This window comes from Thermodesulfovibrio yellowstonii DSM 11347, assembly GCF_000020985.1.
GTDB classification, from domain to species: domain Bacteria; phylum Nitrospirota; class Thermodesulfovibrionia; order Thermodesulfovibrionales; family Thermodesulfovibrionaceae; genus Thermodesulfovibrio; species Thermodesulfovibrio yellowstonii.
Genome location: NC_011296.1, coordinates 1958090 through 2003803 on the forward strand (window position 1 = coordinate 1958090; position 45714 = coordinate 2003803).

The following is a 45714-nucleotide window of genomic DNA, read 5'->3' on the forward strand; positions in this document are numbered from 1 at the left end:
GAGCTCATATTTTGAAAAATTACATCCTGCCTTGTATATCCTTCTGTAGCTGCATTTGATATATTATGTGATACAACCTCAAGGGCTTTCTGATAAGTAAGCACTCCTGTTTTTCCAATATCAAAGAGAGCAGTAAGGCTCATCTATGCCTCCTTTGAAAGGCTTTGTTTTGCATTTATACCGAAAGTTTCAAGAAATTTTATTGCTGTTCCAATGTGCATAATAGAACGGTCAATAAGTTGCTCATTTATTCTTTGAATCTCAGAAATTGCATTAAGTAAAGTTTTCATGCTATAGTAAAGCTCCTTTAACTGTATCAATTCAGGGGAGTCATTGTTCATATTCAAAATTTCAGAAAGTGTAGTATTTTCTAAACCGTTTTTTGCAAGAAGTTTTGCTCTTTCTTCTTCCCACAAAGAAAGTTTAATAAGAGTCTGTTCCTTTTCCCTTAAAATTTTTTCAAGCTCTACAGAATTAAGTCCAACAATAGCGTCTCTTTCTTCAGATACTATTTTGAATAGGATTTCAAGGAGAGCCTTCTCTTCATTGAGAATTTTTGTAAGCTCTTTATGCAAGCTTATCAATTAAAGCCTCCTTAATTATTTTCCCAGCAATTTCATTTCCTTTAACTTCGTATGTACCTGAATTTATAGCATTTTTCAATTCTTCTACTTTATCTGCCCTTATATCTGGGATATTGCTTACTTCTACCATAAGTCTTGCGATATTTTTAGCTGCCTCAGATACTGTAACCTGATCTTTTGTAAGCACTTCTTCGCTTCTTTCAGAAGCTTTGCTATGAGATTTCTCTGGAGCTATCTGCGTATTTGGTGCTACACCATCTATTTTTATCGGTCCTCCTATCATTTAAAACACCTCCTTTGTATTTTTACTTATGAAATCGGCGATTTTTCTAAACTATTTAACATAGCTACAGGGTTTACAGGTTTGCCATCTTTTCGCACCTCAAAATGCAAATGCGGGCCTGTTGTTCGTCCTGTAGAACCGGATAGAGCTATAACTGTATCTGCTGTAACAGTATCGCCAACTTTTACAAGATTTTTTGAATTATGAGCATAAATTGTTTGTATTCCATTTTCATGCTCAACTATAACACAATTTCCATATCCATTACTGTAACCAGAATAAACAACCTTTCCAGATAAAGCAGGTTTAATTTCTGTTCCTTCAGGAACTGCTATATCTATTCCATTATGGTGTCTGAGTTTTCCATCTATTGGGTCAGTTCTTAAACCAAAAGGTGAAGTTATTTTGCCTGATGCAGGTAAAGAGATTTTATTGGGCAGATTAAATTTTCTCTGTTCTTCCTGATTGTCTAAAGAAGGCTTCAGTTCAATTTTTTGATTTTTTGAAATGCTATTTAAAAAATTAGCATTTTCAGTTAAAAATCTTCCAATTCCTATATCTCTTTCAGACATCATTTCTGCTATTTGAGGGAGAATAGCTGTCATGTAAGTGGATGTTGTTTTGCCTTCAGAAAAAGATGTATTCGCAAACATAACTTTTAATAATTCAGTAAGGAAAATCGTCTCTATCTTTTTTGAAAGCTCCTTTGTATCTGTAGAAGTATTAAGTGTCTGTGTGTTAACTTTGTTTATCACTGTTGCCTCACATTATCACCAGATCAGCTTTTAAAGCGCCTGATGTTTTAAGTGCCTGAAGTATAGAGATTAAATCCTTCGGAGTTACTCCCAATGTATTTAATGCTCTGACAAGTTCTCCAACTGTTGAACCCTGTACTTCAACAAGAGATGCCTGTTTTTCCTCTACTTTAAGCTCAGTTCTGGGAACAGTCTCTGTTACAGATCCTCTTGGAGACAGAGGAGGTGGTTGAATCACTTCAGGGGTTTCTTTTATTGTAATTGTCAAACCACCATGAGCAAGTGCTGCAGGTGATATTTTTACATGAGAGCCTATAACAACCGTGCCTGTTCTTTCATTTATAACTACACGGGCAGGTAAATCAGTAGAAACTTCAATTTTTTCAACTTCAGCCATAAAATCAAGCACATTTCCTCTATAAGTTGATGGGATATTAATTGAAATTGTTGTTGGGTCCAAAGCTTTTGCAATTCCTGCTTTATAAATCTCGTTTATTTTTTCAGCTATATTTTTGGCGGTAGTTATATCTGGAAACTGTAGAAGAAGCTGAAGCTCACTCTTTGCATTCAGATTAACAGGAACTGCTTTTTCTACAATAGCTCCTTCAGGAATAGAGCCGACATTTTGATGATTTTTTATAGCCTGAGCTGCTCTTCCAGCAGCTATAAACCCTCCAATTGAAATAGGTCCCTGCGCTAAAGCATATACTTCTCCATCAGGTCCTGTAAGAGGTGTAAGCAGCAAAGTTCCTCCCTGAAGAGATTTGGCATCACCTATTGATGAAACCTGTACATCTATTTTTGTCCCCGGTTTCACATTGGTTGGCAGTTTAGCAGTAACCATAACTGCTGCAACATTCTTAACTTTGCCCTTCAAATCTTTCACATTCACTGTAATTCCCATTCTGCTCAACATATTTGCAATTGGCTGATAAAGATATGTTCCATCCTTATCGCCTGTTCCGTTTAATCCAACAACAAGACCATAACCTACAAGTTGGTTTTCTCTAATTCCTGACCAGCTGGCAATATCCTTTATTCTCTCTGCATGAGAGGTAGTTGCAAAAGATAGTATCAAGAAAAATATAAAGAGGAGATTCTTCGCTACGCTCAGAATGACATTGTATTTAGTCAGAATAACATGATAATCGCTCAAAATGACTTTATAATTGCTCAGAATAACTTTATAATTACCCAGAATGATTTTATTGTTTCTCATATCCAACCTCCTCTAAAAGGGCCATATTTTGTCAAGAAATCTCACAAGCCAACCCTGAGACTGTTTATCTCCAAGTGTGCCTTCTCCCACAAGATATATCTGCGCATCTGCAACATACTGACTCAATATAGTATTGCTCTGACTTATATCATCAGGTCTTATTATGCCTCTGAGAACAAGTATTTCCTTTTCATTATTAACAATTACCTCTTTTCTGGATTCAATAACAAGATTTCCATTTGGTAAAACTTCAACCACCTTGGCTGTGATTGTTCCAGTAATTTTGCCTGTTCTTGCAGTATCACCATCTCCTTTAAAATCACTTGTTGCCGAACCTTTAACTGATGGAGAAAAAACATTTCCTGCTTTATAAAAACCATTTATCAGTGGAAGATTGTGAATATTAAAATCTGTATTCATGCCAAAAAATGTATCAAGACCATAGTTTGTTGATGAATCCCTTGATGCAGTGGTTGATGCAGTTTTCTGAGCTGAAGTTGATTCGTTTATTAAAATTGTTACAAGGTCATTTACTCTGCGGGCTTTTTTATCTTCATAAAGAGAAGCCTTGTTCCTCCATAAAGAACCCTCACTTGCTACCTGAGTTTGAGGAGGCTCAGGATAGTATTTTGGTGGCATTCCTGCATTTTTAATGTCTCTTACTTCCTGAAGTTCTGAACAGGATGCAAGAAAAAATATACAAAGGCTTATTAAAATTAATTTTCTCATAATGATACCCTCACTTTGTCTTTACCTACTAATTTACCAACAATTTCCTTGCCAGTTTGAAAACATTGTACACGAGCATTTCCTCCAACTACTGCGTCAGATTTCAAAACACCTTCTGTCATTATCATGACCTGACCTGTATTTATTATTACATCTACTTTACTTCCTTTTTTTACAGGCATGCCAGAATAAAGATAATCTTCTTTAATGATTAAACCTCTGGTAAGACTCCTTTTTACAACTTTTCCTATTAGTAAATTTTTATCTGTAATTGCTCCTACAGGAAGTCTACTTAAAGGTTGTTTTATTTCCATTATTTTTTCTTCAGTAATTACTTCTCCTCTTTTTAGAGGTATTTGAGTAATATAAACTCTTGTTAAAACTTCGTAGTTTGCAATTGCTCTGTATTGTCTGTTTCCACATTTAAAAGTGAATTCTGCTGCATTTGGTCTTTTAATTTCCCTGATTTTTAGATTCTCGGGATTACAATTTTCATGGGGTTCGTATCCTATAAATTTTATCTGCCCAACCTGCACTTCTGTAGCAATAGGTGATTTCTTTATCTCATTTGAAAGAAGATTTGCTAAAAAAGCCGTATCAAAAGCAAAACTTGAGGAAATAAAAAGAAATGTTAAACAAAAGACAATCAGAAGCACAAAATTATTAAAAATTTTTGCCTTTATCTGTTTCATATAATTCTCCTATGACTTCTAATTACCTCTTAAGTGCTGCTACTGTTTGCAACATTTCATCAGATGTTTGCACCGCCTTAGAGTTAATATCAAAAGCTCTTTGAGCAATTATCATATTAGCAAGCTCTTCAACAATGTTTACATTGGACATTTCCAAAAAACCCTGTACAATTTTTCCTCTTCCCTCAGTTCCAGGAGTTCCTGTTGTTGGAGTGCCCGATGCATCTGTTTCAAGAAAAAGATTTCTTCCGATTGCCTGTAACCCACCTGGATTTATAAATCTTGCAAGTTCAACTGTTCCGATCTGAACAGGTGCAACTGTTCCTGGTTGAAGCACTGTAACAGTTCCATCAGCACCAAATGTTATTTTCGTTGCATCAGCAGGAACTGTAATTCCGGGTTCTATCGGATATCCGTCATTTGTTACAATCCTTCCATCTTTATCAATTCTAAAGTTTCCTGCTCTTGTATAAGCAATTGTCCCATCAGGAAGAGTTACCTGGAAAAATCCATCTCCATCAATCGCCAAATCCAGATCATTCCCTGTATTTATAAGATCACCTGGAGTAAAAAACTTTGCAACAGCAACAGGTCTTACACCAAGTCCAACCTGAATTCCTGAAGGATACTGAGTTCCATCATCAGAGGGAGCTCCCGGATTAATAACATTCTGATAAAGCAAATCCTGAAACTCTGCTCTTCCTTTTTTGAATCCTGTGGTATTAACATTTGCAAGATTATGTGAAATAACATCTAAATTTAGCTGCTGAGCATACATGCCAGTTGATGCTGTAAAAAGTGATCTTAACATGCGTTGCCTCCTTTATATTCTTGCAATTTCGCTTACAGCTCTTTGTGCAAGCTCAGAAAAATTGGTTGTTACCCTCTGGGTGAAATCAAAATTTCTTATAGCCTGAATCATTTGAACCATTTCACTCATTGGATTTACATTTGAATTTTCTATCCAGCCCTGTAAAATCTGCCCATTTGCTTGCCCTGCTTCTACTCCTTCATAAAGAGACTGTCCAACATGTCTGAGATTATTCAGTTTTACAAGTTTAATTCGTCCAATAGGATTTCCATCAACTAATATAGTTCCATCTTTACCGTACTCTATTTTTGTTCCATCTATTATTATTGGATTATTATTTTCATCAAGAACTCTTAACCCTGTCTGCGTCACAAGATAATTATCTTTGTCTCTTGTAAATGAACCTTCTCTGGTATATAAAATTTTATTCCCCTGTCTTACTACAAAAAATCCTTCTCCCTGAATACCAAGGTCAAATGGATTATGAGTTTGTTTTAAAGCACCCTGAGATGTGTCAATGTATTGAGTGCCGAAATAGGTTTGAGCTCTTGCATCCTGATATATAACATTTGACTGAGAAGGTTTTCCTGAAAGAAGAGGATAAAGCCTGCTTGCAAAGCTCTGCTTTTTATAACCCGTTGTATTAATATTGGCAAGATTGTTGGAAATGGCAGAAAGTTCATTCTCTCTCATGCTCATTCCAGTCATTGTTATGTAAATTCCTTTATACATCCTTACCTCCTCCTAAAAACAAATATTAATGCAATGGTTATGCCAATACAAAATTGTTGAGATTTCTTGTTTTTCTTTAAAGCAAATCTTGCTGTAGTAGGAAATTTTTTCCTGAATGGAATTTTATGCTTCTATATCTATTTTGTGTTCTGAGGACTCTTTTTCTGAAGATAAGGTTTCTTTTTCAGATTTTTCTTCGGTTTTTTTAAATTTTTTTCTAACTTTGTACTTTGCAAAAACAGAACCTTCTTTTACAGGTCTAATCCCTCTGTAAGGACCTAATGGGTCTATTCTTTCTTCTGCAGCCATTTAACTCAATAAAAATTCTTTCTGTTTTTCAAATTTTATTTTAAATAGTCCTACAAGCTCATTTAGTGCATCTTCTGTCATACCAAGAGATTCATAGTCTATTTTAGTTATAAAAGACTCTTTTAAACCTATTCCAAGATTGAGACATATCTGGTCTGCAACTCTTACAATATTACATATGTCAGCAAATGCCTGGTCTTCATAGTCTGGATATGGATATGTATGATGATATGTTATTACCATTTCCAATTTTTCAGGAAGTTTCCATTTCTTCGCAATAAGATTACCTATGATTGTATGATTAAATCCCAGTGTTTCATCCTCAAGCTCTATTAGTAGTCGTCCTTCTTTGTATATTCTTTCGTATATTTGAATATACAGTTCTGGCATGGCATTGTTTATAACTGTTTTACCAACATCATGAATTAACCCGCAGACTAAAGCCTCATCTGTGGTTGCCATATGAGTTACCATAGCCAGTAAACTTGAACAAAGAGCTACTCCGAGACTGTGTTCCCAGAGTCTCTGCTCAAATATTCCAAAACGTCTGTGTAAATCTCTTAATGAAGTTGCAATAACCAGTGATTTAAGAGTTTCAAAACCTATAAGGAGTAATGCCTGAGGGATATCTTCAATTTTTCTATCACGACCATAATAAGGAGAGTTTGCTATTCTTAAAAGTCTTGTTGCAAATCCTTGATCACGGGAGATTATTTCCTCAAGGGCTTTTAAAGATGCATAATTATCTTGAATAAGGTTCATAACTTTCATGGCAATAGGAGGCAATGAAGGGATATCAACAGTTCTAAAAACTATTCTTTCTATTATTTCTTCCTGCAAAAATGTCTCCTATACAGCGTTTATTATTTCTCCTGCCATTTCTTCAAGAGGAATAACTTTATCAGCTATTCCTGCTTCAACAACAGCACGAGGCATACCATATACTACACAAGTTTCTTCATTTTGAGCAAATATTCTTCCACCTGTTTCCTTTATTTTTTTACATCCTTTTGCTCCATCATTACCCATTCCCGTGAGTATTACTCCGAGACTCCTGCCTGGATAACATTCTGCTACAGATGCCATCAAAACATCAACACTTGGACGATATATAAACTCTTCTTTATCCTCTGAAACAGAAATAAAAGTCTCAATCCCTCTTCTTTTAAGTCTCATATGTCCTCTCCCAGGAGCTACGTATACAATACCAGGTTTTACAGTTTCACCCTCTTCAGCCTCTTTTACTGAAAGTTGACTCAACTGGTCAAGCCTTTCAGCAAAAGGTTTTGTAAAATTAGGTGGCATATGCTGGGCAATTACAATAGGAACTGGAAAGTCTTTTGGCAGTTTTGGAATAATTTCCTGAAGAGCCTTAGGTCCTCCTGTAGACGTGCCTATAGAAATAATTCCTACTTTTCTTTCTGTTGTTACCCTTGTCTTTGGTATTTCAACCTTAGGAACTTCTATTTTTGTTTCAGCAGTTTTAACTGGAGGCTTTCTTTTTACAATTCCTCTTCTGCCAATTGTTTTAATTTTATCAATTAGCATTCCTTTAATCTTGATAATATTCACTGAAAGCTCAGCAAGATTTTTAGGTATAAAATCAACTGCACCAAGTTCAAGTGCTTCAAGAGTTACCTTCGCACCTTCAGTTGTAAGAGAACTTACCATGATTACAGGAACAGGACATTTATTCATTATCTCTTTTAATGCGGTTATGCCATCCATTCTTGGCATTTCAACATCCATTGTTACAATATCTGGTCTAAATTCCTGAACCATCTGGACAGCCTCAACTCCGTCCCTTGCTGTACCGATTACTTTTATTTCAGGGTCTTCCTGAAGCATTGAAGTAATAGCTTTTCTCATAAAGGCTGAATCATCTACAACTAAAACTTTAATCATATATGCCCCTTAAAAACCAAATTCTTTAAGTAAGTCATCAACATCTTCCTGTGATACTTTTTCAACTTCTTTTTTCGCCATTTCTTTCTCCTCAATCTTCAATCCAAAAGTAGTTATAAGACGAACAAGTTCTACTTCAAGGTCACCTACAAGAGTAATCACCTTTTTAAGAACCTGTCCTGTTAAATCCTGAAATGATTGAGTTGTGAGTATCTCTGTCAAGTCATCTTCAAGAGAGTTTTTAAAATTCCTGAGAAATTCTATACTTTCAGAAGGTCCTTGTATCTGTCTTATATGGTTTGCTACATCATCCATTTTTAAAATATATTTTTCAACAATTTCCATTGTTTTATTAGCTGCTTCTTCTGTTTTATCAATGACCATCTGTAACTGATCAACTGCTCTTGGCATTCTTTCAGTAGCTATTTCCTTTAATTTTGGATCAAGTGCTTCTCTGAAACTTTTTAAAGAGTCATGTAGTTTCCTCGCTACTTTTCCCACTTCTTTAAATAAATCACTCTGACTTTTCTGAATTATGTTATTCATTACTTTATTTGCCTGCTCATAATCTCCCTGCGCAACCATATTCATAAAATTGGTTATTTCTTCAAGAAGAATATATCTTGGATCATCTTTAGAAACACCTTTTTCTTCATAAAACTTTACAGGGTCAATGACCTCTCTGACAGTCATTTCTCCACCTATTCCACTCAGTTTTTTAACGACCTCAACTTTATCACCTTCATCATGAAACTCTACTATTTCTTCTTCAAAAAGGCTCTGGTCTTCAGAAGGAATTAGCTTTTTTGTATCCAGTAAAACAAGTAATCTATCATCTAATCGGGCAACTCCTTCTACCTGGGTCTGCCCATGCTGCATAAACTCTTCAGCAGGCTCAACATTTGTTTCATCTATATTTACCACACCCGTAATGTCATCAACTAATGCACCAAATGTTATCTTGCCTGATGAAACAACTATTACTTTGCTACCATTGTTTTCTTCAGGAATACCGAGAATTCTTTTTAAATTCACAATGGGAATTACTCTACCGCGGAGATTTGTGACTCCTTCAACATAATAGGGCACACCTGGCATCTTTGTAATTTGAGGTAGTTTAATGATTTCCTGCACCTTAAGAATGGGAACAGTATATTCATTTTTTTCAAGAATAAAACCAATGTACTGTTTCATTTTCACACTCCTAAGAATTTATTTTACAGTTAAAACTTTTCTTGAAAGAACTGCAAGGTCAAGAATTAAAACAACCTTTCCATCGCCTGTAATTGTAGCTCCCATTATACCGCATTCTTCAGAGTCTATGCCGTTTATAGTCTTTATAACAATTTCTTCCTGACCGATTACAGAATCTACAGATATACAAAATCTCCTATCTCCTACACTGGCAACAAGAATATACTTTCTGTCATTGTCAACTCCACCAGATGTTGAAAGAATTTCATTAAGCAAGAAAAGTGGTAAAACTCTGTCTCTTATTGTAAGAACCCTTTGTCCTGTTACTTCTTTAATTTCATCAATACCTATCCTTAATGTTTCTTCAATCATTGACTGAGGTATGGCATAAATCTCCTCTCCTACCTGAACCATCATAGCCTGAATTATTGCTAATGTGAGAGGTAAGCTTATTCTAAAAGTAGTACCTTTATCTTTTTCTGTAAAAATTTCTACATATCCATTGAGTTTCGCAACATTGGACTTAACAACATCCATTCCAACTCCTCTGCCACTCAATTCTGTTGACACATCCTTTGTGGAAAATCCTGGTAAAAAAATTAAGTTTATTATTGCTTCTTCAGACATCTTTTCAGCTTCTTCAAGAGTAATAAGCCCTTTTGTAATTGCTTTTGCCTTAACAGCTTCATAATCTATACCTTTCCCATCATCAGATATATCTATCACAATTTGAGTTCCTTTCTGATATGCATTTATGACAATTTTACCTTTTGATGGCTTTCCCTTAGAAATTCTTTCTTCTGGAGACTCTATTCCATGATCTATTGAATTTCTTATTATGTGAACAAGAGGGTCTCCAATATGTTCAATAACTGATTTATCAACCTCTGTATCCTCACCAATAATCTCAAGATCAACTTCTTTGCCAAGTGTTCTTGCAAGGTCTCTCACCATTCTGGGAAACTTTACAAAAACTTTCTGAAGAGGTTGCATTCTCATTTTCATTACAGCAAGCTGCAAATCTGAAGTAACTCTATCAAGAAATGCAGTGGTTTCCACAAGCCCTTCTACATGTTCATCTCCTGCATATTTTGCTTCAAGTTTGTTTGAGAGATTAAGCAACCTATTACGAGCAAGAACTATCTCTCCTGCAAGATCCATTACTTTATCTATTCTTTCAACATCAACCCTCAATGTGGCAACTTCTTTTTCTTTTGGAGCTTGTGTCACAACTTCTTCAGGCTTTGAAGAAGGTTTAGACTCAATTTCCTCAGTTTCAGCTTTTTCAATTTTTTGTTCTATCTCTTCAGTTTTTTCAGGTTCTTGAAGAGAAGCTTTTTCAAGAGCTTTATCAAGTAAATCCAAAATTGGTTGAATATTTTCAGTTATTTCTTCTTTTGCTTTAATGTGTGAAATTAGAATTCTTAGTGTATCTACAGCTTTCAAAATAGCATCAGTTATTTCAGCAGAGATTGGAATCTCTCCCTCTCTTACCTTTTTTAAAATTGTCTCTGCTCTGTGAGCAACATCTACAACATTTTGAAATCCAAGAAATCCAGCTGCTCCTTTGAGGGTATGCATTCCTCTAAATATCTCATTGATAATTTCAGCATCCTGTTTTTGTTCAAGTTCAACAAAAAGAGGATCAAGCTGTTCAAGAATTTCTTCTGCTTCAACAATAAATTCGTTTATTATTTCATCCATCTCATCAGCCATTACTGTCCTCCTTTAAGAGATGGTCTTTTCTGAGCAATTTTTTCAAGTTTTTCCTTCAAAACCTCTCCTGTAAAAGGCTTTACTATATAGTTGTCAACTCCTGCTTTTATTGCTTCAATAACTTTTTCCTTTTCAGCCTCAGCTGTTACCATTAAAAAGGGTATATCTTTTAAAGCTGGGTCATTCCTTATATTCTTTAAAAGTTCTATACCCTCCATAACAGGCATGTTCCAGTCTGAAACTACAAGACCGTATTCTGTATTACGTAACTTTCTTAAAGCATCCTCTCCGTTTTCTGCTTCATCAATATTTTCAAAGCCAAGTTGTTTAAGAAGATTTTTTACAATTCTACGCATTGTTGGAAAATCGTCAACTACCAGAACTTTTATTTTATAATTAAACATATTATCCTCCTATTTATTAAAAATTTTTTTAACTATTTTTTTCATACTTTCGCTAATCTGTTCAGCATTTGTAGGTTTTACAAGATAGTCATCAACTCCTGCTTCAAAGGCTCTTCTTTTCTCATCTTCATCAGCCTCTGTTGTTATCATAACAATAGGAATGTTGGCTATATCAGGGTTTGCCCTTACCTGTTTTATAAACTCTATTCCGTCCATATAGGGCATATTCATATCTGTAAGAATCAAATTTATTCGTTCAAGCCCAAGTTTTTGAAGCGCCTCTATACCATTTTCAGCTGTTACAACCTCATATCCTTTGCTTTTAAGTATCAGAGATATCATCTTTCTTGTTGTTTTATCATCATCCACTATAAGAACTTTCATAATATCCTCCTCACTAAACTTTTTGATATACAACAACTTTATTTATAACTATAGGACGAAATGCTCTTGTAATATTATGAAGACTTTCAGAAGTTCCTACAAAAAGATAACCCTTTGGTCTTAATACATCATAAATAAGCGAAACAGCTTTTTTCTTTGCTTTGTCATCAAAATAAATTAAAACATTCCTGCAAAACACAACATCCAGTCCTTTAAGCTGTTTGACTTCTCTTTCATCTATCAAATTTATGCTCAGAAATTTTACCATTGATTTTATGGCATCAGAAAGAACATACATTCCTCCGCTGTCTTTAAAATATTTTGCCATATACTGAGGTGGAATATTTCTTACAGAATAAGAGCCGTAAATGGCTCTTCTTGCTGACATAAGAACACCTTCACTTATATCAGAAGCGTATATTTCCTTTCTAAATGAGACTAATTCTGGTAAATCATATAAAATCATCGCAATTGTGTAGGGCTCTTCTCCTGTTGAACAGGCAGCAGACCATATCTTTATATCTTTTCTACCCATCTGAGTATTTTCTTTTATAATTTGCGGGATAAGATTTTGAGCAAATACTTCAAACTGCTGGGGTTCTCTGAAAAAAAATGTTTCATTTGTTGTAATAGCATCAAAAAGTCTTGCTATATCATGTTTATTTGCACTGTATCTTAGAAAATAAAGATAGTCTTCAAAATTACGTAGATTTTTTTCCCTTAAAATTCTGCTAAGTCTATTTTCAAGAAAATATTTTTTATTATCAGGCACATAGATACCTGTTTTTTCATATATAAAATCCCTCAACTGTTTAAAAACTTCTTCATTTATTGCTGCGGAAGAGGAAGCAGACATTATGGTCATATTTTCTGTAAAACCTCCTCTATTTTTTCTCTGACTTCTTTATCAGGATGCTGTTTTTTAGATGCCAGAATATCATAAACCTGAGGCATAGAAATCTCTGATAAAGCTTCTACAGCAGCAATTACAACAGGAGGGAAGGGATCGTCTAAGAGAGGAGTAAGTTTTTCAAGAAGAACCTCTGGATCACATGCTTTAGAAATTGATTTTATAGTGTAGTATCTTATCCATGCGTCTTCATCTTTAAGGCATTTAAATAGTTCATCAGAACAGAAATTAGCTTCTCCCAATGCCAGAATAGCTACTTTTTTCAATTCTTTATCGTCAGACTTAATAAATTCAAGAATTTTAGATATAGCTTGCTCTGTTGCAAGTCTTCCAAGTGCATATAAAGCTGTTTTTCGCACTTCTTTGTCTTCGCACTGAACAAGCATATTTAAAATATCAAATGAATATATCACTCCTGCTAAAGCTTGCTTTACTTCTCTTTTATAAGATTTTAGGTTCTCTAAAAACTTTTCCTGGTTAATTGATATAAGAGCTGATACAATAACTTCAATAATATCTGAATATATTTCTCTGTCAAGTAAATTTAAAAGAGGCTCATAAGCCTCAGAAGCTCTTATCATTCCTAAAGCTTCTATCGCAGCTTTTCTCACATTTGCATCCTGATCCTCTATAGATTTTTTTATAAGAGGCTGTATAACTTCTGTGCTACCAATCTCACCAAGTGCCTTTGCAGAGGCAATTCTTATATCCCTCTTTAGATCTTCAAGAAGTTTTATAAGAATTGGAACCGCTTTTTTACTTCTTAATTTACCGAGCACTTTTATAACAAAAGCTTTAGCCCGATATTTAAGTTTATTCTTTTCAATCATTGAAAGGAGTTCATCTTCTGAGTTTATAGAAAGCAATGTTTCTTCTAAAGCCTGTATTTTTTCATCATAATCAAAACAGCTTGGATCAAGACCTCCAGCTTCTTCTACAATAAACGGAACCGCCTCTATGAGATTGGTTAATTTTATACCTTTCAAAGCTATTAGCTTTTCATCCCACTCTTGTTCTTTAAAAATAGAGAGAATCTCTTCTTTCAAATCCTGTCCGTCTGGAATTATGCCTATTCTTATAAGTGCTTTAACGATTTGTTGCTTTTCATCCTTCGTCGCAACAGGAAAATATTTCAAAAGAGGTTCTGCAACTTTTTCAGTTCCTATTTTACCCAGTGTTTCTATTGCTTCTGCTTTAATTAAAATTGATTCTGTGTTTAAAAGAAGTTCACCTATTTTATCTGCAGCTTCTTCTGCCTTTAGTTGGGCAAGTGCCTGTAAAACATAAAAAACCACCCATTCCTCATCTTTCAAACTTTCTATAAGCGCAGGAATTGCCTGTCTATATCCGAGTTCTCCTAAGGCATGAGCAGTAGCAGCTCTGACATTGCCATTTGGGTCTTTAAGTAAAGGGATTAGTTTTGAAGCATCAAAGCCTTTTTTAATATTTGCTATTAAATCAAGTGAAAACTTTCTGATATCAGGGTCTTTATCCTTAAGAAGTTTGTAGAGAAGTTCAGGAGCTTTATGTCCCACTTCTTTAATTATCAAAATTGCTATATTTCTCAAATAAACATCTTCCTCTCTTAAAAGAGGAACAACCATGTATGTAACAACTTCACCTGGATTTATTAGAAAAAAATTATCTTTGCTACCAATAGATATAAGAGCCTGTGCTGCTGCCTCTTGAACAGCGGTATTTTCATCTCTTAGTGCCTTTATCAATGGATAAATCGCTCTTTCATCAGTCAAAGCAAGTTCTTCTGCTGCTTGTCTGCGAACTGAGGAGTCAGGATTATGAAGAAGTTTAAGCACTAATTGCTTTATATTTTTCATTTCTGAACCTCCAGAAGCAATTGATAATATTATACAAAATTTTTTAATTAATCAACTTCTTTTGCAAGAAAATTTTTGAGCTTTAGCAAAGTCTTACCATGAATCTGACTTACTCTGGATAAAGAAATACCTAAAACCTGAGCAATTTCCTTCATGTTTAACTCTTCATAATAATAAAGGGATATGATAAGCTTTTCAGTTTCGGAAAGATTTTCTATTGCAGAAGTTAGTTTTTCCTTTAATTCACGAAATTTTATATCTTCAAAAATATTTTTTTCATCTGAAATAACTTCAAGAAGATTTAGTTTATCTCCATTTTCTCCAACTACAAAACTATCTAAACTTACTATATCAGAAGCTGTTATACTCTGATAAACTTCTTGTAACTCCTCCTGAGTAATATTTAAATAATTAGCCAATTCTTCATCTGTTGGGTCTTTGCCAGACTGTTTTAAATTTTTGTAAGTTTTTTTTACATTTTCTACTTTTTTACGGAATTCTTTTGAAAAAACATCCACTGAACGAATTTCATCCAGTATAGCACCTCTTATCCTGTAGTCTATAAAAGCAACAAGTGGGACATTTAATGAAGGATTATATTTATTTAATGCTTCAAGTAATCCCTTTATTCCAGCAGAAATTAAATCTTCTAACTCTAAAACAGATTGAACAATATGATGGTATCTTAAAGCATAATGCTTTATTTTTGGCAAAAACTGTTTAATGAGGCTCTCTTTATCATCTTCAGAATAAAGCATAAAATTATTTACTTAGTGATTTTTTTAGAAAAAACTGCATTCCTCCTTTTAATAAATCCACATCTCTCTTAAGAAACTGTTTTGCAAGTTCAATAAGCTTTTTTGAAAAATCAGATGTTGGATAAAGAGTTATATAAGGTTTCTGAGCAATAACAGCTTCTTTTATTTTTTCATCGTATGGAAGAGCTCCCAGCCAATCAAGAGTTATCCCAAGAAATCTTTCAGCAACCATTGAAAGTTTCCTGAAGGTCTCCTTTGCTTCCTTATGATTTTTAGTATTGTTCACAACTATACGAAAATTTGTCTCTCCATGTTCTTTATAAAGCACCTTAATCAGTGCATAGGCATCTGCAATTGAAGTTGGTTCAGGAGTAACAATTACAATATTGTCATGGGCAGCAGAACAGAAAAAAGTTACATTATCTGAAATTCCTGCTCCTGTATCAATAAGAAATATATCGTAATCATTATCAATACTTTCAAGCTCTTCAATAATTTTCATTTTATGGACAGATGTAAGTTGAGTTAATTCTCTTATTCCAGAACTCGCTGGAATAATATCAATTCCTTCAGAAGTCTTGACAATAATATCTTTTATTGATTTCTCACCAGAAAGTAAATGTTTTATGTTATATTTCGGTGCTATTCCAAACATTATATCAATGTTACTTAAACCAACATCAGCATCCATTAGAAGCACTCTTTTTTGCATGCTTCTCAATATAAGTGCAATATTTGTTACAAAGTTGGTTTTCCCAACACCTCCCTTCCCGCTTGAAACAGCTACAATTCTCGGGACATTAGTTTGAGCATTAGTTTGCACATACTCCTCCTACAATGAGATTCGTTATCGTATCAGGTGGCAATACTTTAACTTGAGGCTCTCCATATGCCCCAGAAGTAATAAAGCTTACAGGTTTCCCTGATAAAACTGACAGATTATATAAATTCCCATAAGTTTGCGCTAAATCAATCTTACTAAAACCTATGCAATCAACTGAAGCAGTATCCATTGTTTTTAATATCTTGAAGCTTGATTGCATTGACATTGATGCATCCATAATAAGACATTTTTTTATAGGCATATCCTTCAACAGATTTTTAAGTTCTCCTGCAAGACTTATATTTACATCTCCGGGAGTATCAATAAGTAAATTTTTTTTATCAATTTCTTTATGCATTATTTTATAAAGTTCTTTTGGTTCATTTATAAATTTTGCCTCACATTTTAGCTTTAATGCTACTTCTTTTATATAAGCCACAGATGAAATTCTCTGGTCAAGAGAAATAAGCATTATCTTCTTGTTATTGTCTTTTAAACTTTGTCCTATTTTAAAAATTGTAGTTGTTTTTCCAACTCCAGGAAGTCCATAAAAAATGTATCCCTTTTCTTCATCAAAATTATTCCTACAGGTTTTTAATTCATTTTCAATAGCCATTCTTAATTCATTCATATCATTAGCTTTTTCCAGAAGCATTAATGCAAGATATGGTTCAACATTGTTTTTTATCAGAAAATTATAAAGTCCTCTTTTAGAAATATCATCAAGCGAAGGAAATAGTTTTGTAATGCTCTCTCTCAAAAGACTTACCTCAGCTTTAAGCTTTTCTATTTCTTTAAATACTCCGTGGTCAAATTTCCATGAATCTTCAGTCTGCAGTCTGTGCCCCAATGTCTCCTGAGCAGTAAAAGTTTCTTCTTCATCTATGGCAGCAGTAATTTCTATAAAAGAATTATTTGAAAGAGGCTCTTTTTTAGAGGAAGTTGATAAAATCACAGCATTTGGTCCCATCTCTTTTTTAACTGTTTCTAAAACTTCTTTAAAAGTTCTACCCTGAAACTTTTTTATTTTCATCATTTTCCTCCTAATTAAGTTTTACTGTGCCAAACATAAGTATTTTTACTCCAGGAGCTATTTCCTGTGGCGAAAGAACAGGTAAAGATGGTGCAATTCTTTCAATTGCTCTCTTTATAAATCTTCTTATTGACTGCGAACATATCAACACAGGCTGATAACCCTTTACAGTTGCCTCATCAGCCATCTTCTTTACATTTTCAATGGTTTTTTCCATTAACAAAGGATCTGTAGCAAAATTTATACCCTGTGGTGTTGTCTGGAGAGATTCAATAAATGTCCTCTCAAGAGATGGCTCAAAAAGAATTGCAGAAATAGAACCGTCAGGATTTTGGACACTTTTTGTTATTCTTCTTGACAGTGCCTGTCTAACATGCTCTGTTAAAATGTCAGGGTCTTTAGTTACATTAGCATACTCCGAAAGGGTTTCAAGTATTGTCTGTAAATCTTTTATTGATACCCTTTCCCTTAATAGATTCTGAAGCACTTTCTGCACCTGAGAGAGTGTTAAAAGATTTGGAATCAAATCATCAACAACTCTTGGATGAGTTTTAGCAAGATTATCAAGTAATCTTTGAGTTTCTTGTTTTCCGAGTAATTCATAACCATAATTTTTAAGAACTTCTCTCAAATGGGTAACTATAACTGATGAAGCATCAACAACAGTAAATCCAAGCATCTGTGCTTTTGAAACATCTTTTTCTTCAATCCACAATGCATCTACTCCAAAAGCAGGGTCTTTTGTAGGAATTCCATCAATATCCTGTCCAGGGCGGGCACCTATTGCAAGAAATCTTCCAAGAATTATTTCAGAAGTTGCTATCTCAACTCCCTTTATAAGAATGCTGTATTGAGAAGGTTTGAGCATTAAATTATCTTTTATATGTATTGATGGAACAATGTAACCCATTTCCATTGCAATCTGTTTTCTAAGAGAACGAATCCTTTCTACAAGAGAACTTTCTCCCTCAACAAGTGGAATAAGATTATAGCCAATCTCAAGAGAGATAGGATCAACCCTGAGAAGGCTTTCAAGTTGAGCTTCCATTGAAACAGGTTTTTCCTCTACAGGAGGCGGAGGAAGTGCTTCTTTTTCCTTTTTCTCTTTACTTATCATTAAATAAGCAATTGCACCCGATACCACGGCTATAATTATAAAAGGAAGATGAGGTAAGCCCGGAATCAACCCAAGCAAAAGAAGTACTCCAGATGCTGTTGCCAATGTTTTAGGATTTTTAAAAAGCTGCTGAAGTATATCCTGCCCAAGATTTGATTCCGTTGCTGCTCTGCTAACAACTATTCCTGCTGCAGTTGATGTAATAAGAGCAGGAACCTGCGCAGCCAATCCATCACCAATTGTAAGTATTACATATGTCTGAACAGCATCTCCAATTGGCATACCTTTTTGAAGCACTCCAATGAGTATTCCTCCAATAATGTTTATAATCATAATTATTATGGCAGCAATTGCATCACCTCTAATGAATTTACTTGCTCCATCCATTGCTCCATAAAAGTCTGCTTCTCTGCTTATTTCTTCCCTTCGGCGTCTTGCTTCCTTTTCATCAATAAGTCCTGCATTTAAATCTGCATCAATGCTCATCTGTTTACCAGGCATGGCGTCAAGAGTAAAACGGGCAGACACTTCTGCAATTCTTCCAGCTCCTTTGGTTATTACAATAAAGTTAATAATTACAAGAATTAAAAAAACTATCAAACCAACTACAAAATTTCCACTTACAACAAACTCTCCAAATGCTTTTATAACCTTACCTGCTGCTTCTGTGCCAAGCTCACCTCTTGTTAAAATCAGACGAGTTGATGCAATGTTAAGAGAAAGTCTCATAAGTGTAGCAATTAATAAAACAGAAGGAAACACTGAAAAATCAAGGGGTTTTCTCACATAGGAAGCTACCAAAATAATCAAAATTGAGAGGGTTATGCTCATTGTAAGGGATAAATCAAGCATAAATGGAGGAATGGGAACAATCATGAATATCAATATAAGAATTATTCCAACTGCAACAAGCACATCACTTCTTATGTAATTCATAATATTCATGCGATCTGTCTTCCTTTAATTTTATAAACAGTAGCTAAAATAGTAGCTACTGCTTTATAGAGTGCTTCAGGAATTTCCTCTCCAAGAGGAATTCTATACAAAGCCCTTGCAAGGGGCTTGTTTTCATATATGGGTACGCCCGAAGCTCTTGCTATCTCTTTTATCCTTTCCGCAAGAAGATTTGCTCCCTTTGCCACAACCGCAGGTGCATTCATATTTTTTGAGTCATACTTTATGCAAACAGCAAGATGCAAAGGGTTTGTAATAACAACATCAGCCTTTGGAACTTCCTGCATCATTCTTTTACGTGCCATCTCTCTCTGTAAGCTTCTTATTCTTGCTCTTACCATTGGTGAACCTTCTGTTTCTTTGAATTCTTCTTTTATTTCCTGTTTTGTCATTCTTAAATTTCTCTCATACTGCCATCTTTGATATGCAAAATCTATACCTGCAAAAACAGTAAGCATTATAAGACAAGCAAGTATGAGTTGATAAATTTTTTGAAATGAAATACCTGCAATAGCCTTTACATCCATATCAATCAAAAGTGGCAGAATATTGACATCTTTTTTCAGAACAAAATATATAACTATACCAAGAGCAACCAATTTTAAAATACCCTTTATGGTCTCAAACAAAGCATTCAGGGAAAAAAGTTTTTTTATGCCTTTTAATGGACTTATCTTTGATACATCAGGAACTAATGTTGCTCCTGTAAAAAGAAAACCTGTTTGAATAAAATGAACAAGCAAAACACCAAAAAGAAGTACTCCTCCAATTGGAAGAAATTGAATAAAATACCATTTTATTTCATCTTTTATTATTGTAATTATAGCACTTGCAACAAACTCTGGATTTTTAACTCTTGTAAATGCCTCTTTCATATGTTGCATTATTGAGATTAAAAATGTGCCAGAAAAAACAAAATAAAGGAAAATCATCCACGTTCCTATGATACCAGTAAGTTCTCTACTTCGGGGGACTTCACCCTTTTGCCGAGCTTTTTCTCGCCTTCGCGGGGTAGCCTGTTCAGTTCGTTCTTGCAGTTCTTCTGGCATAGCTTACCTCAAAAGACCAAATAAAGCATCTTTAAGATTTATAAATGCCTTTGAAAGAACCATTGTGAAAATAGGAATGCTCAACCACATAACTGCAATACCCGTAGCAAGCAAAAGCGGGAATCCGACAAAAAAAACATTTGCCTGAGGCATAATCCTTGATAAAAATCCAAGTCCTATATTCATAAGAACCTGAACAAGTAAAACAGGAGCAGCGAGTTTTAAAGCAAGAGGGAACATAATATAGGAAAAGGCTATTATATTTCCTGAAAAAGAAAATTTTATAGGAAATTCAAAAGTCTTAACTATCATTTCAACAAAACTCAGATGTAAATCTAAAGAGAAAAAAAGAGCAATTGTGAACATCTCATAGAAAATACTAAGAGGTCCCATAAGTTCACCAAACTGAGGATTAAAAACATTTGCAATAGTAAAACCAATCTGCATACTCATCCATTGAGAAGCTATCTCAACTGCAGCAATAATAACCCTTACCATGATACCTATAGCCATTCCAAAAACAACAGCATTAAACAGAGAAATAAGCAAATTTTCCTCTTTTACATGTATAAAAGGAATAATAGCAAGAGATATAGAAAGAGCAAAAAAGAATCTAAACATTATTGGAACAGTCCTACTGCCAATGTATGGAAGAAAGAAAAGTATTATAGAAACCCTTATGAAAACAGGAATAAAACTATAAAAATTCGTTGTAAGAAGTTCTAAGTAGTTCATTTAACATACATGGGAAGGTTTTCAAAAATTCCCCTTGTAAATTTCGTCATTATATTGACCATCCAGGGAATTGTAAGAAGCAATGTTAAAAAAACAGCAATAACCTTTGGAACAAAGCTTATTGTCATCTCCTGTAACTGGGTTATTGCCTGAAATAGTCCTATAATAAGACCAACAAGAAGGCTTACAAGTAACACAGGACCTCCAACCAGAAGAATGGTTTCAAAGGTCTGTTTTGAAATATAGTTTAAAAATTCTACTGTCATTTAAATCCTCCTGCAAGTGAGCCTATAATCAATTGCCATCCATCAACTAAAACAAAAAGCAATAACTTAAAAGGCATTGATATCATAACTGGTGGAACCATAAACATTCCCATAGATAGCAATATGCTTGCCACAACAATATCAATAACCAAAAAAGGAAGGAAGATTAAAAATCCGATTTCAAAAGCCCTTTTAAGTTCACCAAGAGCAAAGGCAGGAACAACAATTTTCATCGGTAAATCCATAGGAGTTGCAGGTTTGACTTCTGTTTTTGAAAGTTTGAAAAACAGGGCAAGGTCTTTTTCTCTTGTCTGCTTCAGCATAAACTCTTTAAATGGAACTGATGCTTTACTTATCGCCTCTTCCATGTTTATCTCTTTTTTTGACAGTGGTAAGTAAGCTTCATTGTAAACTCTGTCAACTGTTGGAGACATAATAAAAAGGGTAAGAAACAATGCAAGCCCGATTATAACTTGATTCGGAGGAACTGAAGGAGTTCCAAGTGCCTGTCTTAACAGAGAAAGAACAATAACAATTCTTGTAAAAGATGTCATCATGATTAATACTGCTGGTAGAAAGCTTAACAGAGTTATAAATACAAGAATGTCAATGGCACTTGAAAAACCAAATAACCCTCCTTGAGCAGACTGAGGTGCAGCAAAACAAAGTGTTGGAGATAAAATTAAAAGACAGCTAAATAAACCTCCTTTGAATATCCTTTGCCAGAGAGTTCTTCTCTCCTCTGTCTGCTCTTCAAAGATTGCCTTAATCTTTGAAGAATCAAGTTTACTTATCAGATTAATTCCATGCTCCGATATCCCAACCAAAAGATATTCATCAAAGGCTTTTACCACACCTATACCTTTTTTATAACCTATTGGCTGATAGTAAATAATCTGAATAAATCCCTTTCCTGGATTTATCTTGTTTTTCATTAATCGCAAAACAATATATAGGGCTACAATAATAAAAATTAAGGATAATATGGCTTTAAAATATTCCATTGTATCCTCTCAACCAAGCTGTTTTACTCTTTCTTGAGGGCTTATAATATCTGTAATTCTTATGCCGAACTTTTCATTTACTACAACTACCTCACCTCTTCCAACAAGCTTGCCATTGACATAAACTTCCATTGGTTCGCCAGCGAGTTTATCAAGGGCAACAACAGAACCCTGAGTTAATTGAAGAAGTTCCTGAACAAGAATTCTTGTTCTTCCGATAACAACTACCAGTTCAAGAGGAATATCAAGAATAAAATCAATATCTCTTGTCTTTGGTTTTTCTTCAGTAACGGTAAATTCATCTATATGAGGTGACTGAACTTCCTCTTTTGCTTTCATTGCCTTTTCCATCTCAAGAGCTTTTGCCATATCAAGCTCTTCTTCAAGTTCTTCCTGAGATGATTGTTGCTGAACCTCCTTTTCCTCCATTTTATGCCTCCTTTATTATTTTTATTGCATAATTTCCCTTAAATGTTCCTAATTTGCCTTTAAATTTAGGAACACCTTCTACAAGCAAATCCACTTCTTCGTCTATTCTTCTTTGAAGAGTGACAATGTCACCTGATTTAAGGTCTAATAATGTTTTAAAGTCTATAGTTACTTTGCCTAAAATAGCTTCAACCTGCACAGGTGCATTTTTTATTTGTGCCTTAAGTCTTCCTATCCATTTCATATCCATTTCATCTCTGTCTGCAAGAAAGGCACTATAAAGTTTTTCTTTTATAGGTTCTACTGAAGAATAGGGAATGCAAACCATAATTTTACACTCTCTTGTTTCTATTTCAAGGGTAAACTCTGTTTCAATTACCACATCAACAGGGGTGACTATTGTAACAAATTGAGGATTCATCTCTGTTCTTATAAAATGAGGTTTTATCTGGAAAATAGGCTTCCATGCTTCCTCCATACTTTCAAGAAACATCATAACAACCTTGTGAATTATTCTTTGCTCGATAGGCGTAAACTCTCTTCCTTCTGGTTTGTAATAACCTTTTCCTGAGCCGCCAAAATAAAATTCAATTAGAGTAAAAATCATAGGCGCATCAAAAACAACGAGACTAAAACCTCTGAGAGGTTCAAGTTTTATAATATTTAGACTTGAAGGAAAAGGAACAGAGCGGAGAAAATCATAGAATTTTGTAATATTTACATTTACATTTATCACATCTACTATTTTTCTTATGTCTGAGGCAAGACTTACTCTGAAACTTCTTGCAAGACGCTCATTTATAATATCCAAAGAGGGCATCTTGCCGCGAACAATCTTTTCCTGAGAAGTAAAATCATAGGGTCTAACTCCAGAAGGAGCTTCTGCTGTTTCTGTCTCAACCTCTCCTCCTGAAATGCCCTTTAGCAGAGCATCAATCTCATCTTGGGATAAAATCTCGTCGTCTGGCATGGCTACTGCATTACAAAATCTGTAAGATAAACATTTATAACTGTACCTTCACCAAGAATCTGATTCGCTCTTTGTTTTATCTCGTCTTTAAGAAGCAATTTACCCTCAGGAGTAATCAATTCGTCAGATGTTTTATTTGTTAAAAGAGTTATTATAGCATCCCTTATCTGTGGCGTTTTGTTTTTTGCCTGTTCAGCCAACTTTGCATCAGAAAGTTCAATCTGCACAGAAACTTTAAGATATTTAGTTCCACTTTGATCCATCAAATTTACAACAAACGGTTCAAGAGCAAAATTTATACCCTGAACTTCTTTTGAATCCTTCGTAGCAGAGCCTTTGCCATGTTCTGCACCTTTACCAGTTAGAAAAAAATAAGCTCCTCCTGCTCCAACTATTAAAACTATCGCAGCAATAATAATCAGCAATGGAAATTTAGTTTTTTTCTTAGGTTTTTCAGGTTGTTCCTTAGGCTGTAGTTCTTCCTCTTCTAACTTTGTAGCTTTTTCTTTTGCCATACTCCTTCCTCCTTTTATTCTTTTTAGGTCTATTTTTCAATTACCTCCAATTGTCATTCCGAGGCTGCGGAAGCAGCCGAGGAATCTCCTCCTTTTTTCTATTGCATCAAAGAGAGATTCCTCGCACCCATTAAGGGCGATTGGAATGACTGTTAGTAATTGAATACCCTCTTCTTTTCTAAATTAAAATATTTAGCATAGTTTATGCCAGATTTTGTAAATTATATAAAAGTCAATAGATAAAAGCTTTATAGAAGTTAAATTCTGTGCCAATTTTTTGACGATTTGAATTTTCTTTTTGACAGCATTATCTTAAAAACCATTTTTTTATTTCATCAAGAGAGATAAACTTTCTTACAGGTCTTCCATGAGGACAGTGTTCAGGATCAGAAGTTCTTTCAAGTTCCTGAAGTAAAGCCTTAATTTCAAAATGGTTAATTTTCTCATTTGCCCTTAAAGAGCTATGACATGCTATTGTTGCTGCAATTTTTCTTTTTATCTCAATAAAATCTGGTGTAGATGTTCCTTCTTTAAGTGTTAATGCGATATTTTCAATCATTCCTGCTATATCTATATATTTAATAATCTCAGGTAATGCTCTTATTACTATTGAATTTTCTCCAAAATCTTCAGCTTCAATGCCGAGTTCATTGAGTATGTGTAGATTTTCTTTTATTAAAACATAATCCTGCGGATTTAAGTTTATAACATGGGGAAAAGTAAGTTTTACAATTTGTTCACTCATTTTATTTAAAATCTTCTCAAAATTTACCCTCTCATGCGCTGCATGGAAGTCAAGAAAGACAATTCCATCCACCCTTTGAATCACAACAATTGCGTCACCAATACTGAAAAAGTGAAAAATTTCTTCTTTGTTAAAAATTGACTCTGTATAAAATGCAGAAATTTGAGATATTGAAGACAAATCTGCATTTACCTTCCACTGATTGGTCTCTTCTGCAATCATTGATGATTTAACTTGATATTCACTCATTCTAAAAATAAGCTGATGAATTATTTGGGGTTCACGAAATCTTACTTCTTTTTTTGCAGGATGAACATTAAAATCTACATCCTCTGGTGGAAGATTTATAAAAATAAAAAACTGAGGATGATTTTCATTGATATGAAAAGCTTTATATATAGTATTAACAATTGAAAAATCTTTTACAGGCCTGCGGTTTACAAAGATTAATTGTCTACCCTTGGATTTTCTCAGAAGTTCTTCTCCGCCAAGAAATAACTCAATTTTATAGTTATCTTTTGAAATTGTTTTAAACTTAAGCTTCTCTGTAAATTCTAAACCAAAAACCTGTGATATTCTATCATATAAAGTTTTTACCTGAGGTATATTTAAAACTTCTTCTCTATCAATAAATAAAGAAAAGGAAATTTCTGGATAGGCAAGACAGTAATTCTGGACTGTTTCAATAATATGTGCTTTTTCAGTATAAGAAGATTTAAGAAACTTTCTTCTGACAGGTGTATTAAAAAAGAGATCTCTAATCTCTACTGTTGTTCCCTTAGTAACTACAGGCTTCTGCGATACTAAATTACCTCCCGTAAGATAAACCTCTGTACCTGTGTCTTCATCTTTATACTGGGTAATAATTTTGAGCTTGCTTACATTTGCTATTGAGTAAAGAGCTTCACCTCTGAATCCGAGAGAAGAGATTCTTTGAAGGTCCTTTTCATCTTTTATTTTACTCGTTGCATGTCTCTGAAAAGCCAATATAACATCATCCGATGGAATTCCTTCTCCATCATCTATTACTTTTATTTCAGCAATTCCAAATTCCTTTATATAAACAGATATAGAGTTCGCACCTGCGTCTATTGAGTTTTCAATCAGTTCTTTTACTACTGAGGCTGGTCTTTCTACAACCTCTCCTGCTGAAATTTTCCCGACAATAGTCTCAGGAAGTATTTTAATTCTATTCAATATACTCTACCACCACGGAGGATATCCATACTCAAACCACCAACCAGGAGAACCATACCAAAACCATATTGAAGGATGCCAGTAATAATTAGGATAGTATTTTGTTTTTTTCCACAGATACGTTGCCTGAGCCTCAATAACAGGAAAAATGTAAGGCATTGTATCAATCTTGCCCTCTTGCAGTCCTTTAAATCTCCCGGCAACTGTTAGTAGTCTTCCTTTTGAGTAAACAGCACAGTCAAGAAAATTTTTTGATTTTACAATAAATCTTCCCTCTGAAGCATCTGTCTCTTCTGGATAACCTTCTCTATCAAGAGGTAAATGAAGAATCTCAAAAACTGTTCCATCCTGAGTATTGATACAATTTGTAATTCTTCCACCCCATAAAAGAGATATATCCTTGTATTTGTCAGGATTATCTTTAACGACTTTGAAAGGCACATCTTTTAATGAAGGAATATCCTGTAAAGGTTTAGGCAAAGTTGCACAACTGAATACAAAAAACAATGAAATTACTAATATAAAAAATTTAACAGAAATAAAAAACTTCTGTAACATAGTTTATTATATCAATTGGATTACAAAGAATCAAAATTATGGAATTTACTTTGTTATTACCTCTTTAAATAGTCTGTAAGTTTTTTGGTATTCAGCATAAGCCTTTTTAAAAATTATAGGGAAGTTGTTCAAATCTTTAAGATTTATAATGAAATCTACGCCTTGAACAAATGCATAAAGCCTATCCATTGTTGCTATTGAATTACTTAGAGAAAATACAATAATCTCTCTTCTCCGATACATCGGAAAAGATAATATTTCCTTGATTATTTCACTGTATTCTTGCCCTATTATAATTAAAACTACGTCTTCAAGTCCGATCATCCCTAAAGCCTCTTCATTATTTGAAGGGCTAAGGCATTCAAAGCCTAATGACCTTAGATAATCAGATAAAGTTTGTTGGATTTCCTTATTGTTTTCGCATATAACAGCTTTTGGCATATTCCATCCTTTTATTTTTTATCATAATCTATATCAAGTTTTAATCCTTCAATATCTGTAGTCTTTTCTCCCCTTTGAGATTTGATTTTATCTATTTCCATAATAACCTTGGATCTTCTTGATGCAAATGCTATAGCTGTTTCTTCAGTTATTAAGCCTTCTTTATAGCATTTAAGAATTGACTGGTCAAAGGTATGCATTCCAGCAGCTTCTGAAGTCTCTATTATGTCATAAAAAGTTTTTTCAGCAGTTTCACCGTTTATAATTAATTCCCTCACTCTTAAAGTATTCCGCATTATTTCTGTTACAGCTACTCTTCCTTTGTCAATTCTTGGTAGAAGCCTCTGTCCTACAACCCATTTAAGTGTATCTGAAATCCTGAGCCTTATATAGGACTCATCATCAGGCGGAAACATTCCAACTATTCTTCCAATCGTCTGTCCTGCATCTGTGGTATGAAGTGTGCTCAGAACAAGATGTCCTGTTTCAGCTGCCATAATGGCTATTTCAAGCGTTTCCCTATCTCTTATTTCTCCAACAAGTATTACATGTGGAGCTTGTCTGAGTGCAGCACGAAGCCCGTCTGCAAAATTATGGAAGTCTACTCCAAGTTCCCTCTGATTAAATGTTGATTTTTTATGGGGGTGTACAAACTCAACAGGATCTTCAAGAGTTATTATATGAGATGCTCTTGTCTCATTAATGATATTTAAAATTGCCGCAAGCGTTGAAGATTTACCAGAACCTGTTGCTCCTGTAACTAAAACAAGTCCCATTCTTTCTTTTGCAATCTCTTTAATTATAGGAGGCAATCGCAGTTCTTCAACTGTAGGTATCTTCACAGGAAGCTTCCTCATAACAATTGAGTAACTTCCTCTCTGAGAAAAAATATTCACCCTAAATCTTGCTTTCTGTATAGCATAGCTTGTATCACAGTATCCATCTTTTATAAGATTTTCAATAAGTCTTTTTTGGTTATTCATCAGGATTAGAGCTATTCTTTCTGTATGAAAAGGAATAAGAGATTCAATCGGAACATTTTTCAATTGAACAGGTTTTAGTTCACCCCAATGAAGCACCTGAAAGGGTCTTCCAACTGTAAAAACAATATCTGATAATTCAGGACAGGTCTCACAAATTTTATCAAGAATATAATCAAATTCCTGTTTCCTCATGTAAGTCCTTCTTGAGGAACTTCTTTAAGAAATTTAACAAATTTCTGCTTGTCCGTTGCTCTTTCATAGGCATCCTCTGGTGCAATTTTGCCTTCCTGAAGAAGTTGCAATAAAGTATCATCCATTGTCTGCATGCCTATTTTTTTGCTTGTCTGCATAATTGAGAGTATTTGATGGGTTTTTCCCTCTCTTATAAGATTTGCAACAGCATAGGTGTTAATCAAAATCTCACATGCTGCAACTCTTCCCTTACCATCAGCCCTTTTTAAAAGTGTCTGAGCAACAACTGCTTGCAAAGACTCACTTAGAGATGTCCTTACCTGCGCCTGCTGTTCAGGTGGAAAAACATCAATAATTCTATCAACTGTTTTAATGGCTGATGAAGTATGAAGTGTACTGAATACAAGATGTCCTGTAGCAGCAGCTTCCAGAGCAAGCTGAATTGTCTCCATGTCTCTCATCTCACCAACCAAAACTATATCTGGGTCTTCTCTAAGAGCAGCTCTTAAGGCTTTCGCAAAGCTTTCTGTATGAGTTCCTACTTCTCTGTAAGAGATAACGCAGCCTTTATTCGGATGAACAAACTCTATGGGGTCTTCAATAGTTATTATTCTTTCTTTTCTGTTACTGTTTGCATAATCAATAATAGCAGCAAGGGTTGTTGATTTTCCTGAACCTGTAGGACCTGTAACAAGAACAATTCCCTTTTTAAGCATTGCGAACTTTTTTAATACAACTGGCAACCCAAGCTGATCAATTGTTTTTATTTCATTAGGAATGTGCCTGAATGCTGCGCCAATTCCTTCCTTATGCATAAAATAGTTAACACGAAAACGAGCAACACCAGGTATTTCATGAGCAAAATCAAGATCTCCTGTTTCCTCAAATATTTTGATTTTTTCCTCTGGTGTAATTTCATAAAGAAACTTCCTAAGTTCATCATTATCAAGAACTTTATACTGAACCCTGACAAGCTCTCCGTGAATTCTTAAAACTGGCTGACTTCCAGCAACAAGATGAAGATCACTTGCTTTGTTTTCAAGCATTAGTTTAAAAAAGGCATCTATCCGAGCCATGTAAAAATTATAGCATGATTTGAGGAAGAAGTGAACTCATGTTATACTAAAAAATTGTAAAATGACTATTGAGCTTATTATCTTTGACTTAGACGGTACACTTGTAGACTCCTGCAAGGATATAACTCAAGCATTGAACTATTGTTTTAAAAAAAGAGGAATTGAAGGCTTTTCACAAGAGGAAGTAAAAAAAATGGTTGGAGAAGGTGTTAATCGCCTTATAGAAAAAGCTTTACAACTAAGAAAACTTTCTCTGCCTGTTCAGGATTTAGTTGAATGTTTCATAAACTATTACAAAAAACACATAGCAGACTTTTCCATAGTATATCCTAATGTGAGAGAAACCCTTGAGAAATTGCAAGGAATTAAAAAAGCGGTGATTTCCAATAAGCTCACTGAATTAAGCATTAAAACACTTGAAACTCTTGGACTTTTAGAATACTTTGATTTTATAGCTGGAAGTGACCTTTTTGCTGAAAGAAAACCCTCACCAGTTCCAATTATTGAAACAATAAAAAGGTTTAATACCTCTCCAGATAAAACAATAATTGTTGGAGACAGCGAGCTTGACATTAAGGCAGGGACATTAGCAGGAGTTAAAACAGTAGCTGTTACATACGGATATAGAGAAAAAGCACTTCTAAAGAATGCTGATTTTATAATTGATAAATTTAGTGATTTAATAACCATTGCCAGGACATTGTAATATGAGCTATTTTATTGTTTTTGCAGGGAAAGGTGGCGCTGGGAAAAGCACCCTTGCTGCATTAACAGTAAAATATCTGCTTAATAGAAACTCAAATCCTGTGCTTGTTGTAGACGCAGACCCTAACTTTTGCCTTCCTGAACTTTTAGCAGTCAAAGTTACAGAAACACTTGCATCAGTAAGGGATAATGCCTTGAAGGATAAACCTGAAGGCATGAGCCTTGATGAATGGCTGGAAATTCAGATAAATAGAATTGTTGAAGAAGCTAAAGGATTTGACCTTATTGTTATGGGAAGGCCTGAAGGTAGTGGATGTTATTGTGCAATTAATAATGTTTTAAAGAGAATTCTTCAGGAAATTGCAGAACAATACAGGTATATAGTTGTTGATAATGAAGCTGGAATGGAACATATAAGCAGAGGTATTGTAAATAAAATTGACCTTTTATTTATTGTAAGCACTCCTGCTAAAAGTAGCATTCAAGCTGCTCTGAGGATAAATGAGCTTACCAAAGAGCTCGGTATAACTCCAAAGAAGAAAGTCCTTATTATAAATATGGCTTTTAAAGAATTTGAGAATTCTGAAAAACAGGAACTTTTAAAACATTTTAATAAAATTCATTATGTTTTTTTTGATAAAGATTTTATGAAATTCAGTGAAACTGGCAGAAGCGTATTCAGCCTTTCTGAAGAAGAAGCTGTATGGAAAAACTTTAAAAAGATTTTGGAGGATGAAATTGAGTGAAAAATTTGACAAGCTTGTTGAAATAATGGAAATTCTACGCTCTGAAAAAGGTTGCCCCTGGGACAGAGTCCAAAATCATGACACTCTTAAAAGATATCTTCTTGAAGAAACATATGAACTTATAGAAGCAATTGAAAATAAAGATCCAAAATCTATAAAAGAAGAACTGGGAGATTTAATTCTTCAGATAGTTTTTCATAGTCAGATAGCAAAGGAACAGGGTAATTTTGATATAAACGATGTAATAGATTCAATTATTCAGAAAATGATAGGAAGGCATCCTCATGTATTTGGAGAGGCAGAGTTTAAAACTCCTGAAGAAGTTTTAAATCAGTGGGATGAAAGAAAAAAAGAAGAAGGTAAGCTTGGTAGTTCAATACTGGAAGGGATTCCTTTGGCACTTCCTTCATTGCTTAAAGCATACAAAATTCAGTCAAGGGTGGCAAAAGTTGGCTTTGATTGGGATAATGTTGATGGAGTGATTGATAAGATTAAAGAAGAACTCAAGGAAGTCCAAGAAGCTATTAAAATAGGTGAAAAAATAAAGATAGAAGAAGAAATAGGTGATTTACTTTTTAGTCTGGTAAATCTTGCCCGTTTTCTTAGGATTGATCCAGAAACTGCTCTAAGAAAAACTAATAGGAAATTCGAAAAAAGATTTAAAAGACTTGAAAAACTTGCTCAACAAAAAGGCAAAAGCCTGAAAGATATGACACTTAGTGAAATGGATAGCCTCTGGGAAGAGATAAAAAATTCTGAATAATTTTACTTGATGCCGCCTCAAGGTTTAAACAGTTACCGATATTGTCATTTTGCCATTCCTGATGCAGTTCCTGTAAAATTCCCACTTCCATAAACACCTGATGCCGCACCTTGCATATTAATAGAGCTATTATATGAACCACCTGATAGCTGTATAGGATACGCTATATCATTAGCTATGGTTGCTGACCAGTTTCCACCTGACCAATATGTTGGAGTAAAATTAACAGAACCTGAAGCACCTGAGGTTGCATTAAGTGTTACAGATTGATTTAATGTTGGAGTTCCACTGTAAATTCCATTTATATCTGCCGTGGACCAGAGAAGTGGCTTTTGACCTGCTTGAGTTGAAAAGAAAATAACATTATTCATATTTACTGAGAGATTATTCCCTGAACCACTAAAACTTGCTCTGCCAACCTCAACTACTGGAATGTTCAGTTTTCTCAGTTTTTCCTGTTCTTCTGTAAAATTTGTTCCAGATGTATTGCATTTTCCACCAGGGCATGCCATACTTAAAAAATTCGCTGTTTCAAGAACTGTTCCTAATGTTACTGCCTGCCAGTATTTATTTGTTGGGTCAAATGTTCCTAATGTTTCACCCACAAATATTCCTGTTAAAAAAGGAGTTCCTGTTATATCTGCAAAATATCCATAGGTTTTACCATTAATTATATTCTGAACAGAATTTTCAGTCCCCCATAAATTTCCCTTTAACAGAGCACCAAAGGAACCTTGAAAACCTCCTTCAAAACTTCCAGTATATGTTATATCCCATAAACCTGTGGGGACAGTATTATATGTTCCGCCCATTCCAATCAATCCTGCTCCGAAGGTGTAATAATTCGTATTTGTATCCATGATTATGTAACCTTCCTGATTCTGTAATGTAATGCCATATGAATTTGTATCAATGCTCAGATTTGATACAACTGCTGGCGAAGGTGAAGAAGGAATTGAACCTGCTGCAAGGGTTACAGCTTTGACATTATTTTCGCCTTCAAGAAAAAATCTTTTTTCAAGACTCAAAACATTTGATGTTCCATCTGTTGAGAGATTCCCGATGAAAATTCCCTTATTCGTTGAATCATTATATATTCCTGCAACATACGTGCTGAAATTATAGGATGTATCTGTTTTCTGCCCAAATCTACCACCTATATAACCAGAATATCTTAATGATCCTGATGACCAGTTAGTTGGTGCATACCATAGATAAGATGAACCTGAATTGAAATCTATTTCATTACTTGAATCATTTATTTTGCCCATTGAATACAGGCTTCCCTGTTCCTTACTCCAGAAACTATCTCCGCCAAGATAAGAATTAATTCTTGCTCCTGTTACAGCAAAATTCTCTTTATAAATCTTGCTTGTATTTGCATCTGATACAATATTGCTTAAATGAGAAAGCTCAACAATAGGTTCATAACCTCCAATTACTATTCCAACCCATTTATTGCTGCCTAAATTGCCAAACATTTTACCTTCAATTATTCCATAATGAGTTGGAGTCATGAATCTGCCTTGAAAGGTTCCCTGAATTTTTCCTGATGAAACTGTTGCCTCTGAAACGCTTCCCAGCCAATAATCAGGCGTTGTATATGATGCATCCCTATTATCCCATGAATCTCCACTGAATTCAAGTTTAAGCCCTGTAGGTAGTGTTGCAGAGTGGGAACCACCAAGCTCTATCCCAAAAACTCCCCACGATTCTGGATTACTTCCTTTTTTAAGAGAAAGAGTAGCAGAACCAATAACACCATAAGATGTGTTACTTATATCCTGTTTAGATATTGTTGGAGTCCCGCTTCCACCTGTAAAATATCCCTGATAACTGCCCTGAATATAATCTGACCATGTAGACATGGTTGAATAACCAACTGTTTTCTTTTTGAATGTAAAGGCAGGCTCAATATCAATAAGATGTATTTCTTTGTATAAATTTTGATTTGTTCCATATGGTGAACCTTTAAGAATTCCTGCAGAGCCATCAGAACCTATGTATAATCCATAAATAGCATAATTTTGGGATGAATCCTCACCAATACCTCCTGCATAACCCTTTAGCTTTAAACTACTTCCAGAATTTTGCTGAAAATTACCCCATACCATAGATGTGTCCTGTGTAACATCAGGAATATAACCAATTCCATAATTTTCTGTTTTGTATGTTACTGTATCATTTATGCTTGATGGTAAAATCAGCTCTCCTGTTTTTCCAATAAGTATTGTAGACTGTCCGCCTCCTTGAACTTCATCTATTTTAGTGCCATCATAGTAATGATGATATCCCGTAAATTTAGCAGATAAACTAAGTTCCTTCACCTCTATCCAAGGTTCTGTAGTCACTGATTTTATCCCGCCAGATTCCATAGTAAGCGTGGAATCACCGCTTCCTGTAAAAAGATAAGTTGGTGTAAGCAGTCTGAAATAAGAAGAAGATGTCGGACCTTTTAATATCCAGTATCCTTCTGTAGCATTACCCCCTCCTGCTTTAAATGTAGAATTAAAAGAAACAGGGGATGAAGCTGTAAGCTTTGCTATACCTTTGTCAACTGTCAATGCTCCTGCGACATTTCCAGTCACTGAACTGTTTGCTGAGGTATCAGTTGCAATATTCCCCGAAAATGTGCTTGACTTTGGATAAACTATTGATGAAGACCACTCTTTGTTATTTCCGTAACTGTCTGTTGCTTTTATTTGAATCTCATAGGAACCATAAACATTGATTGAAAAATCAATGTTATTTTGAGCTGTTGTGTTTACATCCTTCCATTCATCCCAATCTGAAGTTTTAGTCCTATACCTAACAATAACTGGCTTGTTTGCCTCTACTTTATATGTTATTTTCCACTCCCCAGAAATTGGGGCTTCAATGCTGTAAAGCATAAAATTAACGCTCAAACTTTCTGTAATTTTTGTTGTTTCAGTAATTGGAGGAGTTGTCTCCTTTGTTGAAAGTCTTGGTTCAGAAGAAGTCTCTGGATAAAAATTAACAGCAGTAGGCTCTTCTGGATTTCTCAGAGGATATTCTGATACAAAAGGCTTTTCTATGTTTCCTTCTCTCTCAACTTTGCTTGGTGTTATATCTTTCTGTTCACTTTGTATTTCCTTAGAAGTCAAAGGTTTTGGCAGTTCTGGTGGAAGTTTCTCTCTTATAACTGTTGCCTGACCTGCTCCTACCTCAACAACTCTTTCAGGTATATGGAGATTATAACAGTAAACTTTTCCAGTTAAGACTGTTACTGTTGAATAGGTAGGATAGTGAGCAACCACATAATTTGTTCCTCTTACTCCTGCAACTGCTATTGGTGTTTTTATCTCAAATCTGTTAGCCTTTGGGAATGCCTTTATCTTCTCAACACTTTCCTTTGCTACAAAAGCTCCTGCCTTCCCTCTGGGAATATTAAGAGTGACTCTGAAACTATGAGCATCTGCAAAATATTCACTAATGTCAATTCTGCTACGAGGAGCAATCTTTACAACCGTTCCGTCCCTGAATGTGAGTTCTGCCCTTGAATCAGTTTTTGTTCTTATTATGTCATTTAAATAAACAGGCTCATTTATTTTTACCATAACAGCAGGAGGCTTACCCCCTCTTAAAATATCAACCTTCCCCTCTAATGCTGTGATTTTACCTACTTCCTGAGCTAAGGCATTGCTTAAGAATAAAAAACTGATAAAGGCTATTAAAATTAAAATTTTAAGCCTCAGCATCTTAAGCCTCCTTAAAAGCTAAAACTCAGCTCAACACTGTAAATGTTTCTCTTATAATCATAAATTGGAAAGTTTGAGTCAGCCCTTAAGTGATAGTAGCTGAGATTAGTCCTCAGGGTTTTTGAAATCTCAAAGATAACTCCTGCTGTTAATGAATATATTTGGTCTCTTCTTTTTTCAGCGGTTTCCGGGAAACCCTTAACCCCTCTTCCTGTGTATGTATTTATGTTTCTGTAGTTTTGCCATGTGTGGTCCCCTGCAATCTGGAGTATGAGTTTTTCAGTAAGGGGACATACAACTCCAGCAGATAATCTATGAGACAGGGAGTCCCAGTTGATTCCCTGAGTATCATCAATCATATATTCATATTTTGAATAAAAAACTCCTTTCTCCTTAAAGGGATAAAAATATCCTGCTGAAATACTGTATTGGTTACTATCCCTGTCTTCATTAGGATCAGCATCTGCTGTATACTTAAGCATCTCCCTTTTACCATATCCCGCTGAAAACTGGAAAATATGTCCAGCAGCAATCTGAAGGCTCACTGTAGGGGTGAGTGAAAAAAGTGACATATATTCCCTCTCATTAAGCCACATATGAAAGTAACTCAAGGGAAGTGTTATAAATCCCTTTCCAATATTTATACCGGGAGTAAATGTAATTGTGCTCATGGTTGTGTCAAACTTATAGGAAGAAAAATAGTTTTTTGTATAAATGCCAAAGTCTCCTATAATAAATAAGTTTCCTGATAGCAAGGGTTTCCAACTGAGCTTCATATTTGCCACCTGTGCAGAGTCTCTTTTTCCTGAAATCTCATCAACTGCTGAGACTCCAATCAGAGTTGTTGGTTTTGATACCACGTTGTCATCATACTGATATCCCAGAGACAAATAAATGCTCAACTCCTTGATGGCTGTTTTAAGGGCAGCAAGATAATCAGAGGCAAACTCTGCAATATCTGTTTGGGGCTCAATCTTTATCAATCCTTCAAGAGTTTTCATAGCCTCCTTAATCTTCCTTTCAGCAGAGTAGGTGAGTGCTATCTGAAGGTCTGATACCTGAGTCAGAGCAGAATCAATGGATTTTGCTCTTTCAAAGGCTTTTCTTGCCTCCTCAAACCTGCCCATCTTTGAAAAAACAAGACCCTTTAAAAATAGAATCTTTGAAGGCATTATAAACTGTTTTTCAGCTTCTGTGAGCCATTGCATTGCTTCCTTCAGTTCTCCAAGATGGTATAAAACTTCAGCTAATTCAAGATATGCATCATTTATTCTTGGTATGTCTGTCAAAGAGTTGTAAAAATATTTTTTTGCACTTCTGTAATCCCCTATTTGCTTGTATGTAAGCCCAAGATAAAAACTTGCAAGTGTTGAAGGCTGTGTTCTGTAAATTTTTTTAAATATCTCAAGAGCTTCTTCATAATTTTCCTGCCTGTATTGTTCAATCCCCTTTTGAAATAAATCTTCTGCATATAGTGAAACAGGAATAAATATCAAGAATAATATTAAGAGAGCATTTATGAGGGTTTGATTAACCATAAAAAATTGAAAAAAATTGTAAAAAATTGTTTTTTAAAAAATCAATATCTTTTAAGATGTTTATTTAATCTATATATGACGAGAATATTATGTTTTACTCATTTTTTTACGATTGAAACCCCTTCTGTCTTCTTTGTATTTCATGTGTTTTAGTATTATAATTATTCTTAAACTTATATGAAATCTTTTGTTAAACATATTATTTTTAAATTTGCTCTTAAATTTTTTATGGGGCTTGGAAGAATTCTCGGGAAAAAACAACTTATTACTGTTTCATCTTTTTTAGGAAGTTTATTATATTCTCTCTCCTGGAAAAGAAAGAATGTTGCCTTTGATAATTTAAAAATTGCTTTTGAACAACAATATAAAGAATCTGAACTGAAAAAAGTCTTAAAAAAGTTTATTCAAGAAATTATTCTCACTGCCCTTGAGATTGCCTTTATTGTAAAAAAGAAAGAAAAACTTGCTCAATGGGCTAAAGTTTCAGGCATTGAACATCTTGATGAAGCATTAAAAAAACGCAAAGGAATAATTGCATTGAGCGCGCATTTAGGTAATATTCCTGTCATGCTTGCATGGCTTGCTGAGAAAGGTTATCCTGTTGCTGTTCTTTTTAAAGAAGGGAAATATCTTCCCGAAGGATTTTTATACAATCTTATAAAATCTTATAAAATTTATCCAATTCCCTTTCGTTCTGATAGAGAAGTTCCTAAGGAAATAATAAGCGCTTTAAATAAAAATATGATTGTCTTTATACTTGCTGACCAAGCAAGACCTGGTATTTATGCAAAATTTTTCGGCAAGTATGTTCAGTGCCAGAAGGGTGCGTTTGTTATAGCACAGAGAAAAGGTTCTCCGCTTGTTCCGATTTTTATTGTAAGGGGAGAAAATGGGCATGAAATCAAAATTTATCCTGAGATAGAATTACAAAAACAAGTTGAAATCCTTATTGAAAAATATAACTGTCTTCTTGAAGAATTAATCAGAAAGTATCCTGAACAGTATTACTGGTTTCACAGAAGATTTAAGAGAATGAGGGTTCACTAAACTGCAAATGCCACAGTTCACTGTAAAGCCCTCCTTTTGCTAAAAGCTCTTCATGTGTTCCCTGTTCTATAATCCTACCTTTGTCCATAACAATAATTTTATCAGCCCGCTTTATTGTAGAAAGTCTGTGGGCAATAACTAAAGTTGTTCTACCTTTCCTCATCTGTTCAAGAGCTCTCTGAATTTTTTCTTCAGATTCAGTATCAAGGCTTGCTGTGGCTTCATCAAATATTAAAATCTTCGGCTCTCTTAAAATAGCTCTTGCAATTGTAATTCTCTGTTTCTGCCCACCTGAAAGCAAAATACCTTTTTCCCCAACCATTGATTCATAACCTTTTGGCAGCTTTATTATAAAATCGTGGGCATCTGCCATTATGGCAGCTCTCTCAACCTCTTCTTTGGTGGATGAGATATTACCAAACTTTATATTATTGATGACTGAATCATTAAATAAAATAATATCTTGTGTCACAAGAGCTATTTGAGAACGAAGGCTATGAAGTGAAAAATCTCTTATGCTCACTCCATCAATTAATATATCACCTTCTGTTGGATACCAGAATCCTGCAAGCAAATCTGCGATTGTGCTTTTTCCTGCTCCTGATGGACCAACTATAGCAACTGTTTCACCAGCCTGTATTTCAAAATTAATATCTTTGAGTGTATAATCTTTTGAAAGAGGATATCTGAATGAAACATTTTTAAAAACTATATGGCCATTTATTTCTCTTTTTTCGCCTTTTTCTGGCTCATGTTCAACAAATATAATCTCCCTAAGTCGCTCTATAACATTTCTTCCTCTTTGAAAGGAGGCATTAACACGACTAAGCCTTTTTAAAGGCGTATACATAAGAATTACTGCTGTTGCAAATGAAAAAAAGTCACCAGAAGAGATTTTATCATTAACAACAAGATACCCTCCATAAAAAAGAATAATAGCAACACCTATCCCTGCTATAGTTTCTGAAATAAGATTTGTAAATTCTTCTGTTCTTACTTCTCGCATAATATTTCTATAGTGTTCATGAAGTGCGTTCCTGTATCTTTGTTTCATGTCAGATTCCATGGTGAAAGCTTTTATTATCTTTATGCCCTGCAATGTTTCATGTAGAAGTGTTGTTATTTTAGCGATTCTAAGACGGGTTTTCATTCCAATATCTTTCATCCTTTTTCCAAATTCTGTCATAGAATAAAGCATCAATGGAATAACAACAAAAGAAAGCAATGCCAGATCCCATCTGCGATAAAAGGCAACACAGGCTAACACAATGACCGTAAGCCCTTCAACCAGAAAATCTTTGATAGTGTTTGAAACCGTGCTTTTAAGCAAGTCAGCATCATTGAGAACTTTAGAAATAAGATTTCCTGAACTGTCTCTGCAAAAAAATGACATTGGAAGCTTTAAAAGTTTTTCATAAAGCGCATCTCTGACAAACTTAACAATCTTAGAACCAACTGAATTCATAATATAATTATTAATAAAGGTAAAAACTCCTCTCAAACTAAAAAGAATAATAACCAGAAGAGGAATTAAATAAAGAAACTCTGCTGATTTTTTTATAAAAATCTGGTCCATTGCAGGTTTTACTGACCATGCAATAGCTCCATTGATTCCAGATATTGATAAACTGCAAAGTAAGGCAAAAAGAAGTCTTAGCCTGTGCTCTTTTATAAGTCTCCAGAAAACCGCAAAATCATCCAGCCATAATTTTTTAAACTTTATTTTGAAATATTTTTCTATTTCCATTGTTTTTCCCAAACTTTAGCGTACTTAAGAAATGAATAAAAACTGTAAAAAAATGCAAGAATAAAACCCCTTAAACCATCAAGAAATCCCAATTTTATAAAAAACATTTTAAAAAATGTAAATACAGGAGCAAAAAAAATCTTTAAAACTATCTTACATTTTGACGGATTCTTTTTTATTAACTCCAATGCTCCATAGGAAGAATAAATCTGCATTTTCTTAATAAAGTCTTCAAAAGTTTGATATGTATAATGTAAAATAGGTTCTTTTACGTAGCCCACTTTACCATTAACAATAACCTTCTCATGAACTTCTCTAATCTGCATTTTCCCTTTGTCTTTCCTAAATAGTCTTAGCGTATAATCTGGCCACCATCCGCTGTGTTTAATCCATTTCCCAAGAAAAAAATTTTTTCTTGGAATAAAATATCCATCAAAATCATCATTGCTTATTTTTTCAGTTATTTCCATTTTTAAAGCCTCTGTAACTCTTTCATCTGCATCAAGAATGAAAACCCATGGCAGTGTTGTCTTTTCAACAGCAAATTGTTTTTGGGTTGCAAAACCTTTCCATTCTAATTTATAAATTTTATCTGTATAGTTTTTGCAAATTTCAACTGTTCTGTCTTCACTAAAAGCATCTACCACAACAATCTCTTCAAAATCTTTTACAGATTCCAGAGCATCCTCAATATTTTTTTCTTCATTTTTTGTAATAATTGCAATAGAGATAGGGATTTTCAAAAAACTTAGCCTCCTATTGTGGACATAGGCCTTAAAGGCTTTGTATGTTCTGACATACCCTGAGGTTTTAAATGAATGGTTTTGATAATTGTTTCTCTTATCTCTTCTGTAGAGGCGCCGCTTCGTAAAATCTTTTTTATGTCCACTTCTTTGTCAGAAAAAAGACAAGGTCTTAGTTTACCATCAGCAGTTAATCTAAGCCTATTACATCTAACACATATATGTGTTGTCATAGGACTTATAAATCCAAGAAAACCCTTTGCTCCTGCAAGCATGAAGTACTCTGCAGGACCTGACTTCTTCATCTGTACTGGAATAAGTTTTCCGATTTTATTCTCTATTCTTTCCTTTATCTCATCTTTTGATATAAAAAGTTCCTTTTTCCACGCATTCTGACCAACAGGCATAAACTCTATAAATCTTATCTGATATTCTACTTTTTTACTCCATAGGGCAAATTTTTCTATTTCATCATCATTAATGCCTTTCATTACAACAACATTGACCTTAACAGGTTGTAAACCAGCATTTTTTGCCTCATCAATACCTTCAAAAACATCATCTATTAAACCCACTCTGGTTATGGCTCTAAATTTATTTTCATCAAGGGAGTCAAGGCTAACATTCACTCGTTTTAAGCCTGCATTATATAAATCTTTAGCAAACTTTTTAAGAAGAACTCCATTTGTTGTCATTCCAATGTCTCGTATACCTTCTATTCGTGCAAGTCTTTCAATAAAACTGACAATGCCCTTTCTTAGAAGAGGCTCACCACCTGTGATTCTTATTTTTGTTATCCCTAAATCTACGCCTATTTCAACAATTTTTAATATTTCCTCATAGCTCAATATTTCATGATGAGGTAATAAATTGGTTATGCCTTCTTCAGGCATACAATAAATACACCTAAGATTACATCTGTCAATAATGGAGATTCTTAAGTAATCTATATTTCTGTTAAAATTATCCTTCATTGTTTTGATTTAGTTTTTGTTTTAGATTTTGTCTTTGTTGATTTTTTCCCTGAATTCTGACTCTTAAGTATTTCTGCTATTTTTTGCTGAGCAATTTCTGCTTCCTTTGATTTAGGATATCTCTCAATAACTCTTTCAAATACAACTTTTGCTGTTTTTTTATCTTTCAACTCTAAAAATGCCATTCCTTCTTTAAGAAGTGCACCTGGTGCTTTATCGTGCTTTGGATATTTCTTGAGAAATTCTTCATAAGCAAGAATCGCATCTTCATATTTTTTTTCACTATAGTAAGTTTCTCCAATCCAAAAATATGAGTTGGGAAGAAGCTCAAAATCAGGATAATTCTTTGTAATCTCCTGAAATTTATCTCTTGCCGAGGCATATCTTTTTTCTTTTATGTCTACATGAGCGGAATCATATATTTCTTTGGGATTTTTTAATTGTCCTGGCGATATTTTCTTTTGTTCTGGTTCTTTCTGTGGAATAGGCTGTTGTGGCTGTGTTAGTTTAGCCTGTAATTCTGCGATTTTATCACTTAGCTCTTTAAATTTTTTGTCATTGCTGTAAGAGCTTTCTTCAAATCTTCCTTTCAGTATCTGTAATTCCTTTACATAATCCTGTGTCTGAGCAATAAGCGTGAGCTGTCCCTCCTTTAATGCTGTGGCTGTAGATAAGTCAGAAGACATCTTATCCATTCTCGTTTTAAGTTCAGAAACTTCTTGCTTTAGTTGACTATTTTCAATATGTAGTTTGGTAATATCTGCCCTTATTTGTTCATACTCACCTGTGGTAACACAACCAGACAAAAAAACAGCAGACACTATTGCAGTAAAAAATATCTTGCTTTTAATCTTTTTCATTTCCCCTCCTCTATAAAAACAAAGTGTGCCCTTCTATTTTTCTGCCAGCATGATTCATTTTGTTCTGTGCATAAAGGTTTTTCTTCGCCATAGCTTATTATATCAATCCTTGAGGATATGATTCCGAGAGTTATTAGATACTGCTTTGCAGAATCAGCTCTTTTTTGCCCAAGTGCAAAATTATACTCATTTGTTCCCCTTTCATCACAATGTCCTTCTATAATAACCCTGAGTTTAGGATATTTCTGCAGATAGGAAGCAACTTTTTTCAGTGTAGGCAAATCATCTTGTCTAACATCGTATTTATCATAATCAAAATGTATATCACCTATCTCTTCCTGAAGTTTTTTAATAAGTTCCGCCATTTGAGAAGTAGTAAAAGAAGTTTCTTCTTCTGATGGCTTTGTTTTTTCTATTTCATTTCCTTCTTCTTTTTTTACTATTCCTGTAGTTTCCTTTCCATCAGGCATATAAATTTTCCTTTCAGCACAGGCAATAATCAAAAAAAGACAAAAGATAGCTAATAAAATAATTTTAATTTTCATTTTATGCCTCCAGGGAGCATTTTTTTGGCAGGCTCTTTGATTTGTATCATATTTATATAATACAACAATTAATATTATTTGCTAACATAAAATTAAAATAAAATTTTAATATAGCCTTGAAATATCCGCAACAGATTTTAATAATTCTGATAAATGCTGCAATAATGCAAGCCTGTTTCTTTTAATTTTTTCATCTTTATCCATAACAAGCACATTATCAAAAAAGTTATTTATCGTAGGTGTAAGTTTGTGTAAATAGTTTAATGCTTCAAAAAATTGCTGAGAATTTAAATATTCATAAAGATTTTCTTTGTATTTTTCTATTTCATTAAAAAGTTTTTTTTCTTCTTCAGAGGAAAAAAGCTCAGGGTTCAATTCAAACTTTTCATAATTTTTAATAATATTTGAAACCCTTTTTACAGCAAGGAAAAATTCTTCAAAATCTTCCTTACTGCGGAACAACGATACTGCTTCAAGTCTTTTTTTAATCTCATAAACTGGTCTGATTAAAATGAAATCACTTATTGTTTTTATTAAATTAACATCATATCCTGTTGACTCAAGATAGCTTTCAAATCTCTGAACAATAAAAATTGAAATCTGCTCCTTTAATTTTTCATCAACAAATTCTTGTATCATACTTACAGTTTCTAATAAGCTCAAGGAATATTTTTTCTTTAAAAGTATAGATATAATTCCATTTGCTGCCCTTCTTAAGCCAAAAGGGTCTTCTGTTCCTGATGGAATTTCACCAAGATAAAAAAAAGTTGCTATATGATCAAGTTTATCAGCAAGGCTTATGATGCATCCTATATCATTAGATGGAATTTCATCAGTAAATCCTTTTGGAAGATAATGTTCTCTTATTGCCAAAAAAACTTCCTCTGGCATGCCTGCATTTTTAGCATAATATCCACCCATTATGCCTTGTAATTCAGGAAACTCTCCAACTACACCGCTTGCAAGATCAGCTTTACAATAATTTGCAGCAATCTTTACCAACTCTGTTTTTTCAGGAATTAATCTATCACTAAGTCTTTCAGCAATTCTTATAATCCTTAAACTTTTATCATAAAGACTTCCAAGCTTTTTATGATAAATTATCCCTTTAGTTGCCTCAAGAAGATTTACTAAGCCTTTTTTGAGGTCTTCCTCATAGTAAAATCTTGCATCCTCAAATCTGGCTTTTATAACTCTCTCAGCTCCTTTTTTAATGTTTTCCTCATTTTCTGCTTTTGTATTGCTTACAACAACAAAGTAATTTTTAAGTTTCCCTTCATTATCTATGATAGCAAAATATCTCTGATGGTCCTTCATAACTGTAATAAGTAACTCTTCTGGAAGTTTCAGATATTGCATGGAAAAACTGCATAAAACAGAATTTGGAAATTCAACAAGATAAGTTACTTCTTCAATAAGTTCATTATTCCATAAAATTTTTCCGTTTACTTTTTTAGCAAGCTCTTCAGCCTGAGTGAGTATAATTTTTTTTCTTTTTTCTGGGTCAACTATAACAAAAGCTTTTTCAAGAATAAATTCATAATTGTCAACTCTATCAATATTCAATGGATTTTCGGAAAGAAATCTGTGTCCTTGTGTTTTGTTTTCTGTTTTTATACCTTCTATCTCAAAAGAAATAAACCTATCATCATATAAAGCTAAAAACCATCTTACAGGTCTTATAAATCTTAATGTTCCTTCTCCCCATCGCATCATTTTAGGAAAATTTAGAGAATAAAAAAGATTTCTTAGAATTTCGGGAAGAACTTCTTCTGTTTTTTTGCCTTTTTTAGATAAAACTGCACATACATAGTTTCCTTTTCCTTTAGGTTTAATCTGAAGCTGGTCAACCTCAATACCTTGAGCCTTTGCAAAAGCATAAGCAGACTCCTTTGGCAAGCCTTTTTCATCAAAGGCAACATGCACAGGAGGTCCCCAGACTAATTTTTCCTCTGATGCCTGCTCTGAAGATAGTTCTGCCAGAAGGGTAAGTCTTCTCGGAGTTGCGTAAACTTTTATAGATTCCAACTCAATTCTATATTCAGAAGTAATTTTTTTAAAGTTTTCCTCTATTTGACTGATTGCTAAAGGAATAAATCTCGCAGGAATCTCTTCTGCTCCAATTTCAAAAAGAATTTTACCCATTTATTACTCCATACCTTTTAATTAAATAAGATTCAGCACAGGCTTTTGCAAGAGTTCTTACACGAGCTATATAATTGGTTCTCTCTGCCACAGACAAAACCCCACGAGCATCAAGGAGATTGAAAAGATGAGAACACTTAAGACAAAACTCATAAGCTGGGAAAACCAGTCCTAACTCCCTTAGACGATTTGATTCTCTTTCATATTCATCAAAATGTTTTTTGATTATTACTGGGTCTGAGTGATCAAAATTAAAGTATGAAAACTCTATTTCAGGCTGTTTGTGAATATCTCCATAAGTAAATTTTTCATTCCACTTTATATCAAAAACATTTTCCACTTCCTGAAGATACATGGCAATTCTTTCAAGACCGTATGTAATCTCAACAGATACAGGTTTTAAATCAATACCTCCAACCTGCTGAAAATAAGTAAACTGAGTTATCTCCATTCCATCAAGCCATACTTCCCAGCCAAGCCCCCAAGCGCCAAGAGTAGGGCTTTCCCAGTCATCTTCAACAAATCTTATGTCATGTTTTAAAGGGTCTATTCCAAGTGCTTTAAGGCTTTCAATATATACTTCCTGTGAGTTCTCTGGAGAAGGCTTCAGAATAACCTGATATTGATAATATTGCCCGAGTCTGTTCGGATTTTCTCCATATCTTCCATCTGTTGGACGTCTGCATGGTTGAACATAACCTGTATTCCAGCTCTCTGGGCCTAAAACTCTGAAAAAAGTAGCAGTGTGAAATGTCCCTGCACCAACTTCTATATCATAGGGTTGCAGTATCACGCATCCTTTCTGAGCCCAGTATTTATTAAGTGTGAAAATTATTTCTTGAAAATACATAGATTTTCATGATACTTTAGCATAG

At 34.2% G+C, this 45714-nt stretch carries 47 protein-coding genes (1 of these 47 running past the window's edge); 4 read left to right on the forward strand and 43 right to left on the reverse strand.

Translation table 11 applies throughout. From position 1 onward, the window contains the following. The 34 genes from flgK to THEYE_RS10295 form a co-directional block, all read right to left on the reverse strand. Positions 1–143 carry the 5' portion of a flagellar hook-associated protein FlgK gene (flgK, locus tag THEYE_RS10130; protein WP_012545686.1) on the reverse strand. It extends 1522 nt beyond the left edge of the window, so only the first 143 of its 1665 coding nucleotides appear in the window; its start codon is at positions 141–143; the stop codon falls past the left edge of the window. Continuing rightward, positions 144–584: a flagellar protein FlgN gene (locus tag THEYE_RS10135; RefSeq protein WP_012545745.1), complete on the reverse strand. Its 441-nt coding sequence runs from the start codon at positions 582–584 to the stop codon at positions 144–146. Beyond that, positions 568–867 (reverse strand): flagellar biosynthesis anti-sigma factor FlgM, encoded by a 300-nt coding sequence (gene flgM / locus THEYE_RS10140; protein WP_012546457.1) that lies wholly within the window; start codon positions 865–867, stop codon positions 568–570. The genes THEYE_RS10135 and flgM overlap by 17 nt, the downstream gene beginning before the upstream one ends. Before the next feature lie 26 nt (positions 868–893). Then, positions 894–1622 carry a M23 family metallopeptidase gene (locus THEYE_RS10145; protein ID WP_012545556.1) on the reverse strand — a complete coding sequence of 243 codons (729 nt, stop codon included), beginning with the start codon at positions 1620–1622 and terminating at the stop codon, positions 894–896. 7 nt (positions 1623–1629) lie between these two features. Beyond that, a complete protein-coding gene (locus tag THEYE_RS10150) occupies positions 1630–2841 on the reverse strand; it encodes a flagellar basal body P-ring protein FlgI (protein ID WP_012545167.1) in 1212 nt (403 codons plus the stop codon). Between the two features lie 12 nt (positions 2842–2853). Continuing rightward, positions 2854–3570: a flagellar basal body L-ring protein FlgH gene (locus THEYE_RS10155; RefSeq protein ID WP_012545249.1), complete on the reverse strand. Its 717-nt coding sequence runs from the start codon at positions 3568–3570 to the stop codon at positions 2854–2856. Next, positions 3567–4262, reverse strand: a complete 696-nt coding sequence (gene flgA / locus THEYE_RS10160) for a flagellar basal body P-ring formation chaperone FlgA (protein ID WP_012545619.1) — start codon at positions 4260–4262, stop codon at positions 3567–3569. The genes THEYE_RS10155 and flgA overlap by 4 nt, the downstream gene beginning before the upstream one ends. Positions 4263–4284: 22 nt before the next feature. Beyond that, the gene (flgG, locus tag THEYE_RS10165; protein WP_012546478.1) at positions 4285–5073 is read right to left on the reverse strand and encodes a flagellar basal-body rod protein FlgG; all 789 of its coding nucleotides are present in this window, start codon (positions 5071–5073) and stop codon (positions 4285–4287) included. A 12-nt stretch (positions 5074–5085) separates the two neighbouring features. After that, on the reverse strand, positions 5086–5805 hold the full coding sequence (gene flgF / locus THEYE_RS10170) for a flagellar basal-body rod protein FlgF (RefSeq protein ID WP_012545861.1): 720 nt from the start codon (positions 5803–5805) through the stop codon (positions 5086–5088). A gap of 123 nt (positions 5806–5928) precedes the next feature. Next, positions 5929–6114 carry a hypothetical protein gene (locus tag THEYE_RS10175; RefSeq protein WP_012545869.1) on the reverse strand — a complete coding sequence of 62 codons (186 nt, stop codon included), beginning with the start codon at positions 6112–6114 and terminating at the stop codon, positions 5929–5931. Next, a complete protein-coding gene (locus THEYE_RS10180) occupies positions 6115–6954 on the reverse strand; it encodes an HDOD domain-containing protein (protein ID WP_012545813.1) in 840 nt (279 codons plus the stop codon). A gap of 9 nt (positions 6955–6963) precedes the next feature. Continuing rightward, a complete protein-coding gene (locus tag THEYE_RS10185; RefSeq protein WP_012545234.1) occupies positions 6964–8019 on the reverse strand; it encodes a protein-glutamate methylesterase/protein-glutamine glutaminase in 1056 nt (351 codons plus the stop codon). Between the two features lie 9 nt (positions 8020–8028). After that, positions 8029–9213 carry a protein phosphatase CheZ gene (locus THEYE_RS10190; protein WP_012546090.1) on the reverse strand — a complete coding sequence of 395 codons (1185 nt, stop codon included), beginning with the start codon at positions 9211–9213 and terminating at the stop codon, positions 8029–8031. Positions 9214–9231: 18 nt separating this feature from the next. After that, positions 9232–10929: a chemotaxis protein CheA gene (locus tag THEYE_RS10195; protein WP_012545469.1), complete on the reverse strand. Its 1698-nt coding sequence runs from the start codon at positions 10927–10929 to the stop codon at positions 9232–9234. Beyond that, positions 10929–11333 (reverse strand): chemotaxis response regulator CheY, encoded by a 405-nt coding sequence (locus tag THEYE_RS10200; protein ID WP_012546608.1) that lies wholly within the window; start codon positions 11331–11333, stop codon positions 10929–10931. Before THEYE_RS10200 ends, THEYE_RS10195 begins: the two co-directional genes overlap by 1 nt. A gap of 9 nt (positions 11334–11342) precedes the next feature. Further along, positions 11343–11717, reverse strand: a complete 375-nt coding sequence (locus tag THEYE_RS10205) for a response regulator (RefSeq protein ID WP_012545197.1) — start codon at positions 11715–11717, stop codon at positions 11343–11345. A gap of 13 nt (positions 11718–11730) precedes the next feature. Next, positions 11731–12582 carry a CheR family methyltransferase gene (locus THEYE_RS10210; RefSeq protein WP_012545471.1) on the reverse strand — a complete coding sequence of 284 codons (852 nt, stop codon included), beginning with the start codon at positions 12580–12582 and terminating at the stop codon, positions 11731–11733. Continuing rightward, entirely contained in the window at positions 12579–14462 is a 1884-nt protein-coding gene (locus THEYE_RS10215; protein WP_012545728.1) for a HEAT repeat domain-containing protein, read from the reverse strand. Before THEYE_RS10215 ends, THEYE_RS10210 begins: the two co-directional genes overlap by 4 nt. Positions 14463–14509: 47 nt before the next feature. Then, positions 14510–15220, reverse strand: a complete 711-nt coding sequence (locus THEYE_RS10220) for a sigma-70 family RNA polymerase sigma factor (RefSeq protein ID WP_012546657.1) — start codon at positions 15218–15220, stop codon at positions 14510–14512. Positions 15221–15224: 4 nt separating this feature from the next. Then, positions 15225–16043 carry a MinD/ParA family protein gene (locus THEYE_RS10225; protein WP_012545992.1) on the reverse strand — a complete coding sequence of 273 codons (819 nt, stop codon included), beginning with the start codon at positions 16041–16043 and terminating at the stop codon, positions 15225–15227. Further along, positions 16033–17076: a flagellar biosynthesis protein FlhF gene (locus tag THEYE_RS10230; RefSeq protein WP_012545280.1), complete on the reverse strand. Its 1044-nt coding sequence runs from the start codon at positions 17074–17076 to the stop codon at positions 16033–16035. The genes THEYE_RS10225 and THEYE_RS10230 overlap by 11 nt, the downstream gene beginning before the upstream one ends. A 10-nt stretch (positions 17077–17086) precedes the next feature. Continuing rightward, complete coding sequence (gene flhA, locus THEYE_RS10235) at positions 17087–19129, reverse strand: flagellar biosynthesis protein FlhA (RefSeq protein WP_206768427.1); 2043 nt, start codon at positions 19127–19129, stop codon at positions 17087–17089. Positions 19130–19134: 5 nt separating this feature from the next. Next, positions 19135–20196, reverse strand: coding sequence for a flagellar biosynthesis protein FlhB (flhB, locus tag THEYE_RS10240; protein ID WP_012545442.1), 1062 nt, complete (start codon positions 20194–20196; stop codon positions 19135–19137). A gap of 3 nt (positions 20197–20199) precedes the next feature. Next, positions 20200–20931, reverse strand: a complete 732-nt coding sequence (locus THEYE_RS10245) for a flagellar biosynthetic protein FliR (protein WP_012545011.1) — start codon at positions 20929–20931, stop codon at positions 20200–20202. Then, on the reverse strand, positions 20928–21197 hold the full coding sequence (fliQ, locus tag THEYE_RS10250; protein WP_012546140.1) for a flagellar biosynthesis protein FliQ: 270 nt from the start codon (positions 21195–21197) through the stop codon (positions 20928–20930). Before fliQ ends, THEYE_RS10245 begins: the two co-directional genes overlap by 4 nt. Next, positions 21194–22201, reverse strand: a complete 1008-nt coding sequence (gene fliP, locus THEYE_RS10625; protein WP_012545201.1) for a flagellar type III secretion system pore protein FliP — start codon at positions 22199–22201, stop codon at positions 21194–21196. The genes fliQ and fliP overlap by 4 nt, the downstream gene beginning before the upstream one ends. A 9-nt stretch (positions 22202–22210) precedes the next feature. Beyond that, the gene (fliN, locus tag THEYE_RS10260; protein ID WP_012546327.1) at positions 22211–22630 is read right to left on the reverse strand and encodes a flagellar motor switch protein FliN; all 420 of its coding nucleotides are present in this window, start codon (positions 22628–22630) and stop codon (positions 22211–22213) included. Position 22631: 1 nt separating this feature from the next. Beyond that, positions 22632–23600 (reverse strand): flagellar motor switch protein FliM, encoded by a 969-nt coding sequence (gene fliM / locus THEYE_RS10265; protein WP_012545847.1) that lies wholly within the window; start codon positions 23598–23600, stop codon positions 22632–22634. 2 nt (positions 23601–23602) lie between these two features. Beyond that, entirely contained in the window at positions 23603–24115 is a 513-nt protein-coding gene (locus THEYE_RS10270; RefSeq protein ID WP_012546721.1) for a flagellar basal body-associated FliL family protein, read from the reverse strand. A gap of 307 nt (positions 24116–24422) precedes the next feature. Further along, entirely contained in the window at positions 24423–26057 is a 1635-nt protein-coding gene (mutL, locus tag THEYE_RS10275) for a DNA mismatch repair endonuclease MutL (RefSeq protein WP_012546175.1), read from the reverse strand. A 6-nt stretch (positions 26058–26063) separates the two neighbouring features. Further along, the gene (locus THEYE_RS10280; protein ID WP_012545495.1) at positions 26064–26615 is read right to left on the reverse strand and encodes a Slp family lipoprotein; all 552 of its coding nucleotides are present in this window, start codon (positions 26613–26615) and stop codon (positions 26064–26066) included. A gap of 45 nt (positions 26616–26660) precedes the next feature. Continuing rightward, complete coding sequence (locus tag THEYE_RS10285) at positions 26661–27056, reverse strand: response regulator (protein WP_012546370.1); 396 nt, start codon at positions 27054–27056, stop codon at positions 26661–26663. A gap of 11 nt (positions 27057–27067) precedes the next feature. Next, the gene (locus THEYE_RS10290; protein WP_012545245.1) at positions 27068–28231 is read right to left on the reverse strand and encodes a type IV pilus twitching motility protein PilT; all 1164 of its coding nucleotides are present in this window, start codon (positions 28229–28231) and stop codon (positions 27068–27070) included. Then, positions 28228–29307, reverse strand: a complete 1080-nt coding sequence (locus THEYE_RS10295) for a type IV pilus twitching motility protein PilT (protein WP_012546105.1) — start codon at positions 29305–29307, stop codon at positions 28228–28230. Before THEYE_RS10295 ends, THEYE_RS10290 begins: the two co-directional genes overlap by 4 nt. 61 nt (positions 29308–29368) lie before the next feature. Between THEYE_RS10295 and THEYE_RS10300 the strand changes: the two genes are divergently transcribed. The 3 genes from THEYE_RS10300 to mazG are packed head-to-tail and all read left to right on the forward strand — an operon-like array spanning position 29369 to position 31521. Further along, on the forward strand, positions 29369–30013 hold the full coding sequence (locus THEYE_RS10300) for an HAD family hydrolase (protein ID WP_012545723.1): 645 nt from the start codon (positions 29369–29371) through the stop codon (positions 30011–30013). 1 nt (position 30014) lies between these two features. Continuing rightward, positions 30015–30758, forward strand: a complete 744-nt coding sequence (locus THEYE_RS10305; protein ID WP_012546853.1) for a carbon monoxide dehydrogenase accessory protein CooC — start codon at positions 30015–30017, stop codon at positions 30756–30758. Continuing rightward, a complete protein-coding gene (gene mazG / locus THEYE_RS10310; protein WP_164924877.1) occupies positions 30745–31521 on the forward strand; it encodes a nucleoside triphosphate pyrophosphohydrolase in 777 nt (258 codons plus the stop codon). Before THEYE_RS10305 ends, mazG begins: the two co-directional genes overlap by 14 nt. Positions 31522–31565: 44 nt before the next feature. Here the strand turns inward: mazG and THEYE_RS10315 are convergent, their stop codons facing one another. Both THEYE_RS10315 and THEYE_RS10320 read right to left on the reverse strand, forming a co-directional pair. After that, on the reverse strand, positions 31566–35240 hold the full coding sequence (locus tag THEYE_RS10315) for a FecR family protein (protein WP_012545116.1): 3675 nt from the start codon (positions 35238–35240) through the stop codon (positions 31566–31568). A gap of 11 nt (positions 35241–35251) precedes the next feature. Continuing rightward, entirely contained in the window at positions 35252–36778 is a 1527-nt protein-coding gene (locus THEYE_RS10320; protein WP_012546669.1) for a tetratricopeptide repeat protein, read from the reverse strand. Positions 36779–36955: 177 nt separating this feature from the next. Between THEYE_RS10320 and THEYE_RS10325 the strand changes: the two genes are divergently transcribed. Beyond that, positions 36956–37825 (forward strand): lysophospholipid acyltransferase family protein, encoded by an 870-nt coding sequence (locus THEYE_RS10325; protein ID WP_012545432.1) that lies wholly within the window; start codon positions 36956–36958, stop codon positions 37823–37825. On the opposite strand, the gene THEYE_RS10330 is transcribed toward THEYE_RS10325, so the two are convergent. The 7 genes from THEYE_RS10330 to THEYE_RS10360 form a co-directional block, all read right to left on the reverse strand. Next, a complete protein-coding gene (locus THEYE_RS10330; protein WP_012545590.1) occupies positions 37803–39572 on the reverse strand; it encodes an ABC transporter ATP-binding protein in 1770 nt (589 codons plus the stop codon). The genes THEYE_RS10325 and THEYE_RS10330 overlap by 23 nt on opposite strands. After that, a complete protein-coding gene (locus THEYE_RS10335; protein WP_012546558.1) occupies positions 39563–40315 on the reverse strand; it encodes a glycosyltransferase family 2 protein in 753 nt (250 codons plus the stop codon). Before THEYE_RS10335 ends, THEYE_RS10330 begins: the two co-directional genes overlap by 10 nt. Positions 40316–40320: 5 nt before the next feature. Beyond that, positions 40321–41289 carry a GTP 3',8-cyclase MoaA gene (moaA, locus tag THEYE_RS10340; protein WP_012546124.1) on the reverse strand — a complete coding sequence of 323 codons (969 nt, stop codon included), beginning with the start codon at positions 41287–41289 and terminating at the stop codon, positions 40321–40323. Then, entirely contained in the window at positions 41286–42149 is an 864-nt protein-coding gene (gene ybgF / locus THEYE_RS10345; protein ID WP_012545231.1) for a tol-pal system protein YbgF, read from the reverse strand. The genes moaA and ybgF overlap by 4 nt, the downstream gene beginning before the upstream one ends. Then, positions 42146–42694, reverse strand: a complete 549-nt coding sequence (gene pal, locus THEYE_RS10350; protein ID WP_012546782.1) for a peptidoglycan-associated lipoprotein Pal — start codon at positions 42692–42694, stop codon at positions 42146–42148. Before pal ends, ybgF begins: the two co-directional genes overlap by 4 nt. Positions 42695–42799: 105 nt before the next feature. Then, positions 42800–44839, reverse strand: a complete 2040-nt coding sequence (glyS, locus tag THEYE_RS10355; protein WP_012544914.1) for a glycine--tRNA ligase subunit beta — start codon at positions 44837–44839, stop codon at positions 42800–42802. Continuing rightward, the gene (locus THEYE_RS10360; RefSeq protein WP_012546794.1) at positions 44832–45689 is read right to left on the reverse strand and encodes a glycine--tRNA ligase subunit alpha; all 858 of its coding nucleotides are present in this window, start codon (positions 45687–45689) and stop codon (positions 44832–44834) included. Before THEYE_RS10360 ends, glyS begins: the two co-directional genes overlap by 8 nt. Positions 45690–45714 lie beyond the last annotated feature (25 nt).

Excerpts from the sequence above, each read along its gene's own strand:
- flgA (WP_012545619.1), bottom strand. The coding sequence starts at position 4,262 with ATGAAACAGATAAAGGCAAAAATTTTTAATAATTTTGTGCTTCTGATT.
- fliN (WP_012546327.1), bottom strand. The coding sequence starts at position 22,630 with ATGGAGGAAAAGGAGGTTCAGCAACAATCATCTCAGGAAGAACTTGAA.
- THEYE_RS10155 (WP_012545249.1), bottom strand. The coding sequence starts at position 3,570 with ATGAGAAAATTAATTTTAATAAGCCTTTGTATATTTTTTCTTGCATCC.
- fliP (WP_012545201.1), bottom strand. The coding sequence starts at position 22,201 with ATGGAATATTTTAAAGCCATATTATCCTTAATTTTTATTATTGTAGCC.
- mazG (WP_164924877.1), top strand. The coding sequence starts at position 30,745 with ATGAAATTGAGTGAAAAATTTGACAAGCTTGTTGAAATAATGGAAATT.
- THEYE_RS10195 (WP_012545469.1), bottom strand. The coding sequence starts at position 10,929 with ATGGCTGATGAGATGGATGAAATAATAAACGAATTTATTGTTGAAGCA.
- THEYE_RS10245 (WP_012545011.1), bottom strand. The coding sequence starts at position 20,931 with ATGAACTACTTAGAACTTCTTACAACGAATTTTTATAGTTTTATTCCT.
- ybgF (WP_012545231.1), bottom strand. The coding sequence starts at position 42,149 with ATGAAAAAGATTAAAAGCAAGATATTTTTTACTGCAATAGTGTCTGCT.
- THEYE_RS10360 (WP_012546794.1), bottom strand. The coding sequence starts at position 45,689 with ATGTATTTTCAAGAAATAATTTTCACACTTAATAAATACTGGGCTCAG.
- THEYE_RS10220 (WP_012546657.1), bottom strand. The coding sequence starts at position 15,220 with ATGCTTTATTCTGAAGATGATAAAGAGAGCCTCATTAAACAGTTTTTG.
- flgM (WP_012546457.1), bottom strand. The coding sequence starts at position 867 with ATGATAGGAGGACCGATAAAAATAGATGGTGTAGCACCAAATACGCAG.
- flgG (WP_012546478.1), bottom strand. The coding sequence starts at position 5,073 with ATGTTAAGATCACTTTTTACAGCATCAACTGGCATGTATGCTCAGCAG.
- THEYE_RS10295 (WP_012546105.1), bottom strand. The coding sequence starts at position 29,307 with ATGGCTCGGATAGATGCCTTTTTTAAACTAATGCTTGAAAACAAAGCA.
- THEYE_RS10185 (WP_012545234.1), bottom strand. The coding sequence starts at position 8,019 with ATGATTAAAGTTTTAGTTGTAGATGATTCAGCCTTTATGAGAAAAGCT.
- THEYE_RS10215 (WP_012545728.1), bottom strand. The coding sequence starts at position 14,462 with ATGAAAAATATAAAGCAATTAGTGCTTAAACTTCTTCATAATCCTGAC.
- fliQ (WP_012546140.1), bottom strand. The coding sequence starts at position 21,197 with ATGACAGTAGAATTTTTAAACTATATTTCAAAACAGACCTTTGAAACC.
- THEYE_RS10325 (WP_012545432.1), top strand. The coding sequence starts at position 36,956 with ATGAAATCTTTTGTTAAACATATTATTTTTAAATTTGCTCTTAAATTT.
- pal (WP_012546782.1), bottom strand. The coding sequence starts at position 42,694 with ATGAAAATTAAAATTATTTTATTAGCTATCTTTTGTCTTTTTTTGATT.
- THEYE_RS10290 (WP_012545245.1), bottom strand. The coding sequence starts at position 28,231 with ATGAGGAAACAGGAATTTGATTATATTCTTGATAAAATTTGTGAGACC.
- THEYE_RS10175 (WP_012545869.1), bottom strand. The coding sequence starts at position 6,114 with ATGGCTGCAGAAGAAAGAATAGACCCATTAGGTCCTTACAGAGGGATT.
- THEYE_RS10320 (WP_012546669.1), bottom strand. The coding sequence starts at position 36,778 with ATGGTTAATCAAACCCTCATAAATGCTCTCTTAATATTATTCTTGATA.
- THEYE_RS10200 (WP_012546608.1), bottom strand. The coding sequence starts at position 11,333 with ATGTTTAATTATAAAATAAAAGTTCTGGTAGTTGACGATTTTCCAACA.
- THEYE_RS10205 (WP_012545197.1), bottom strand. The coding sequence starts at position 11,717 with ATGAAAGTTCTTATAGTGGATGATGATAAAACAACAAGAAAGATGATA.
- THEYE_RS10190 (WP_012546090.1), bottom strand. The coding sequence starts at position 9,213 with ATGAAACAGTACATTGGTTTTATTCTTGAAAAAAATGAATATACTGTT.
- flgF (WP_012545861.1), bottom strand. The coding sequence starts at position 5,805 with ATGTATAAAGGAATTTACATAACAATGACTGGAATGAGCATGAGAGAG.
- THEYE_RS10230 (WP_012545280.1), bottom strand. The coding sequence starts at position 17,076 with ATGAAAATAAAAAAGTTTCAGGGTAGAACTTTTAAAGAAGTTTTAGAA.
- fliM (WP_012545847.1), bottom strand. The coding sequence starts at position 23,600 with ATGCCAGACGACGAGATTTTATCCCAAGATGAGATTGATGCTCTGCTA.
- THEYE_RS10270 (WP_012546721.1), bottom strand. The coding sequence starts at position 24,115 with ATGGCAAAAGAAAAAGCTACAAAGTTAGAAGAGGAAGAACTACAGCCT.
- flhB (WP_012545442.1), bottom strand. The coding sequence starts at position 20,196 with ATGCCAGAAGAACTGCAAGAACGAACTGAACAGGCTACCCCGCGAAGG.
- THEYE_RS10305 (WP_012546853.1), top strand. The coding sequence starts at position 30,015 with ATGAGCTATTTTATTGTTTTTGCAGGGAAAGGTGGCGCTGGGAAAAGC.
- THEYE_RS10285 (WP_012546370.1), bottom strand. The coding sequence starts at position 27,056 with ATGCCAAAAGCTGTTATATGCGAAAACAATAAGGAAATCCAACAAACT.
- moaA (WP_012546124.1), bottom strand. The coding sequence starts at position 41,289 with ATGAAGGATAATTTTAACAGAAATATAGATTACTTAAGAATCTCCATT.
- glyS (WP_012544914.1), bottom strand. The coding sequence starts at position 44,839 with ATGGGTAAAATTCTTTTTGAAATTGGAGCAGAAGAGATTCCTGCGAGA.
- THEYE_RS10150 (WP_012545167.1), bottom strand. The coding sequence starts at position 2,841 with ATGAGAAACAATAAAATCATTCTGGGTAATTATAAAGTTATTCTGAGC.
- THEYE_RS10315 (WP_012545116.1), bottom strand. The coding sequence starts at position 35,240 with ATGCTGAGGCTTAAAATTTTAATTTTAATAGCCTTTATCAGTTTTTTA.
- THEYE_RS10280 (WP_012545495.1), bottom strand. The coding sequence starts at position 26,615 with ATGTTACAGAAGTTTTTTATTTCTGTTAAATTTTTTATATTAGTAATT.
- THEYE_RS10210 (WP_012545471.1), bottom strand. The coding sequence starts at position 12,582 with ATGACCATAATGTCTGCTTCCTCTTCCGCAGCAATAAATGAAGAAGTT.
- flhA (WP_206768427.1), bottom strand. The coding sequence starts at position 19,129 with ATGAATTACATAAGAAGTGATGTGCTTGTTGCAGTTGGAATAATTCTT.
- THEYE_RS10300 (WP_012545723.1), top strand. The coding sequence starts at position 29,369 with ATGACTATTGAGCTTATTATCTTTGACTTAGACGGTACACTTGTAGAC.
- THEYE_RS10330 (WP_012545590.1), bottom strand. The coding sequence starts at position 39,572 with ATGGAAATAGAAAAATATTTCAAAATAAAGTTTAAAAAATTATGGCTG.